The organism is Microbacterium aquilitoris (assembly GCF_031932285.1).
Taxonomy (GTDB): domain Bacteria; phylum Actinomycetota; class Actinomycetes; order Actinomycetales; family Microbacteriaceae; genus Microbacterium; species Microbacterium aquilitoris.
Genome location: NZ_JAUZVT010000002.1, coordinates 505,675 through 563,345, shown reverse-complemented (window position 1 = coordinate 563,345; position 57,671 = coordinate 505,675). Strand labels below are relative to the sequence as shown.

The 57,671-nt window shown below is 71.2% G+C and carries 47 protein-coding genes (2 of these 47 only partly in view); 29 read left to right on the top strand and 18 right to left on the bottom strand.

Annotated elements, in window-relative coordinates; translation table 11 throughout:
- Both Q9S78_RS09495 and hemE read right to left on the bottom strand, forming a co-directional pair.
- Positions 1-857 carry the 5' portion of a protoporphyrinogen/coproporphyrinogen oxidase gene (locus Q9S78_RS09495; RefSeq protein WP_311870085.1) on the bottom strand. It extends 505 nt beyond the left edge of the window, so only the first 857 of its 1,362 coding nucleotides appear in the window; its start codon is at positions 855-857; its stop codon lies off the left edge, out of view.
- A complete protein-coding gene (hemE, locus tag Q9S78_RS09490) occupies positions 854-1,975 on the bottom strand; it encodes a uroporphyrinogen decarboxylase (RefSeq protein ID WP_376716547.1) in 1,122 nt (373 codons plus the stop codon). The genes Q9S78_RS09495 and hemE overlap by 4 nt, the downstream gene beginning before the upstream one ends.
- Before the next feature lie 59 nt (positions 1,976-2,034).
- On the opposite strand from hemE, the gene Q9S78_RS09485 reads away from it, so the two are divergent.
- Complete coding sequence (locus Q9S78_RS09485; RefSeq protein WP_311857134.1) at positions 2,035-3,306, top strand: glutamyl-tRNA reductase; 1,272 nt, start codon at positions 2,035-2,037, stop codon at positions 3,304-3,306.
- A complete protein-coding gene (locus Q9S78_RS09480; protein WP_020097018.1) occupies positions 3,303-4,340 on the top strand; it encodes a LacI family DNA-binding transcriptional regulator in 1,038 nt (345 codons plus the stop codon). The genes Q9S78_RS09485 and Q9S78_RS09480 overlap by 4 nt, the downstream gene beginning before the upstream one ends.
- Here the strand turns inward: Q9S78_RS09480 and Q9S78_RS09475 are convergent.
- The 3 genes from Q9S78_RS09475 to Q9S78_RS09465 all read right to left on the bottom strand — a co-directional run bounded on the left by Q9S78_RS09475 (position 4,319) and on the right by Q9S78_RS09465 (position 7,856).
- A complete protein-coding gene (locus Q9S78_RS09475; protein WP_311870084.1) occupies positions 4,319-5,212 on the bottom strand; it encodes a TatD family hydrolase in 894 nt (297 codons plus the stop codon). The genes Q9S78_RS09480 and Q9S78_RS09475 overlap by 22 nt on opposite strands.
- The gene (gene metG / locus Q9S78_RS09470) at positions 5,209-6,777 is read right to left on the bottom strand and encodes a methionine--tRNA ligase (RefSeq protein WP_311870083.1); all 1,569 of its coding nucleotides are present in this window, start codon (positions 6,775-6,777) and stop codon (positions 5,209-5,211) included. Before metG ends, Q9S78_RS09475 begins: the two co-directional genes overlap by 4 nt.
- Positions 6,778-6,842: 65 nt before the next feature.
- Complete coding sequence (locus Q9S78_RS09465) at positions 6,843-7,856, bottom strand: LacI family DNA-binding transcriptional regulator (RefSeq protein WP_018188393.1); 1,014 nt, start codon at positions 7,854-7,856, stop codon at positions 6,843-6,845.
- A 187-nt stretch (positions 7,857-8,043) separates the two neighbouring features.
- Here Q9S78_RS09465 and Q9S78_RS09460 point away from each other — a divergent pair, with 187 nt between their 5' ends.
- The 4 genes from Q9S78_RS09460 (at position 8,044) to Q9S78_RS09445 (ending at position 14,060) form a co-directional block, all read left to right on the top strand.
- Positions 8,044-10,065 (top strand): beta-galactosidase, encoded by a 2,022-nt coding sequence (locus Q9S78_RS09460; protein ID WP_311857144.1) that lies wholly within the window; start codon positions 8,044-8,046, stop codon positions 10,063-10,065.
- 143 nt (positions 10,066-10,208) lie between these two features.
- A complete protein-coding gene (locus tag Q9S78_RS09455) occupies positions 10,209-11,456 on the top strand; it encodes a sugar ABC transporter substrate-binding protein (RefSeq protein ID WP_311870082.1) in 1,248 nt (415 codons plus the stop codon).
- A 67-nt stretch (positions 11,457-11,523) separates the two neighbouring features.
- Complete coding sequence (locus Q9S78_RS09450; RefSeq protein ID WP_311870081.1) at positions 11,524-13,131, top strand: ABC transporter permease subunit; 1,608 nt, start codon at positions 11,524-11,526, stop codon at positions 13,129-13,131.
- Positions 13,131-14,060, top strand: coding sequence for a sugar ABC transporter permease (locus Q9S78_RS09445; protein ID WP_311870080.1), 930 nt, complete (start codon positions 13,131-13,133; stop codon positions 14,058-14,060). Before Q9S78_RS09450 ends, Q9S78_RS09445 begins: the two co-directional genes overlap by 1 nt.
- Here the strand turns inward: Q9S78_RS09445 and rsmI are convergent.
- Positions 14,050-14,880: a 16S rRNA (cytidine(1402)-2'-O)-methyltransferase gene (gene rsmI, locus Q9S78_RS09440; protein ID WP_116228859.1), complete on the bottom strand. Its 831-nt coding sequence runs from the start codon at positions 14,878-14,880 to the stop codon at positions 14,050-14,052. The genes Q9S78_RS09445 and rsmI overlap by 11 nt on opposite strands.
- Before the next feature lie 23 nt (positions 14,881-14,903).
- Between rsmI and Q9S78_RS09435 the strand changes: the two genes are divergently transcribed.
- From Q9S78_RS09435 to hrpA, 12 genes are all read left to right on the top strand, one after another.
- A complete protein-coding gene (locus Q9S78_RS09435; RefSeq protein WP_311870079.1) occupies positions 14,904-16,499 on the top strand; it encodes a dolichyl-phosphate-mannose--protein mannosyltransferase in 1,596 nt (531 codons plus the stop codon).
- Between the two features lie 26 nt (positions 16,500-16,525).
- Positions 16,526-17,647 (top strand): FHA domain-containing protein, encoded by a 1,122-nt coding sequence (locus Q9S78_RS09430; RefSeq protein ID WP_311870078.1) that lies wholly within the window; start codon positions 16,526-16,528, stop codon positions 17,645-17,647.
- The gene (locus Q9S78_RS09425) at positions 17,644-18,801 is read left to right on the top strand and encodes a serine/threonine-protein kinase (protein WP_376716541.1); all 1,158 of its coding nucleotides are present in this window, start codon (positions 17,644-17,646) and stop codon (positions 18,799-18,801) included. Before Q9S78_RS09430 ends, Q9S78_RS09425 begins: the two co-directional genes overlap by 4 nt.
- The gene (locus Q9S78_RS09420) at positions 18,802-24,750 is read left to right on the top strand and encodes an Ig-like domain-containing protein (protein ID WP_311870076.1); all 5,949 of its coding nucleotides are present in this window, start codon (positions 18,802-18,804) and stop codon (positions 24,748-24,750) included. It abuts the gene before it with no gap.
- A 39-nt stretch (positions 24,751-24,789) separates the two neighbouring features.
- The gene (locus Q9S78_RS09415; RefSeq protein ID WP_018188402.1) at positions 24,790-25,779 is read left to right on the top strand and encodes an AAA family ATPase; all 990 of its coding nucleotides are present in this window, start codon (positions 24,790-24,792) and stop codon (positions 25,777-25,779) included.
- A complete protein-coding gene (locus Q9S78_RS09410) occupies positions 25,776-27,125 on the top strand; it encodes a DUF58 domain-containing protein (RefSeq protein ID WP_018188403.1) in 1,350 nt (449 codons plus the stop codon). Before Q9S78_RS09415 ends, Q9S78_RS09410 begins: the two co-directional genes overlap by 4 nt.
- Entirely contained in the window at positions 27,122-29,593 is a 2,472-nt protein-coding gene (locus Q9S78_RS09405) for a transglutaminase domain-containing protein (protein WP_311870075.1), read from the top strand. The genes Q9S78_RS09410 and Q9S78_RS09405 overlap by 4 nt, the downstream gene beginning before the upstream one ends.
- 55 nt (positions 29,594-29,648) lie before the next feature.
- A complete protein-coding gene (locus Q9S78_RS09400; RefSeq protein ID WP_311870074.1) occupies positions 29,649-30,824 on the top strand; it encodes an FHA domain-containing protein in 1,176 nt (391 codons plus the stop codon).
- Complete coding sequence (locus tag Q9S78_RS09395) at positions 30,821-31,672, top strand: PP2C family protein-serine/threonine phosphatase (RefSeq protein WP_311870073.1); 852 nt, start codon at positions 30,821-30,823, stop codon at positions 31,670-31,672. The genes Q9S78_RS09400 and Q9S78_RS09395 overlap by 4 nt, the downstream gene beginning before the upstream one ends.
- On the top strand, positions 31,665-32,195 hold the full coding sequence (locus tag Q9S78_RS09390; RefSeq protein ID WP_311870072.1) for a hypothetical protein: 531 nt from the start codon (positions 31,665-31,667) through the stop codon (positions 32,193-32,195). Before Q9S78_RS09395 ends, Q9S78_RS09390 begins: the two co-directional genes overlap by 8 nt.
- 17 nt (positions 32,196-32,212) lie before the next feature.
- Positions 32,213-32,941: an FHA domain-containing protein gene (locus Q9S78_RS09385; protein ID WP_018188407.1), complete on the top strand. Its 729-nt coding sequence runs from the start codon at positions 32,213-32,215 to the stop codon at positions 32,939-32,941.
- A 61-nt stretch (positions 32,942-33,002) separates the two neighbouring features.
- Positions 33,003-36,875 (top strand): ATP-dependent RNA helicase HrpA, encoded by a 3,873-nt coding sequence (hrpA, locus tag Q9S78_RS09380; protein ID WP_311870071.1) that lies wholly within the window; start codon positions 33,003-33,005, stop codon positions 36,873-36,875.
- A gap of 1 nt (position 36,876) precedes the next feature.
- On the opposite strand, the gene Q9S78_RS09375 is transcribed toward hrpA, so the two are convergent.
- Positions 36,877-38,220 carry a M20/M25/M40 family metallo-hydrolase gene (locus Q9S78_RS09375; protein ID WP_311870070.1) on the bottom strand — a complete coding sequence of 448 codons (1,344 nt, stop codon included), beginning with the start codon at positions 38,218-38,220 and terminating at the stop codon, positions 36,877-36,879.
- Positions 38,221-38,268: 48 nt separating this feature from the next.
- Here Q9S78_RS09375 and Q9S78_RS09370 point away from each other — a divergent pair, with 48 nt between their 5' ends.
- Positions 38,269-39,249, top strand: coding sequence for a Gfo/Idh/MocA family protein (locus Q9S78_RS09370; protein WP_311870069.1), 981 nt, complete (start codon positions 38,269-38,271; stop codon positions 39,247-39,249).
- A 6-nt stretch (positions 39,250-39,255) separates the two neighbouring features.
- Here the strand turns inward: Q9S78_RS09370 and Q9S78_RS09365 are convergent, their stop codons facing one another.
- The 7 genes from Q9S78_RS09365 to Q9S78_RS09335 form a co-directional block, all read right to left on the bottom strand.
- Positions 39,256-39,618 carry a PLD nuclease N-terminal domain-containing protein gene (locus Q9S78_RS09365; protein WP_020097006.1) on the bottom strand — a complete coding sequence of 121 codons (363 nt, stop codon included), beginning with the start codon at positions 39,616-39,618 and terminating at the stop codon, positions 39,256-39,258.
- Positions 39,619-39,709: 91 nt separating this feature from the next.
- Positions 39,710-39,850 (bottom strand): hypothetical protein, encoded by a 141-nt coding sequence (locus tag Q9S78_RS09360; RefSeq protein ID WP_018188412.1) that lies wholly within the window; start codon positions 39,848-39,850, stop codon positions 39,710-39,712.
- A gap of 1 nt (position 39,851) precedes the next feature.
- Positions 39,852-41,084, bottom strand: a complete 1,233-nt coding sequence (gene mmsB, locus Q9S78_RS09355) for a multiple monosaccharide ABC transporter permease (RefSeq protein ID WP_018188413.1) — start codon at positions 41,082-41,084, stop codon at positions 39,852-39,854.
- A 17-nt stretch (positions 41,085-41,101) separates the two neighbouring features.
- Positions 41,102-42,631 carry a multiple monosaccharide ABC transporter ATP-binding protein gene (gene mmsA / locus Q9S78_RS09350; RefSeq protein ID WP_018188414.1) on the bottom strand — a complete coding sequence of 510 codons (1,530 nt, stop codon included), beginning with the start codon at positions 42,629-42,631 and terminating at the stop codon, positions 41,102-41,104.
- A gap of 87 nt (positions 42,632-42,718) precedes the next feature.
- Positions 42,719-43,843 carry a multiple monosaccharide ABC transporter substrate-binding protein gene (gene chvE / locus Q9S78_RS09345; RefSeq protein WP_018188415.1) on the bottom strand — a complete coding sequence of 375 codons (1,125 nt, stop codon included), beginning with the start codon at positions 43,841-43,843 and terminating at the stop codon, positions 42,719-42,721.
- A 95-nt stretch (positions 43,844-43,938) separates the two neighbouring features.
- Entirely contained in the window at positions 43,939-44,631 is a 693-nt protein-coding gene (locus Q9S78_RS09340) for a class II aldolase/adducin family protein (RefSeq protein ID WP_311870068.1), read from the bottom strand.
- Positions 44,632-44,757: 126 nt separating this feature from the next.
- Complete coding sequence (locus Q9S78_RS09335; RefSeq protein WP_018188417.1) at positions 44,758-45,768, bottom strand: LacI family DNA-binding transcriptional regulator; 1,011 nt, start codon at positions 45,766-45,768, stop codon at positions 44,758-44,760.
- 105 nt (positions 45,769-45,873) lie between these two features.
- Between Q9S78_RS09335 and Q9S78_RS09330 the strand changes: the two genes are divergently transcribed.
- The 9 genes from Q9S78_RS09330 (at position 45,874) to Q9S78_RS09290 (ending at position 54,963) form a co-directional block, all read left to right on the top strand.
- Positions 45,874-46,386 carry a hypothetical protein gene (locus Q9S78_RS09330; RefSeq protein WP_311870067.1) on the top strand — a complete coding sequence of 171 codons (513 nt, stop codon included), beginning with the start codon at positions 45,874-45,876 and terminating at the stop codon, positions 46,384-46,386.
- A 10-nt stretch (positions 46,387-46,396) separates the two neighbouring features.
- Positions 46,397-47,260 carry an NYN domain-containing protein gene (locus Q9S78_RS09325; protein WP_018188419.1) on the top strand — a complete coding sequence of 288 codons (864 nt, stop codon included), beginning with the start codon at positions 46,397-46,399 and terminating at the stop codon, positions 47,258-47,260.
- Between the two features lie 46 nt (positions 47,261-47,306).
- Positions 47,307-48,488: an ROK family transcriptional regulator gene (locus Q9S78_RS09320; protein ID WP_311857185.1), complete on the top strand. Its 1,182-nt coding sequence runs from the start codon at positions 47,307-47,309 to the stop codon at positions 48,486-48,488.
- Entirely contained in the window at positions 48,485-49,537 is a 1,053-nt protein-coding gene (locus tag Q9S78_RS09315) for a substrate-binding domain-containing protein (RefSeq protein ID WP_311857186.1), read from the top strand. Before Q9S78_RS09320 ends, Q9S78_RS09315 begins: the two co-directional genes overlap by 4 nt.
- An 11-nt stretch (positions 49,538-49,548) precedes the next feature.
- Positions 49,549-50,388: an ATP-binding cassette domain-containing protein gene (locus Q9S78_RS09310; protein WP_020097000.1), complete on the top strand. Its 840-nt coding sequence runs from the start codon at positions 49,549-49,551 to the stop codon at positions 50,386-50,388.
- A complete protein-coding gene (locus Q9S78_RS09305; protein ID WP_311870066.1) occupies positions 50,385-51,572 on the top strand; it encodes an ABC transporter permease subunit in 1,188 nt (395 codons plus the stop codon). Before Q9S78_RS09310 ends, Q9S78_RS09305 begins: the two co-directional genes overlap by 4 nt.
- Before the next feature lie 161 nt (positions 51,573-51,733).
- Positions 51,734-52,822, top strand: a complete 1,089-nt coding sequence (locus tag Q9S78_RS09300; protein ID WP_018188424.1) for a sugar ABC transporter substrate-binding protein — start codon at positions 51,734-51,736, stop codon at positions 52,820-52,822.
- Positions 52,823-52,909: 87 nt separating this feature from the next.
- Positions 52,910-53,698 carry an ATP-binding cassette domain-containing protein gene (locus Q9S78_RS09295; protein WP_018188425.1) on the top strand — a complete coding sequence of 263 codons (789 nt, stop codon included), beginning with the start codon at positions 52,910-52,912 and terminating at the stop codon, positions 53,696-53,698.
- Complete coding sequence (locus tag Q9S78_RS09290) at positions 53,695-54,963, top strand: sugar ABC transporter permease (RefSeq protein WP_018188426.1); 1,269 nt, start codon at positions 53,695-53,697, stop codon at positions 54,961-54,963. Before Q9S78_RS09295 ends, Q9S78_RS09290 begins: the two co-directional genes overlap by 4 nt.
- Positions 54,964-55,028: 65 nt before the next feature.
- Here Q9S78_RS09290 and Q9S78_RS09285 read toward each other — a convergent pair whose 3' ends face one another.
- A complete protein-coding gene (locus Q9S78_RS09285; RefSeq protein ID WP_311870065.1) occupies positions 55,029-55,409 on the bottom strand; it encodes a DoxX family protein in 381 nt (126 codons plus the stop codon).
- A gap of 54 nt (positions 55,410-55,463) precedes the next feature.
- Between Q9S78_RS09285 and Q9S78_RS09280 the strand changes: the two genes are divergently transcribed.
- A complete protein-coding gene (locus Q9S78_RS09280; protein ID WP_311870064.1) occupies positions 55,464-56,594 on the top strand; it encodes a class I SAM-dependent methyltransferase in 1,131 nt (376 codons plus the stop codon).
- 3 nt (positions 56,595-56,597) lie between these two features.
- Here the strand turns inward: Q9S78_RS09280 and Q9S78_RS09275 are convergent, their stop codons facing one another.
- The 3 genes in view from Q9S78_RS09275 to Q9S78_RS09265 are tightly spaced (at most 35 nt apart) and all read right to left on the bottom strand, a layout consistent with a single transcriptional unit that may run on beyond the window.
- A complete protein-coding gene (locus tag Q9S78_RS09275; protein ID WP_018188429.1) occupies positions 56,598-57,059 on the bottom strand; it encodes a DUF3817 domain-containing protein in 462 nt (153 codons plus the stop codon).
- A 35-nt stretch (positions 57,060-57,094) separates the two neighbouring features.
- A complete protein-coding gene (locus Q9S78_RS09270; RefSeq protein ID WP_116228838.1) occupies positions 57,095-57,517 on the bottom strand; it encodes a DoxX family protein in 423 nt (140 codons plus the stop codon).
- Positions 57,514-57,671, bottom strand: partial view of a MarR family winged helix-turn-helix transcriptional regulator gene (locus Q9S78_RS09265; protein WP_026303000.1) — the end only. Its footprint extends 268 nt past the window's final position; the window shows 158 of its 426 coding nt (coding positions 269-426); its start codon lies off the right edge, out of view — the gene reads right to left on this strand; the stop codon is at positions 57,514-57,516. The genes Q9S78_RS09270 and Q9S78_RS09265 overlap by 4 nt, the downstream gene beginning before the upstream one ends.

Genomic DNA, 57,671 nt, shown 5'->3' with positions numbered 1-57,671 from the left:
TCGATGCCCAGGAGTTCGGCGGCGGCGGTCGGCCCGGTCGCGATCACCACGGAGGCGGCCGACAGGGTCTCGTGGCCGAGGTCGACGGAGGTCGCGGTCACGGCACGCACCGGCGTCCCCGTGCGGATGACCGCGCCCGCGCGGAGCGCCACCGCCTCGAGCTCGGCGGCGAGACGCCACAGGCCACCCTCGACCCCGCGGACGGCCGACCCCGCACGGACGGCGGGCGCGAGCGCATCGACGGCGGCGGTCAGCGAACCGGCGGCCTGCGCCTTCTCCCACAGCACGGGGTGGAGCGAGGACAGCCGGACGGACTCCGCGCTCTGCGAGTAGACGCTCCGACACAGCGGCTCGACCAACCTCGCCGTGACACGTGCGCCGAAGCGGCTGGTCGTGAGCTCGGCGAGCGACGGTTCGGCGCCGACGGGCATCGGCAGGAGGCGCTCCTGGGCCGCCCGTCGGGCACCGCGACGACCGAGGATGCGCACGACGTCGGCCGCGAGAGGCTCCGCGGGCATGCCCACGAGCGCCCGACGCGGCAGCGGCGCGCGGTCCACCCGGCCGGACCGGCGGCGGAAAGCGACGTGCGCTCCCCCGGGGGCGGGTTCGACCAGCTGCACGGGCAGCCGCGCGTCGGCGACGAGATCGGCGACGCCCGTCGTGCGCGTGGCGAAGGATTCGGCGCCGAGGTCGACCTCGAGGCCCGCGGCCGCGCCGCGGCGCAGCATCCCCCCGGCGTCGTCGGATGCTTCGAGGAGGACGACGTCACGACCGGCCCGCGCGAGCTCCCACGCGATCGTCAGACCGGCGATACCGCCACCCACGATGATCACGTCGTGGGTCGCCTCGTGGGTCACGGCGCCCGCCAGTCGTGGACCGTCCGCACCACCGCCGAGATCGCATCGGGGTCGGCCTCCATGGGAACGCCGTGACCCAGGTTGAAGACGTGTGCGCGCGCGGCGAGGCCGTCCTCGAGGATGCGGTGGACCTCCGCCGTCCGCACGGCCTCGGGGGCGAACAGCAGCGCGGGATCGAGGTTGCCCTGCAAGGTCAGGTCGCGCCCGATGCGCTGACGCGCGTCGGCGAGGCGGACCCGGTAGTCAACGCCCAGCGCGTCGATGTCGGGGATGGCCATGTCGGCGAGGATCTCGCCGGTGCCGACGCCGAAATGCACGAGCGGCAGGCGATCGACGCCCTCGGGGAGCGGGAGCGATCGCGCGTGCTGCAGCGCGGCGACGGATGCCGGGAGCACCGATGCGCGGTAGTCGTCGGGGTTCAGCCCACCCGCCCACGAGTCGAACAGCTGGCCCGCGCTCGCGCCCGCCTCGATCTGGAGGGCGAGGAAGCGGCCGGTGACCTCGGCGAGCCACATCGTGAGGTCCCGCCATGCGGCCGGGTCCTCGTGGATGAGGCGCCGAGCCGCGAGGTGATCCTTCGACGGACCGCCCTCGACGAGGTAGGCAGCAAGGGTGAACGGGGCCCCGGCGAACCCGATGAGCGGCAACGGCTCACCGCGCTCTTCGGAGAGGTCGGCGAGCATGGCGGTCGTCCGGCCCACGGCATCCGCGATCGCCTCACCGCGCTCGGTCACGAGCGCCGGATCGATCGCCGTGGTGCGGGCGATGTCGGCGGCGGTCCGCAGCGGCTGGGAGAAGACGGGGCCGCGGCCCGCGGCGATCTCGACGTCGATGCCCAGGAGGGCGAGCGGCACGATGATGTCGCTGAAGAAGATGGCCGCGTCGACGCCGTGACGGCGGACCGGCTGCATCGTGATCTCACTCGCCAGGGCGGGGTCGAGGCAGGCCTCGATCATCGTCCCCTGCGAGCGCAGCGCACGGTACTCCGGCAACGAACGACCCGCCTGGCGCATGAACCAGACGGGGGTGATGTCGGGGCGGTCGCCCAGAAGTGCACGGACGAGCCGCGACTCGCGGGTGCGTGCGGCGACGAGGGGGTGGCTGAGGCCGGGAATGATGAACTCCTCGAATCGGTTAATCGATATACTAGTCGCGATCCAAGGGGGTTCTCCGCACCGTGCTCGTCTGCCTGACCGCGCATCAGCGCTCCACACCGTTCGACTCGCTCGAGCGGCTCTCGACGGTCGGCGACGACCTCGCAGAGCGTCTGTCCGCGGTCCACGACTCGGTGCGCGGCGCTGTGGTCCTCGCCACCTGCAACCGCTTCGAGGCCTACTTCGACCTCGCAGAGGAGCCCGACCTCGCCTCCCCCGTCCCCGCGATGGATGCCGCGATGGAGGCCATCGCCGGCGCCGCCGACATGGACTACCGGGCTCTCCGCGAGAACGTCGACTTCGCCCACGGCAATCAGGTCGCCCACCACCTCTTCACCGTCGCCTCCGGCCTCGACTCGGTCGCCGTCGGCGAGGACGAGATCGCCGGCCAGGTGCGCCGCGCGCTCGAGGCGGCCCGCGGGCGCGGACTGACCACCGCTCCCCTCGAGCACCTCTTCCAGCGCGCCACCGAGACATCGCGCGCCGTGAAGAACACGACGCGGCTGGGTGAATCCGGCCGCTCGCTCGTCCGTCTCGCGGTCGACCTGGTGAGCTCCCGCGTCGACTGGGACACCGCCCGCGTCCTGCTCGTCGGCACGGGTCGTTACGCCGCCGCTGCACTCGCCGCCCTCCGCGCGGTCGGGGCCACCGACATCCGCGTCCACTCCCGGTCGGGTCGCCAGCGCTTCGCGAACCGCGAGCACCTCGTCCACGTGAGCGTCGACGACTACGCGGCCGAGGCCGCCGCCGCCGATGTCGTCGTGACCTGCACCGCGACGACCGACACGTTCGCCCTCGAGGCCTTCTCGCACGCGACCGCCCGCGCCGGCAGCACGGCGGCGCAGGTCGTCATCGACCTCGGCCTCCCCCGCAACGTCGATCCCGAGGTGGCGCTCCTCCCCGGTGTCGAGCTCCTCGACCTCGAGACGATCCGCCTGCACGCCCCCGTCGACGAGGCCGAGACCGTCGGTCAGGCGCGCGAGATCGTCCAGGCCGCGGCTCAGCGCCACGCCGCGGCCCGACGGGTCCACGAGGTCGCGCCGTCGGTCGTCGACCTCCGCGGATTCGTCCACGGTGTCCTCGACGAGGAGCTCACCCGCGCCCGTCGCCGCGGCGACTCCCCCGAGGTCGAGACGGCCCTCCGCCACTTCTCCGGCGTCCTCCTCCACCAGCTCATCGCCCGCGGTCACACGCTCGCGTCGTCGGGGGCGGGTGCTGACTGGGCCGACGCGATCCGCACGGTGCTGCCGGGCGCCCGCGAGGGCATCTCCCCGGACGAGGGCGAACAGCCGTGAGTCCGAGCGTCACGCTGAAGGACATCGCGCGCGCCGCCGGCGTGTCGACGGCGGCCATCAGCCAGGCGCTCAACGACCGCGGCAGCATGCGCCCCGAGACCCGCGAACGGATCAAGGCGCTCGCCGCCGAACTCGGCTACGTCCCGAACCGTCACGCGGCCGCACTCCGGAGCGGGCGGACCATGACCGTCGGTTTCGTCATGGTCGACGACCCCGAGAGCGATCGACGCGGCGAGCTCCAGCGTGCCCGCAAGCTCATCTCGCTCGTCCGCGCCTCAGCGGAGCACGGGTTCACGGTCACAGTCCTGTCGGACTCGAACCCCGACCTCATCTCGGGGACGACCCTCGACGCGCTCTACGTCCCCGACGCCCGCGGCAACCAGCCCCTGCTGCACGCGGCGATCGCCCGCGGCATCCCGATCGTCGCGGACGACCAGTTCGTCGACGGCTCGCGGGGGCTCAGCATCCGCACGGGCTACGACGCCGCCGTCCGGGCGGGGCTCGACGAACTCGAGCGGGCGGGCGCCCAGCGGATCGTCTTCCTCACCGAGGACGGCCGACAGCCTCGAGACGAGATCGGCCGGGCCGCCTACGAGATCTGGAGCTCGGTCCGCGGGCGCGAGCCCCTCGTCCGGGCGGTGGATGCGTCCCGCCGCACCCTCCCGCGCCTCCTCACGGACGCCCTCGCCGACGGCGCGGACGCGATCTTCGCGGGCGCGGAGGACGGCCCCGACGTCTACCTGCAGCTCGAGGAGATGCGCCTCGTCATCCCCCGCGACGTGCAGCTCGTCGCCCTCTGCACGACCGACTGCGCGGTCAACCGCAGGCTCGGCGTCACGCACGTCTGCATCCGCCCGGACCTCGCCGCCGAGGCGATGTTCGAGACATTGCCCGCGGCGCTCCTGGACGACGCACCACGGGTCGTCGACCTGCCCTGGGAACTCGTGCCGGGGTCGACGACGAGGCCGCCCCTCACGATCGACTCGCGACGGAAGCCTCGGCCGAAGCGGGCTCAGTCGCTGAAAGCCCCGTAGACCTCGAGCGTGTTCTGCGCGAGCTGCGCGCAGAGCTCGTCGACCGGCATCCCCAGCTCGGCCGCCATGAAGCGCACCGTGACGGGCACCAGGTACGGCGCGTTGGGGCGTCCGCGGTGGGGCGTCGGCGTCAGGAACGGCGCGTCGGTCTCGACCAGGATCCGCTCGCGCGGGGTCACCGCAAGGGCGTCGCGGAGGTTCTGAGCATTCTTGAACGTCACGTTGCCGGCGAAGCTCAGCCAGTACCCGCGCTCGGCGCTGTAGCGCGCCATGTCGGCGTCGCCCGAGAAGCAGTGGAAGACGGTCCGCTCCGGGGCGCCGACGCGCTCGAGGGTCTCGAGGACCGCCCCGTGGGCGTCGCGGTCGTGGATCTGCATCGCGATGCCGTGGCGCTTAGCGATGTCGATGTGCGCCTCGAAGCTCTCGATCTGCGCGGGGATGCCGCTCTCGTCCGTCCGGAAGAAGTCGAGCCCCGTCTCCCCCACGGCCCGCACGCGCGGCTGGGCCGCGAGCTCGTCGATGACGGCGATCGCCTCGTCGAGACGGCCGGCCTGCTTGTAGGCGGGCGCTTCGTTGGGGTGGATGGCGACCGCGGCGAGCACGGCGGGGTGGGATGCCGCGGCCCACGCGGACCAGCGGGAGGAGTCGATGTCGCCGCCCGCCTGGACCACGCCGATCACGCCGACCGCGGCTGCGCGGGCGAGCTGCTCGTCGAGACCGCGCGGCTCGTCACCGTCTTCGATCTCGAGGTGCGCGTGGTTGTCGTAGACGGCGACCGGAAGGGGCTCCGGGGCGTCCGGCCACCGCACGTCCCGGGCGGATTGCTCGCGCTGGCGGACGTAGCCGCTCGGGTCGGTGGGGTCGGTCGTCATGCCGTCTGCTCGACGCGCGGGAACAGCGGCGCGAGGGTCTTCACCCGGCTGCCCGCGGGGAGCTGGCCCCACGTGCCCGCCTCGCGGAGCGGCTGCGCGGTGAGCTCGCCGGGGGCGCCCAGGGCGTCCCAGAGCGTCGCGGTCGACTGCGGCATGACCGGCGACAGCAGGACCGCGAGCGCGCGGAGCCCTTCGGCGGCCGTGTAGAGCACGGTCGACAGCCGTTCGCGCTTCGCCTCGTCCTTGGCGAGCGCCCACGGCTCGTTCTCGGTGATGTACCCGTTGAGGTCGTCGACGATCCGCCAGATGGCGGCGATGGCCTCGTCGGGGCGGAACGCGGTCATCGCGGCATCCGCAGCGGTCGCGGCTTCCGCCACCGTCCGCTGCACCCGGAGGTCGATCTCGGTGGGCTCGCCGGCGGTCGGCACGACGCCGTCGAAGTACCGGCCGATCATGGCGACGGTGCGCGAGGCGAGGTTGCCGAATCCGTTCGCGAGCTCGGCCTGATAGCGCGCCGAGAGGTCCTCCCACGAGAACGAGCCGTCCTGGCCGAAGGCGATCGCCGAGAGGAAGTAGTAGCGGTACGCATCCGATCCGAAGACGTCGGTGATCTCGGTCGGCGCGATGCCCGTGAGCTTCGACTTCGACATCTTCTCGCCGCCGACGAGCAGCCAGCCGTGCGCGAAGATCCCCTTCGGGACGTCGAGCCCTGCGGCCATCAGCATGGCGGGCCAGATGACGGCGTGGAAGCGCAGGATGTCCTTGCCGACCACATGGTAGGCCGGCCAGCGGCGCTCGAACTGCTCGGGGTCATCGCCGTACCCGACGGCGGTCGCGTAGTTCAGCAGCGCGTCGACCCACACGTAGATGACGTGCGAGTCATCCCACGGCACGCGGATGCCCCAGTCGAACGCGGAGCGCGAGATCGACAGGTCCTTGAGGCCCGAGCGGACGAACGAGACGACCTCGTTGCGCGCCGAATCCGGGCGCACGAAGTCGGGCTGGGTCTTGTAGAGCTCGAGGAGCCGGTCCTGGAACTCGCTGAGCTTGAAGAAGTAGTTCTTCTCCTGCAGGAGCTCGAGCGGCTTCGAGTGGATCGCGCACACCTTGAGGCCCTCGAACGGTCCGGTGCCGTCGACGATCTCGGCCTCGGGCTTGAACTCCTCGCAGCCGACGCAGTACAGCGCCTCGTACTCGCCCGCGTAGATGTAGCCGCTGTCGTAGAGCGCCTGCACGAAGGTCTTCACGCGCTCCTCGTGGCGGGGCTGCGTCGTGCGGATGAAGTCGTCGTTGGCGACGTCGAGCGTCCTCAGGAGCGGGAACCACGACTCCTCGACGAGCTTGTCGACCCACTCCTGCGGCGTGACGCCGTTCGCGGTCGCGGCGCGGAGCATCTTCTGCCCGTGCTCGTCGGTGCCGGTGAGCATCCAGGTGTCGTCCCCCGACTGGCGGTGCCAGCGCGCCAGCGTGTCCACCGCCACCGACGTGTACCCGTGCCCGATGTGGGGCAGATCGCTCGGGTAGTAGATGGGGGTGGTGATGTAGAAGGAGCCGCCGGAAGTCACCTGGAGATTCTACGGGCGACGCGGCACCCGCCGTCGTTCATGACGGGTGCTCCGCCCTCGGAGGCTCAGGCGCTCGCGCGCGGCACGAGCGTCGTGGGCAGCACGATCGATCCGCCGGCGCCCCCGTCGACGACGTCGAGGAGCACCTCGACCATCCGGCGCGAGATCTCGGTCCACGGCTGACGCATCGTGGTCAGCGGCGGGTCGGTCGTCGCCGCGAGTCCCGAGTCGTCGAATCCCGCGACCGCGACGTCCTCGGGTACGCGCCGTCCGGCCTTGCGGAGAGCGGCGATCGCGCCCACGGCCATGACGTCGGATGCCGCGAACACCGCGTCGATGTCGGGAGCGCGCCCGAGGAGACGGGTCATGGCGGCCTCGCCTGCGACGCTGGAGTAGACGTCCTGCTCCACGAGGGCCGGGTCGAACTTCTCGCCCATCTCCTCGCGGAACCCCACCAGCCGGTAGCGACCGCCCGGAGTGTCGTCGGGTCCCGTGATGACGGCGATGCGCTCGTACCCGCGGTCGAGGAGGTGGCGGGTCATCTCCCGCGCCGACCCCTCCTCGTCGACCGACACCGTCGGGACGTGGGCGCGGTCCCCGAGCGGGACTCCCGAGCACACCGTCGGCACCCCGGCCGCCGTCAGCGAGGCGAGGAGCGGGTTGGACTCATGCGACGAGATGAGGAGCACACCGTCGACGTGCCCCGCGCGGACGTACCGCTCGATGTTGGCGTACTGCGACGGATGCTCCGCGATGAGCAGCACGAGGGTCATGTCCCGAGCGGCGAGAGCTTCGGTCGCGCCGCGGAGCAGCAGGGCGAAGGTGGGGTCGGCGAACAAGAGGTGCTGCGGCTCCGTCAAGAGGAACGCGACCGAGTTCGCCCTGCCCGTGGCGAGGGCCCGCGCGGCGTGACTGACGGTGTAGCCCGTGGCCTGGATGGCGGCTTCGACCGCGAGGCGGGACTCCTCCGACACCCAGCGACCGCCGTTGATCACCCGCGAGACGGTGCCGTGCGAGACGCCCGCGACCTCCGCGACGTCGCGGATGGTGGGACGCCTGCGCTCGGAGGGGAGGACCACGCGCCGACTCTATACCCCGGGCGCCCTCCGCCCGGACGGGGACTGGGACCGGTCACAATCCGGTAACGGGGGCCGGTCTGGCCGCGGCATCCCGCATAGACTCCGTGACGAACCTGTTACCGGTCCCAGCCGCCTCTCGGAGGCGCGACGGGGACGGAGCCCGATCGATGAGGATGGCTCTCGCACCATGACGACCCCCGCTTGGCCGCACCTGGACGGCATCGCCTACGGCGGTGACTACAACCCGGAGCAGTGGCCCCGCGAGGTGTGGGACGAGGACGTGCGCCTCATGCGCGAGGCCGGCGTCACCATGGTGAGCATCGGCATCTTCTCGTGGGGTCTCCTCGAGATCCGCGAGGGCGAGTTCGACTTCGCGTGGCTCGACGACATCATCGCCCTCCTCCATGAGAACGGCATCGCCGTCGACCTCGGCACCCCGACCGCCTCTCCCCCGGCGTGGTTCTTCGCGCAGTACCCCGAGGCCCGCACCGTCACGAAGGACGGCGTGCCGATGGGCTTCGGCGCCCGCGGCATGGTCTCGCACTCGGCGCCCGAGTACCGCGCAGCGATCGCCCGCATCGCCGGCGCTCTCGCCGAGCGCTACGGCGATCACCCGGCCGTCGTGCTGTGGCACATCCACAACGAGTACGGCGTGCCCGTCGGCGAGGACTTCTCCCCGCACTCCGTCCGGGCCTGGCGTCTCTGGCTGCAGGCGAAGTACGGCGAGATCGCCGGCCTCAACGCCGCCTGGGGCACCGCGTTCTGGGGGCAGCACTACGAGGAGTGGGACCACGTCGGCGCACCCGCCGCCGCCCCGTCGACCATCAACCCCGCGCAGAAGCTCGATTGGGCGCGGTTCACGGACGAGATGCTGCGGGAGTGCTTCCGCATCGAGAAGGCCGCGATCCGTCAGCACGCCTCGCAGCCCATCACGACGAACTTCATGGCCAACCAGCACCATGGCGTCGACCTCTGGGCCTGGGCGGACGAGGTCGACATCGTCTCGGACGACCACTACCTGTGGGCGGCCGACGAGGAGGGCGAGATCGGCCTGGCGATCGCCGCCGATCTCAGCCGCTCCGTTGGAGCCGGCAAGCCCTGGATCCTCATGGAGCACTCCACCTCCGCCGTCAACTGGCAGCCGCGGAACGTCGCGAAGCGCCCCGGTGAGATGACGCGGAACTCGCTGAGCCACCTCGGGCGCGGAGCCGACGGCATCCTCTTCTTCCAGTGGCGCGCGGGACGCTCCGGCGCCGAGAAGTTCCACTCCGCGATGCTGCCGCACGCCGGTACCGAGTCGCGTGTCTTCCGCGAGGTCGTGGACCTCGGAGCGAAGCTCGGCCGTCTGGCCGAGGTACAGGGGTCGCGCGTCGAGGCCGACGTCGCCGTCCTGTGGGACTTCGAGTCGTTCTGGGCGCAGGACCTCGAGTGGCGCCCGTCCGAGGACGTCAGCCACGACGAGCGCATCAGGGCTTTCTACGAGCGGCTCTGGCGCGACGACATCACCGTCGACTTCGCCCTCCCCGGGCATGACCTCTCGCGCTACCGTCTCGTCGTCGTCCCGTCGCAGTACCTGCTGACCGCAGCGGATGCCGCGAACCTCACCGCCTACGTCGCGCAGGGCGGCACCCTCGTCGTCTCGTTCTTCTCCGCCGTCGTCGACGAGAACGATGCCGTCCACCCCGGCGGCTACGGCGCCGTGCTGGCGGATGCGCTCGGCGTCCGCGTCGAGGAGCACCTGCCCCTGCGCGAAGGACACGTCACCGGCATCCGCGTCGACGATCACGTCTTCGCCGCCGACATCTGGCAGGAGGATCTCGTCGTCACCACCGCCGACGTCCGCGCGACCTACACCGCCGGGCCCGCCGAGGGCCGTCCCGCCGTGACGCGGAACGTCCACGGTGACGGTGTCGGCTGGTACATCAGCACACGACCGGATGCCGACGGCCTCCGCGCGATCATGCGCGAGGTCTACGCCGACGCGGGTGTCGACGTGCCCGGCACGCCTGACGGCGTGGAGACGATCGTGCGCCGAGGAGCCGACTCCGACTACCTCGTCGCGATCAACCACGGCACCGAACAGGTATCGCTCACGACCACCGGAACCGACCTGCTCACGCAGGCCGACGTCCGGGACACGCTGGTGCTGGCAGGAGGCGACGTCGCCGTCGTCCGCCTGGCGCACACAGCCCACCGGGGCGATCGATGACCGATCGACTCGCGACGGGACACCGTCGAACGCACTGAGAGAAAAGCCGTCGCAGCCACCCGGCCGCGACGATCACACACCGGTCGTGACGGCGCGACCTCGCCAGAGGCCCGCCGGATCGACCACACCCGGAAGGAACATCCATGCGCAAGATGGGTATCGGCATCGCCGCATTGGCGGCGGGCTCCCTCCTGCTGGCCGGTTGCGCCGGCGGCAGCAGCACCACCACCCCGGCACAGTCGGAGTCAGCGGCTCCGATCGACGCAAGCGGCGTGACCCTCACCGTCTGGACCGACGAGAACCGCGAGCCCGCCATCAAGGCCGCCGCGAAGACGTTCGAGGAGGAGACCGGCGCGAAGATCGATCTCGTCCAGAAGAACTTCGGCGACATCCGCAACGACTTCACCAACCAGGTGCCCACGGGCAAGGGGCCCGACATCACGATCGGCGCGCACGACTGGCTCGGCGGTTTCGTGCAGGCGGGTGTCGTGGCGACCGTCGACCTCGGCGAGAACGCCTCCAAGTTCGAGAAGGTCGCGACCGACGCGTTCACGTACGACGGCCAGACCTACGGTCTGCCCTACTCGCTCGAGAGCGTCGCGCTCGTCCAGAACACCGACCTCGTCGGCGAGGACGCACCCGCGACCTTCGACGACATGATCGCGGCGGGCACCAAGTCGGGCGCCGAGCGTCCGTTCGTCATCAACACGGAGAGCTCGAAGGGCGACGCGTACACGATGTACGGGCTCCAGACCTCGTTCGATGCGCCGGTGTTCGTGCAGGACTCCTCCGGGTCCTACACGAAGGACGTCGGCATGGGCGGCGATCCCGGCACCGCATTCGCCACGTGGCTCGGCGAGCACGGCGAAAAGGGCTCGGGCGAGATCTCGACCACGATCGACTACGACACCAACAACGAGCTGTTCGCCTCGGGCAAGGCCGCGTACACGATCCAGGGTCCCTGGGCCGTCAAGGCGCTGACCGATCAGGGCGTGAAGATCAAGGTCAACCCGATCCCGTCGGCCGGCGGCGAGACGGCATCCCCGTTCGTCGGCGTGCAGGGCTTCTACATCAGCGCCGAGAGTGCGAACGCCCTCGTCGCCCAGGAGTTCGTCACCAAGTACCTCGCGACCTACGAGGCGCAGAAGGCCCTCTACGAGGCGGACCCCCGCATCCCGGCCTGGTCCGACCTGGCCGAGGAGGTCTCGTCCGACCCCGTGATCGCCGGTTTCGCCGCCTCGGCGAAGAACGGTGTGCCCATGCCGAGCATCCCTGAGATGGGTTCGGTCTGGGACCTCTGGAACGCCGCTCAGGTGCAGGTCATCAAGGGTGCGGACCCGAAGGGGACCTGGACCAAGATGGTCGCCGACCTCGAGAAGACCATCGGCTGACACGCTTCCGGGGGCGGGGCTGCGACGCCTCGCCCCCGGAGACCACTTTCCTCGAGAGGGAGACGACATGACGGCTCTGCAGAGCCCCACCCTGCCGGAAGAAGCACCGCCGGCTGCGGAGTCCCACGCCCGGCGCTGGTCAGGCCTCGGCTGGGGCTTCCTGGTCAAGCTGGTGCTGATGGGCCTCATCAACGCGGTGGGCCTGCTGGGCATCATCGCCGCGTTCCAGGCACAGTCCTGGATCGTGTTCGGCGTCGCCCTGGCGCTGCTCCTCGCAGCCGACGTCGTCTACTTCACCAAGAAGGCACTCCCGCTGAAATACCTGCTGCCGGGACTTTCGTTCCTGCTCGTGTTCCAGGTGTTCATCTTCCTGTACACGGGGTACATCGCCTTCACGAACTACGGCGCCGGCCACATCGGCTCGCAGGAGCAGGCGGTCGCCGCCTCGCTCGCCCAGGGGGAGCGCCGCGTCGAGGGTGCCCCCACCCTCCCCCTCACCGTCGTCGAACGCGGCGGCGACCTCGGCTTCGCCGTCGTCGAGGACGGCCAGCTCCTGGCGGGCTCCGCCGACGACCCGCTCAGCGCGGTCGGCCCCGCTCCCGCCTCGGGCGCCGCGACCGAGGTCCCCGGCTGGTCCGTCGTCCCTCGCAACCAGATCATCGGCGACCAGGCGACGCAGCAGGCCGTCATCGACCTCCGCGTCCCCGTCTCGGACGATCCCAACGACGGCTCGATCCGCACTCGCGACGGGTCCAGCGGCGCGGTGTACCAGTCCACGATGACCTGGGATGCCGAGACGCAGACGATCACCGACAGCGCGACGGGTCTCGTCTACACCGCGAGCCCCACCGGCAACTTCGTCGCCGACGACGGGACGACACTCCCCACCGGGTGGGTCGTGAACGTGGGCTTCGACAACTTCGTGAAGCTGTTCACCGACGCGACGATCCTCGAGACGCTGGGACTCGTCACCGGCTGGACCTTCGTCTGGGCGGTGCTGTCGGTCCTCATCCCGTTCGCGATGGGGCTCGTCTTCGCACTCATCTTCAACGATCCGCGGGTGCGCGGCCGGAAGATCCTCCGGACCCTGTTCATCCTCCCGTACGCGTTCCCGGCGTTCATGTCCGCACTGCTGTTCCGCGGCATGTTCAACGCGGAGTTCGGCGTCATCAACGAACTCTTCTTCGGCGGCGCGAACATCGACTGGCTCGGGGATCCGTGGCTCGCGCGCGGCGCGGTGCTCTTCGTGAACGTCTGGCTCACCTACCCGTACTACTTCCTCGTGTGCACCGGCGCCCTGCAGGCTCTTCCGCAGGATGCCCTCGAGGCGGCGTCGATCGACGGGGCGGGCCGGTTCCGCCAGCTGCGGGCGATCATCCTGCCGCTCGTGCTCGTGTCGACGGCGCCGCTGCTGATCTCCTCCTTCGCGTTCAGCTTCAACAACTTCACGATCATCTACATGTTCAACGCCGGCGGGCCCGCGATCCCCGGCGCACCGTACGCACTCGGGTACACCGACATCCTCATCTCGGCGATCTACGACATCTCCGGAGTCTCGGGGGGCAAGGCCGACTACGGCCTCGCGAGCGCCCTGTCGATCCTCGTGTTCGTCGTGGTGGGCGCTGTGTCGGCCCTCGCATTCCGTCAGACCAAGAAGCTCGAGGAGTACCAGTGATGTCCGCTCCCTCCCCCGCCGCGACCACCGCGACGATCACGACCGGTTCGTCCGCGACTCGCACCGCCGCCCTGCGTCCCGCGCAGCGCAAGCGCTGGGTGCTCGAGGTCGGCTGGAAGTACCTGATCGCCGCGGGGCTCCTCTTCTACGCGATGTTCCCGCTCGTGTACGTCCTGTCGGCGTCGTTCAATCCGAACGGCACCTTGTCGGCGGCGAACGCGTTGTTCTCCGTCATCGACATCGGCAACTACGCCGCCCTCGCCAACACGAGCTACTGGGCCTGGTACGGCAACACGCTCCTCGTCGGCGGCGCGTCCGCGGCGGGAGCGGTCCTCATGGGCGCGGCGGCTGCTTACGCCTTCTCGCGATTCCGGTTCTCCGGCCGGCGGATCAGCCTGACGGCGCTCCTGATCGTCCAGATGTTCCCGCAGGCGCTCGCGTTCGTCGCGATCTTCCTGATGCTGCTGACCCTCGGCGAGGTGTTCCCGGTCCTCGGGCTCAACTCGAAGATCGCTCTCATCTGCGTGTACCTCGGTGGCGCGCTGGGCGTGAACACGTTCCTCATGTACGGCTTCTTCAACACGATCCCGATGGAGATCGACGAGTCGGCCAAGATCGACGGCGCCACCCACGCCCAGATCTTCTGGCGCCTCATCATGCCGCTCGTGACCCCGATCCTCGCCGTCGTCGGCCTCCTCGCCTTCATCGCGGCATTCGGCGACTACATCATCGCGAAGATCGTCCTCGTCTCGGAGGACAACTGGACCCTCGCCGTCGGCATGTTCCAGTGGGTCTCGAACCAGCTCGCCAGCAACTGGGGTCTGTTCGCCGCCGGGGCCATCCTCGCCTCGATCCCCGTGCTGGCACTGTTCCTGTCGCTGCAGCGCTACATCGTCGGCGGCTTGACGGCCGGCTCGGTCAAGGGCTGAGCGGCTTCTTCGCCGCGACGGCGGCACGGTAGAGGTCTCGCGAGGGCAGTCCGGTCTCTCGCGAGACCTCGCCGGCGGCATCCTTCAATCGGATGCCGGAGGCCACGAGCGCCTGCACCTGGGCGACGGCGTCGTCCTCACTGACGGCACGGACGCTCGCCCCCTCGACAACGACGACGATCTCGCCGCGGACGCCCTGGGCGGCCCACTCCGCCAGCTCGCCGAGCGGGCCGCGGACGACCTCCTCGTGCAGCTTCGTCAGCTCGCGGCAGACGGCCGCGCGACGGTCCACCCCGAACGCCTCGGCCATCGCGGCGAGCGTGTCGGCGAGGCGGGACGGCGCCTCGAAGAAGACCATGGTGCGCGCCTCGGAGGCCAGGGCGCCGAAGACCGTCCGCCGCTCCCCCGCCTTGCGGGGCGCGAAGCCTTCGAACGTGAAGCGGTCCGTCGGGAGGCCCGCGAGGGCGAGCGCGGTGATCACGGCGCTCGGACCCGGGAGCGCCGTCACGTCCACGCCCTGCTCGACGGCGGCCGCGACGACCGCATAGCCGGGGTCGCTGACCGTCGGCATCCCGGCGTCGCTCAGCAGCAGGACGTCCTCGGTCGCGGCGAGCGCGACGAGCTCCGCGGCGCGCTGCTTCTCGTTGTGATCGTGCAGGGCGATGAGGCGCGGCCGATTCTCGATGCCGAGGGCCTGCAGCAGGCGCTGGGTGGTGCGGGTGTCCTCGGCGGCGACGATCGTCGCGTCCTCGAGGGCGGTGCGCAGGCGCCCGGTCGCGTCACCCAGATTTCCGATCGGGGTCGCGGCGAGGATCAGCACCGCCCCAGCATAGGCTGGTCGCCGTGAGCTCGACCGCGGAACCGTTGCTGCCCGCGGCCCCGCTGCGGCCCCGCCTCGGCGCCCGCATCGATGCCTGGCGCGGCCGGATCCTCCGTCATCCGGCGGCCCGCTGGCTCGCCCCCCTGCTCGTGACGCTGCTCGCCGGCATCCTGCGGGTGTGGAACGTCGGCCACCCGCACGCGATCGTCTTCGACGAGACGTACTACGTGAAGGATGCCTGGAGTCAGTGGAACCTCGGCTACGCCGCCACGTGGCCCGACGGCGCCGACCAGCGCTTCGCGGACGGTGAGACCGACATCTACACGCGGGAGCCGAGCTTCGCGGTGCATCCGCCGCTCGGCAAGTACCTCATCGGTGCGGGCATGGCCCTGTTCGGCCCGACCTCGTCGTTCGGCTGGCGCTTCGCCGTGGCCCTCGCGGGCACCCTCGCCGTCCTCGTCCTCTATCTGATCGCGTGGCAGCTGACCCGGTCGATCGCGTTCAGCACGGTCGCGGCGGGGCTGATGGCGATCGACGGGCTCGCGATCGTCATGAGCCGGGTCGCGATCCTCGACATCCTGCTCACGTTCTTCGTCCTCCTCATGGTGTGGTTCGTCCTCCTCGACCGGCGGCGTCACCTCGACCGCCTCGCCCGGGCCATGCTCCGACGGGATGCCGCGGGCCGCGTCTCGTGGTGGGGTCCGGTCCTGTGGGGCCGGCCGTGGCTGGTCGCCGCGGGCATCGCCGGCGGTGCGGCGTGCGGGGTCAAGTGGTCGGGGGCATGGGTCCTCGGGGCGCTCGGTCTGTACGTCGTCGTCAGCGACGCGCTCGCCCGGCGCCGCCTGGGCGTCTACTTCTGGCCGGCGGATGCCGTCCGCCAGGGCGCCGCGTCGTTCCTCCTGCTCGTGCCGGTCGCCGTCGTCGTCTACCTCTCGACGTGGATCGGGTGGTTGACCACCGACGGCGGGTACGGCCGTCACGACGTCGACGCGACCCCGGCGCAGGGCTTCTGGTCGTGGGTCCCGCTGCCCTTCCAGAACCTCTGGCACTATCACGAGACGATCTACACGGCGACGGCCGAGATCACCTCGACGCATCCGTACGCGAGCCCCGCCTGGCAGTGGCCGCTCCTGCTCCGACCCACCTCGATGTACGTCGGGAACACCGCGAACACCGTCGACGGATGCGCGAGCGCCCGCGGGTGCATCGAGATCCTGTACTCGATGCCGAACCCGCTGCTGTGGTGGCTCGGCGTGCTCGCCGTCCTCTGGATCGCCGTCCACGGGGTCCGCACCCGCGACTGGCGCGCAGCCGTCGTGATCGTCGGCGTCGGCGCCTCGTACGTGCCGTGGCTGTTCTACCCCGATCGCACGATCTTCCAGTTCTACACGGTCCTGATCCTCCCGTTCATGGTGCTGGCGCTGACCTTCGCGCTGCGCGCCCTGTGGGGTTCGCCGGGCCGGATCGATGCGACGGGTCGGATCGTCGCGCGCCGGATCGTGCTCCTCGTCCTGGCGCTCGTCGTCGCGCTGTCGGTGTTCTGGTACCCCCTCTGGGCCGCCATCCGCGTGCCGTACGAGTTCTACTGGCTGCACAACTGGCTGCGCGGATGGGTCTGACCGCGCGCCGTCAGTAGGCTGAGCACGTGTTCCGCTACCCCACCCCGACGCTCGCCGCCGAGTCGGGGTACGCCATTGCTGGCGATCGGTTCGCCATCCTCCTCGGATCGGGCGTCGCCGAGGGTGTCATCGCGCGGCTGTGGAACTCGGCCGTCGCCGACACGGCGGTCCTCGAGGACGTCCTGAGCGTGCTCGTGGCGGGCGGCATCCACGACCTGCCCGACTTCGCGATCGCGGAGTTCCCCGACGACGACGCGCAGCCGGTGCGCGTGGCCGTCCGCGGCGCCGCCATCGTCGAGACCTCCGATCGCACGCGCGTGTCCGGGGCCGATGCGCGGACCTGGATCGAGACGGCGCTCGCGGGGGCCGTCGGCATCCGTCTCGCCCTCGACGGCGGCGCGACGGGCGGCGACCTGCTGCCCCTCGGGCTCGGGGTCACCCGCGCCGACGAACTGTCGTGGGGGCGCCCCTTCCCCGCGGGCCGCGAGCCCGACGCCGAAGTGACGCCCGCCGCCGAGGGCGAAGAACCCCCCGGCACCCTCGCGCCCGTCACCGTCGCCGTCCCCACGATCACGCCGCCCGTCCGGCCCGCACCCGCAGCGCCCGCTCCGACTCCCCGCGACGAGGAGATCGACGTCCTCCAGACGATCTCGGTCGACCGCAGCCTGTTCGCCCGGCTCTTCGAGGACGACGACGAGCTCGAGCTGCCCGACTTCCTGCGCGAGGACGACCAGCGCCCCGACGGCGGCGACATCCCCGACGAACGCACCCTCTTCGGCTCGCGTCGCGCCGCAACCGGGGCGGTCTACGGCCTGCGCCTTCCCGGCGGGCGGACGGTCCCCCTCGACCGGCCCGTGATCCTCGGGCGCGGCCCCCGGCAGGCCGGTCACGCCGGTGCGCGCATCGAACGCGTCTCCTCGCCGCACAAGGAGATCTCGGGCACGCACCTCGAAGTGGTGCTCGACGGGACGACCCTCGTGGTCCGCGACCTCGACTCGACGAACGGGACGATCGTGCGTCCGCCGACGGGCGCCGCGGCGCTCCTGCGCGGCGGCGCGGCCTCGCGGGTGCCGCTCGGGACCGAGCTCGACCTCGGCGACGGCGTGACCGCGGTGTTCGATGTGCTCGACCCCTCGACGGCGGGATGACCGACCGCGTGTCCCACAGGCTTCCGTCCACGCCACCCGGTCTCTCGGGGTTCACGTACGTCCGTCCGCTGGGTGCCGGAGGTTTCGCCGACGTCTTCCTGTTCGAGCAGAACCTGCCGCGGCGTCCCGTGGCCGTGAAGGTCCTCCTCGAAGACGTCGTCGACGAGAACGTGCTGCGCATGTTCAACGCCGAAGCCGATGTCATGGCCCGCCTCAGCGCCCACCCCTCGATCCTCACGATCCACGAGGCATCCGTGTCGGCCGACGGACGCCCCTACCTCGTGATGGAGTACTGCCCGACCTCGCTCACCCACCGCTACCGGCGCGAGGAGATCCCCGTCGCCGAGGTGCTGCAGCTCGGGGTGAAGATCGGCTCCGCACTCGAGACCGCCCACCGCGCCGGGCTCCTGCACCGGGACATCAAGCCGTCGAACATCCTCGTCACCGCCTTCGGTTCGCCCGTCCTCTCGGATTTCGGCATCGCCGCCGCCGTCGAGGCCCGACCGGACGCCGAGGAGGTGTTCGCGATGTCCGTGCCGTGGTCGGCGCCCGAGATCGTCGACGAGCGGGTCTCGGGTTCCATCGCGGCCGAGGTCTGGAGTCTGGGCGCCACCGTGTACTCGCTGCTCGCCGGCCGCAGTCCCTTCGAGCGCTCCGGCCGCGGCCAGAACACCCGCGACCAGCTCAAGGCGCGGATCCGCAAAGCGGTGTACACGCCCGTCGGTCGCCCCGACGTCCCCGCCGAGGTGGACGCCGTCCTCGCCCGCGCCCTGAGCCGGGACCCCGCCGCCCGGCATCCGTCCGCCGCGGCCTTCGCTCACGACCTGCAGCTCATCCAGCACCGGATGGGGCTCCCCCACACTCCCCTCGAAGTCGCCGTCGACGAGTGGGCCGCAGCCGGGGCGACCGTCGACTTCGACGATGACCGCCTGCGCGGTCCGGTGCGTCCGAGCGTCGCGTACGAGTCGGCCCGGCCCGCGCGTCGCAAGTCTGGCCCTCCCCGTCGCCCCGACGAGGGCACCATCCTCGCAGGCGCCGAGCCCGCGCCGCGGCTGAGTCGCACCGCCGTGATCGCCCTCGCCGTCGGCGCGGGCGTCGCGCTCACCCTGGCGGGCGCCGCCACCACGTTCTTCCTCCTCGGCGGAGCGGGCTGAATGGCAGGCCTGCCCCGGGAGCGACCCCGCATCCGCCGGTCCACGTGGATCGGCGTGGGTGCGGTCACCGCCGTCGTCGCGGTCGTCGGCACCCTCGCGGTCGTCTGGCCGGGATACGACGCGCAGCAGACGCCCGTCGACGATCCGACGGTCTGGGCGCTGCAGACCGGCGCCGGGAGCGGGTACGCCCGGGTCAACCTCGACCTCGGCGAGGTCGACACCGTCAAGCAGGTGGTCAACGGGACGCAGGTGGCGCAGACCGCCGACCGGCTGTTCGTCTTCAGCGAGGGCGGCTCGGCCTACTCCGACGTCGACCTCGCCCAACCCGCCGACCTCACCGGCGAGGATGAGGACGCCTCCTCCCCCACACCGGCCGGAACGGTCGACATCGTCTCGGCGGGCGACGCGATCGCCTACCGGACCGAGGGCGGCGGCGTCTTCGGCGCGACCCTGTCCAGCGGCGGCGCGGTCTCGCCGATCGATCCGTACGCCGACGTGGACCGGGACGCGAACGAGCAGGGTCCCCGCTTCTCGGCATCCGCGGTCGCCGTCGACGCCGACGGCGTCGTGTACGCCTACTCGGCGCCCGAGAAGGTCGTCGTCCGGGCCGAAGCGGCCACGGGGCGCATCCTCGGTCAGGATCCGACCCCGATCGCCCCCGTCGACGCGCAGCTCAGCGCGGTCGGCGGTCGCTGGGTGCTCTACGACGTCGCGACGGGCGACGTCGCCGTGGCGGATCGGGACGACGTCGTGTCGACGACGCCGGCGGCCGGGGCGCTGCTGCAACGGGCCGCGACGAGCGGGGACGCGGCCGTCATCGCCGATCCGGCCGGGATCACGCGCGTGCCGCTCGACTCCGGCGCCGCGGATCGGCCGCTCGAATCCCCCGGGCTCGGCACACCGGCCGTGCCGACTCCCTCCGGCGGGGCGGTCTCGGCTGCGTGGCTCGGCGACGGCACCGGCGGCGGGACGCTGTGGTCGAGCGCGGCCCCGACGCAGAGCGCGCCTCTGGACTACGCCGGCGCTGACATCGGCGACGGCGTCGATCCCGTGTTCGTCGGCAACGGGTCGCGCCTGGCGCTGAACGACCGCGGATCCGGCTGGGTCTGGCGTGTCCCCGACGGTGCGCTCATCCCCTCGTCGCAGCAGTGGCGCGTCGAGGACACGAGCGAGGCCGCCCCCGACACCGACGACCCCGTCGAACGGGTGCTCGACCCCAAGCCGCCCGTCGCGGTCGACGACGAGTTCGGGGTGCGCGCCGGTTCCGTCGCGCTCCTGCCCGTCCTCCTCAACGATCACGACCCCAACGAGGACGTCCTCAGCATCGACGCGGGCGGATTCGACGGGGCGGACGCCGCCTTCGGGTCGGCGACGCTCACCGGCGCCGAGCAGCAGATCGCCCTCGACGTCGCGCCGGACGCGACCGGTACGACCACCTTCCGCTACCGCGTCACCGACGGTACCTCGGCCGGCGGGCGCCTCTCGGAGTACGCGACCGTGACGGTGCGCGTCGTGCCCGAAGAGGACAACGCGGCACCGGTCTGGTGCGGGGTGCCCGGATGCCTCGCCACCTGGCCCGCGCTCTCGGTCGCCCCCGGCGGCACCGTCTCGGCCGACCTGCTCCGGGGCTGGGTCGACCCCGACGGCGACCCCGTCTACCTCTCCGGCATCGACGGAGCCCCCGCGGTGGGGACCGCGACGACGTCGCCGGAGGGCGAGTTCACCTACCAGCATCCCGATCCGAGCGCGACGGACGCCGCCGGCATCCCGGTCGCGGTGGTCGTCTCCGACGCGCGGGGAGCGACGACGACGCAGACGGTGACGGTGCAGGTCACGCCCGCACCCGAGCTGTCGGCCGAGTCGTTCGCGGTGAACGGTGTGGTCGGCGAGCCGCTCGACGTCGACCTCACCCCCTACGTCACCGGGGCGTCGGGACCCCTCGCGCTCGGCTCGCTCGTGGCTCTCGACGCCGACCGCGTGAGCGCGACCCCCAACCCCTCCGCGCTGCGCATGAACGTCGTGGCGAACGAGCCGGGCTCGTACGTCGTGCAGTACTCGGTGCGAGACGGTGTCGGCGAGGCATCCGCCATCGCACGCGTCACCGTCCGCGCACCCGAGGACACCGTCGTGACGACACCGCCGCTCACCGCGTTCGTCCGTCCCGGCGAGGACGCGACGATCGACGTCGCGTCGGCCGCGGCGAACCCGGCCGGCCTCGTGCTGCTCCTCGACGACATCCGACCCGACAGCGACCCGACCGCGTCGCTCAGCGTCGATCTCGTGGGGCAGAGCCTCCTGCGGGTCAGTGGGACGACCGACGACGGCACACCGGGACGCCTCGGCGTCGTGCGCTACCGCCTGAGCGACGGCGGGGCGGATGCCGCCGGTGCCGAGGGCGAGCTGACCGTCATCCTCCTGCCGGCCGGCTCGGCCGAGCAGCCGATCGCCGTCGACGACGCCGTGACGGTCCGCGGCGGGACCCAGGTCGACATCCCCGTCCTCGACAACGACCACACGCCCACCGGGGCCCTCATCGCGATCGACCCGTCGTCGGTGGTCAACGAGACCGGCGGCGGCCTCGCGTTCGCCTCGGGACGCGTCCTGCGCTACCTGGCGCCGCGCGCGGCGGGTACGTACGCGCTGACGTACACGGTGTACCGGTTGGGCTTCCCCGAGGTGACCGACACGGCGCGGGTGACCGTCACCGTCACCGGCGGCGACGAGAACCGCGACCCGGTCCCGCGGACCCTCGTCGGGCGGGTCGTCGCGGGCCAGTCCGTCACGATCGGCTTCGACCGGTTCGCCGTCGACCCCGACGGCGACGACGTGTCGCTCGACGCCATCACGACCCAGCCCGCCGAGGGATCGGCGACCATCTCGGCCGACGGCCAATCGATCGTCTACACGAGTCGCGAGGGCGTCTCGGGTCAGGTGCGCTTCGGCTACCAGGTGAAGGATGCCCGGGGCCGGACGGGCGTCGGCGAGGTGCGCGTCGGCGTCATCGCCCGTCAGAGCGACCCGAGCCCGGTGACCTTCAGCGACTACGTGCAGGTGCAGGCGGGCGCCGAGAGCACGGTCGTCGTCCGGCCCGCGGACAACGACGTCGATCCTTTCGGCAGTCCCTTGGAACTCGGCGACGTCGTCCCGAACGCCCCCGCGGACAGCCCCGAGTACGCGGCGCTGGCCGGCCGGGTGAGCGTCGACGACGGCGCGGTGACGGTCACGGCGGGCACCGCCCTCGGCACCTTCTCGTACTCGTACGAGGTCGCCAACGCGGACGGCGACACCGCCATCGGTCTCCTCGTCGTCAAGGTCGTCCGTGACCCGGTGCCCGATCATCCGGTCGTCTCGGACACGGTGCTGACGATCGAGGACCGCGACCGGTTCACGACCGGCGTCGACGTGCTGACCGGCCATGTCGCGTGGGATGCCGGCGACGTCGCCGGGCTCACCCTGCGGCTCTGGGGCGACCCCGGCGACCTCGAGGTGTCGGGGCGGAGGATCTCGGGCGAGCTGCCGACGCGCACCCGCCTCATCCCGTTCGAGGTCAGCGGCACCGCCTACGACGGCAGCGAGGTGACGACGTACGGGTTCCTGCGCGTGCCGGGGACGGACGAGATCCGCCTCACCCTCCGCGCCGGCGTCGAGCAGCTCCGCGTCGCCGAGGGCGAGAGCGTCGAAGCGGATGTCGCCGACCTCGTGGTCCTGCCCGAGGACGGGGCCCTCGTCCTCGACCGCGACGGCACCAAGGCCGGCGGTGCGCGCAAGGACGCCACCTGCCGTGTCGTGTCGGGCACCGTCATCCGATACACCGCGGGGAAGGGCGCCCCCTGGTCCGATTCGTGCATCGTGGCGGCACGCCTGGCCGGCCAGGACGAGCCCACCTATCTGACGCTCGCTGTCGCCGTCGAGGCCGAGACGCCGCAGCCGTCGCTGCGGAGCGCGTCGCTCGGCGTCCGTCCGGGCCAGACGCAGACGTACGACCTCACCCGGATGGTGCGATGGGCCGGCGTCGCCGACGAGGACGCCCTCCGCTTCGACGTCGCCTACTCCGGCAACCAGTTCGAGGTGACCGCCGACGGCGCCGCCCTGACCGTCACCGCCGTCGACGAGGCCCGTCCCGGACGTGAGGAGCAGGTGACGGTGTCGCTGCCGAGCCACCCCGACGCGAGCGCGTCGAGCCTCGTGCTCTCGGTCGGCCCCTCCCCCTCGTCGCTTCCCCGCGGCGGATCCGCGGTGAAGACCTGCTCGCAGTCGGACGGCCAGTCCTCGTGCACGATCGAGGTCGTCGGAGCCGACGGCGAGGTCAACCCGCTCCCCGGCACGCCGCTCCGGGTCGTGGCTGCATCGAGCGCCGGCAACTGCGACGGCGTCCGGTTCTCCCCCGCCGGCGACCGCACCGTCCGAGCGAGCTGGAGTACGGATGCCGAGGGCGCGGCGCGCTGCGCGGGCACCTTCGTCGTCGAGGACGCGCAGGGGCGCCAGTCGAGCGGCGATCGCAACGGCTCCGTCGTCCTCGACCTGCGAGGTCTGCCGGCGAGCCCCACCCGCCTCGAGTGGACCTCGTACACCGACGACGCCGTGACCCTGCGGGTGACCTCGGATGCCGGTTCCTACCCGGGCGTAGAGGGGTACCGCATCACGACGGGAGGACGCGAGGTCGCCACCTGCCCGGCCTCCGGGGTGTGCGCGCCGATCTCCGCCCCGGTGGGCGAACAGCGCGTCTACGAAGCGCGTGCGGTCAACGAGGTGGGCGCCTCGCGCGGCACCGTGCGGACGACCGCGTGGGCCTACCGTCCGCCCTCCCGCCCCGCCGCCGCCACGTTCACGCCGGTCCCGAACGGACGCGACGGCGGAGTAGCGACCGTCACCGTGACCGGGCTCGACGACACGACCGGCAGCGTCCGCCTGGCCGGCGGAGTCGCCGGAAGCGCGACGCAGGCCGTCCGCGGCGGGACCGCCACCTTCACCGGCTACCGAGTCGGCTCGAACGACCCGAAGACGCTGACGGCGACGCCGCTGACGGAATTCGACCTCCCGCCCATCGCCGGAGGGTCCACCGAGGGGCGATCACTCGAGCTCCGCGCCCACGGCGTCGGTGCCCCGAGTATCGAGCTCTCGCAGACGACCACGACGGACTCGCTGACGGTGACCGCACGGGTGACGGCCGAGAGCGCCGGCACCGTGGCGCTGTTCGGCTTCAGCGAGGTGTCCGCCGCGGAGTGCAGCCCGGACTCGCGGGACGCCCGACGCACCTTCGCGGCGCGCGCGTTCGAACGCAAGACGGTCTACGTCTGCGCGACGAGCACCTTCGACGGCCAGGACGGCTTCGGCGTGACCTCCGACGCGATCACCGCCCGCCCGACCGGGAACGTCGCCGCGCCCGAGCCGATGACCTACACGGTGTCGACGACGCCACGCGGGGATCAGGCCTCCGGGTTCACGTACGCGGCGAGCGCGGCCAGCGACCCCGGCCGGCCGCCGTTCGAGGGAGCGACGCTGCGGTACCGACTGAATGATCAGCTTCGGGACTCCTTCGAGCCGCGCCCCAACAGGCCCGACGACCGGTGGACCGCGGAGTGGTGCGACACCTTCCTCGGCGTCGTCGGTGAGTGCTCCGACCGGACACCCATCGTCGCGGCACGCGGAAGCGCGGGTTGGCCGGTGTACGTGGCCACGGACGACGTGCCGCGGTGCCGGTCGGACGAAGAGGTGTCGGACTGGTTCCCGCGGAACATCGGCACCGACGTCGCGACGGTGCGGAAGACCGTGATCGACGGAGACCTCGGCCCGCAGCGTGTCGAGTACACCCTCGGGTGGACCGGCGCCCTCCGCGCGCTCAATCCGATCACCGTCAGCGTCGACTGCCGTCAGATCACGCCGCCGCCGCCCGAGACGGAGCCGCCGGCATCCCCCGACCCGACCGAGACCACCCCGCCGGCTCCCTGAGCGGCGCGGCCCCGAGACCCCTTCCCCGAGAGGAACACGATGACGATCACCCAGGAGCAGAGCGCCTGGTTCGCCGAGACCTTCACCACGCTCGTCGACAACGTGGAGCAGGTCGTGCTCGGCAAACGGCACGTGATCGAACTCGCGTTCACCACGATGGTGTCCGAGGGTCACCTCCTGCTCGAGGACTACCCCGGTACCGGCAAGACGTCGTTGGCGCGCGCGATGGGGCGATCGGTACAGGGGACGGCGTCCCGCATCCAGTTCACCCCCGACCTCCTCCCCGGTGACGTCACGGGCATCACGGTGTACGACCAGCGCCGGGGCGAGTTCGAGTTCCACCAGGGGCCGATCTTCGCGAACGTCGTCCTCGCCGACGAGATCAACCGCGCATCGCCCAAGACGCAGTCGGCGCTCCTCGAAGTGATGGAGGAGGGTCACGTCACGGTCGACGGCGTCACGCGGGACGTACCCGTCCCGTTCCTCGTCGTGGCGACGCAGAACCCGGTCGAGCAGGCCGGCACCTACCGGCTCCCCGAGGCGCAGCTCGACCGCTTCCTGCTGAAGACCTCGCTCGGCTACCCGGATCGCGCCGCCACGATCCGCATCCTCGAGGGCTCCGGCGATGCGACGCGGGAGGTCTCCCCCGTCATCACCCCGCAGGGGATCGTCAGCATGGCCGACATCGCCCGCGGCGGATACCTGAACCCGCTCGTCCTCGACTACATCGCGCGCGTGGTCGACGCCACCCGCCTCGCGCGCGAGGTGCGGCTGGGGGTCAGCGTCCGAGGAGCACTCGCGCTCACGAAGGCGTCGCGCACGTGGGCGCTGGCCCACGGCCGCACCTACGTCACCCCCGACGACGTCAAGGCGCTCGCCGTGCCCGTGCTCGCGCACCGTCTGATCCTCGACCCCGAAGCCGAGTTCGACGGCGTCACGGCCGAGGCGGTCATCGGGCAGGTCCTCCTCGACGTCGTCCCGCCGTCGGGCGAGCGTCTCGACGAACGCGGTCAGCGAGAGAACGTGTGAGTTCCTCCACCGAGTCCCGCCTCACCCGCACCTTCGCCGCGACGGGATACACGCGCACGGGCTACGGCTCGGCGCCCGCCACGACGCGCCTGGCGGTACGGGGGGTGCGCGGATGGCGGCGGCTCCGGCGCGCGAGCGCGCGGGCGGCGCGGGGGTTCGCCGAGACCGTGGCGCCCGCGGGGTGGATCGTCCTCGCCGTCGCGGTCATCGGACTCGCGTGCGGCCTCGCCCTCGGCTGGCTCGAGTTCGCCGTGGCGGGCGGGGCGGCCGTTCTGCTCCTCGCGCTCTCGGTTCCGTTCCTGTTCGGTGCGCGCGCCTACGAGGTGACCCTCCGCCTCGAGCACGACCGCGTCGTCGCCGGGACGCCCGTCGAGGGTGCCCTCGTCGTCGCCAACGTCGGTCGGCGCGTCGCGCTCCCCGGCCGGGTCGACCTGCCCGTCGGCGACGGCCTCGTCGACGTCGCCGTGCCGCTGCTGCGCCCTGGCCACGAGACCAGCGAGGATGTCGCGATCCCGACCCTGCGCCGCGGCGTCATCACCGTCGGCCCCGCCCGCACCGTGCGCGGGGACCCCCTCGGCATCCTCACCCGTGAAGCGACCTGGCAGGAGACCCGCACGCTCTACGTGCACCCCGTGACGACGGCGTTGCGGAGCACCGCGACGGGACTCATCCGCGACCTCGAGGGGAGCCCGTCGAGGACGATCGTCGACGCCGACTTCTCGTTCCACGCGCTCCGGCCCTACGTCCCGGGCGACTCACCGCGCCAGGTGCACTGGAAATCCACCGCGAAGACCGGCGCCATGATGGTGCGTCAGTACGAGGAGACCCGCCGCTCCCGCATGATCCTCGTTCTCGGACTCGGCGGCGACGAGTACGCCGACGACGACGAGTTCGAACTCGCCGTCAGCGCGACCGCGTCGATCGGCGTCCGGGGGCTCCGCGACGGACGGGACGTCGACGTCGTCGCCGGCGCGGAGATCCCCGAGTTCGCGCGAGGCCGCATGCGGACGTTCCGCACCCTGACGACGATCTCGTCGCGGACCCTCCTCGACGACCTCGCCGCCATCGGTCGCGGGGAGAACCCGAGCCCGCTCCGCGAGGTCGCCGCGCTCGCGGCCGGGCGCCATCCGGATGCGTCGATCGCCTTCCTCGTCTGCGGATCGACGCTGACGCCCACGCAGCTGCAGAGCGCCGCGCTCGCCTTCGGTTCCGAGGTGGCCGTCGTCGCCCTCGTGTGCGATCCGACGGCGGCTCCCGGCATCCGGCGCCTCGGGAGCATGACCGTCATCTCGATCGGGCTCCTCGACGACCTGCGACAGATGCTCGCGAGGGGTGGGCGATCGTGACCGTCCCCCTCCGCCGCGACGCCCGCCGCCCGCGCCCCGCACCGTCGCGGGCGGGCTTCTTCATCGGCCAGGCGATCGTGCTCGATCTCGTCCTCGCCGTGGGAGCGGTCGCCGCATGGCCGATCTACCGGAGCACCGCGTTCATCGTCGCGGTGACGGCCGGGATCGTCGCCGGTCACGTCGTCGCGGCCGTCGGCACCCGCTGGCGCTGGTCGGGATGGTGGGTCGCCCTCACCGCGCTGGGCGCCTACGTTGCGCTGGGAGTTCTCGTCGCGGCATCCGGTTCGCTGGCCTCCCCGGGTGCGGCGCTCCGCGCCCTCGTCGACGTCGCGACGGCGCCCGTCACCGGGTGGAAGGACCTGCTCACCCTCGACCTGCCGCTCGGCGCCTACCAGGCGACCCTCGCGCCGACGCTCCTGCTCTTCCTCGCCGTCACCGTCACCGCCCTGTCGATCGCGTGGCGCGCGAAGACGGTGTGGATGCCGGCGGTCGCCGTGGCGCTCATCCCGACCGCGTTCGGCGTAGTCTTCGGCGCCCGCACCCTGGCCGCGCCGTTGCTCGTCGGCGCCGTCCCCCTCCAACCCGAGACGCTCGTCGGGGCGGCGTCCGTCGTCGCAGCTCTCGTCGCGGTCGTCTGGCGGACCGCCCACGACCGGCGCCGCGCACTCCGGACCGCGGCCGACGCGACCGGGATGCGTCGCGGCCCGACCGCCCGGCGGCGCGGCACCGCCACCCGCGCGGCGACCGCCGCGGGGATGGTCGTCGTCGCGACCGCCGCTGCGGCCGTCTGGGGGCCGTGGGCACTCGCGGGGCAGCCGCGCGAGGTGGCGCGGGCGGCGGTGGCACCGGTGCTCGAACTCGAGCGCGCGCCCAGCCCGCTCGCGGACTACCGCGCGTCGTTCGCGGACGATCGCTACGACCAGGTCCTGTTCACGGTCGCCGCTCCCGAGACGATCGACCGCGTGCGCCTCGCGACCCTGCCGTTCTACGACGGTCGCACGGTGCGCGCGATCGATCCGGATGCCGGCCCCACCGACCCGGCGACGGCGTTCACCCGCGTGCCCTCGAGCCTCGGCGGCGACGGCACGGCGAGCGTCTCGGTCCGGATGGGAGCGGGCGCGGGCATCTGGGTCCCGACCGTCGGCAGCCTCCGCGCCATCGCGTTCGACGGGACCCGGGCGACGGACCTGTCCGATGGGTTCTTCCACAACGCCGCGACGGGCGCCGCGATCGAGCTCGCCGACCCCGGTCTCGGCGAGGGCGACGCGTACCGGCTGTCGGTCGTCCCGGACGGCCAGGCCGAATCGGTGGCATCCCTCACCCCCGCCCGGAGCGGACCGTCCCTGCCCGCCGACGTCGTTCCCGCCTCGCTCGTGGAATGGATCGAGGCGCAGGACGCGGGCACCGGTGGCGCCGCTCTCGACACCCTGGTGGAGCGCCTGCGCGCCCGGGGCTATCTGAGCCACGCCCTGCAGGTGCCGACCGGTGACACCCCGTCCTGGCTGGCGGGCCTCGGTGGCAGCGGGTTCCAGTCGTCGCGGGCGGGTCACTCGGCAGACCGCATCGGGACGATGTTCGCGCAGCTGCTGACGCGCGAAGCCGAGGCGCCGGACCGCTCCGACGCGGAGCTCGTCGCCGCCGTCGGCGACGACGAGCAGTTCGCCGTCGCCGCCATGTTGATCGCCGATCACCTCGGCTTCGAGGCGCGGGTCGTCGTCGGCACCCGTCTTACGTCAGCCGAGGACCTGCCCGTCTGCGAGGACGGCTCGTGCCGCGGCGGCGATCTCGCTGCGTGGATCGAGGTGCAGGATGCCGCCGGCCGGTGGGTCCCCGTCGATGCGACGCCGCAGCACGACAGCTTCCCCTCGCCGGATGTGCAGCAGCGGCGGGACCCCGAGAACCCGACGGACGTCCGCCGCGACGAGGTGGACACGGTGCTCCCGGCCGATGCCTCTCCGTCCGACGGCGACCTGCCGGACGAGCAGGCGCCCGCGGACGAGACCGACCTGTCGGCGGTGTGGGCTGCCGTCCGTATCGGTGGCGTGTCGCTGCTCGCGGTCATCGTCCTGATCGGGCCGCTCGTGACGGTCCTGGCGGTCAAGGCCGTCCGCCGACGCAACCGGCGGCGGCGCGGCGACGTCGCGGAGCGCTTCACCGGCGGCTGGGAGGAGTACGTCGACACCGCGGTCGACCACGGCTACCCCGCATCGGCCCACCTGACGAGGCAGGAACTGGCGAGCCTGTTCGCCGGCGGGGCCGACCAGGCGCCGGGCAGGCGGTTGGCCGGCTGGGCGGATCGGTCGGTCTTCGACGTCTCGCCGCCGAGCGCAGCCGAGAGCGAGGAGTTCTGGCGGATCGTGGCCGCCGAGCGCACCCGGTTCGCCGGGGAGAAGGGTTTCTGGGCGCGGCTCGGGGCGCGGCTGTCACTGCGCTCCCTGCTGCCGCGCAGACGGGCCGCCCGCAGATAGGGTGTGCGATGCGGGACCGAGGGAAGTCGAAGAGGGACGAGGACAGATGTTGAGCGTGACGACGGGGAACCCGCTGGCCTCGATCGGCGATGCCGCCGGAACTGTGGGAGGCGCCCTCGCGGTGTCGCTCCTCGGCGTGCTCGTGCAGCTCGTCCTGCTCGCGGCCGTGTACGTCTGGACCTCGCTCGCCCTGGCCGCCGTGTTCCGCAAGGCCGGTCTCCCGAGCGGTCGCGCCTGGGTTCCGGTGCTGAACATCTGGATGCTCTTCGAGCTCGCCGGCATGAAGGGGTGGTGGGCGGCGGTCATCGTGAGCGGCGGCCTCTTCACCGCCGTCATCGCCTCGGTCGCAGGATCGCTCCTGCTGCAGTCCGCTCAGGAGGCCGCGTTCGGCGGCGGCGGCGATGGAGCGGGCGCGATCCTGGCGGCATCCGTCGTCCCGACCCTGCTGTTCCTCGTCTTCCTCGCCGGCGTCGTGATCCTCCTGGTGCGGATGATGGGCCCCCTGAACCGCGGTTTCGGTCGCGGCGGCGGGTTCGTCGCCCTCGGTGCACTGCTGCTGCCGGTCTGGGCCTCGGCGATCGGGTGGGGAGCGGCACGCTGGCAGGGGCTGCCGCAGAAGGGCCTGCCCCCGACGCCGTTCGCGGCGGAACCTGTCGCCGTCGACACCCGCGGCGTTCCCGCCGACACGTCCGGGTTCGCGCCCCCGGCCCCGACCTCAGCACCGGGGCCCGGGACGCCGGCCGCGGCATCCGTCCCGGTCCATCCCTGGTCGCCGCCTCCGCTGGCTCCGGTCGCCGCACCCGTGCCGGCGCCGGCCGCGCCCGCCGCTCCCCCGGCGGCGCCCGCGGTGGCCCCGGGCGAGCAGACCGAGCTCGAGGAGCACACGGTCCTCGCGGCGCACCGCCGCCCGGCGGCGTCCTTGCGTCTGCCCACCGGACAGACCGTCGCCCTCACGTCCGACACCATCGTGCTGGGCCGCAACCCCGCACCGCCGTCCGATGCCCCCGAGGCCCAGCCGATCGCGATCGACGACACGACCCGGACGGTGTCCAAGACGCACGCGCTGCTGCGGCGGACCGGCGACGCCTGGACGATCACCGATCTCGCCTCGACCAACGGCGTGGTCGTCGGCACAAGCGACACCGAGATCACCGTGGGCACCCCCGTCCCCCTTGCCGGCCGCTTCCTCCTCGGCGACGCGGAGCTCACCCTCGACGCAGGATCGCGATGACCCCCACCACCGGACCGCTCCCTCCCTTCGACGTCATCAGCGGCGCTCTCACCGACACGGGCCTCCGCCGTCGCGTGAACGAGGACTCGCACCTCGCGAGCTTCCCCGTGTTCCTCGTCGCCGACGGCATGGGCGGCCACGAGGCGGGCGATCTGGCATCGGCCGCGGTCATCGACGCGTTCCGCGACTTCGTCGGTCGGAGCGATGTGGCACCCGAAGAGGTCGCCGAGGCCGTCCAGCGCGCGCACCGGTCGGTGCAGGAGATCGCCCGCGGCACGACGCGCGGCGCCGGATCGACGCTCACGGGCGTCATCGCCGTGCAGCAGAACGGTGAGAACCGGTGGCTCGTCGTGAACATCGGCGACTCCCGCGTCTACCGCCTCCTGTCCGAGCGCCTCGAGCAGCTCACGGTCGACCACTCGATCGCGCAGGAGATGGTGGATGCCGGTCGCCTCGCGCGCGAGGACATGGCGACCTTCGAGGGGCGCAACGTCATCACGCGTGCCGTCGGCGGCGAGCGCAGCCCGGCCGACTTCTGGCTGCTGCCGGTCGTCACGGGAGAGCGGCTCCTCATCTGTTCGGACGGCCTGTCGGGAGAGATCACCGACGAGGCGATCCGCGCCGGACTGTTGACGGGCGCCTCGCCCGCCCAGACGACGGGAGCGCTCATCGCGCAGGCGCTCGCGCACGGCGGCAGGGACAACGTCACCGCCATCGTCATCGACGTGGTGGGCGGCGGCATCCACCCCCGCCTGGAGGACACGACGGGCGGTCTCGTCACGAGCGAACCGGCCACGGGCACGATCGAGGTCGAGACGGTCCCCTCGCGCCGGAGGCGCCATGACTGACCCGATCGACGACCCCACGCGTCGCGCCGACCGGGCGGACCGACGGGGCGGGACACGCGTGCCGGACAGCGAGCCCGACGACCTGACGCTCTTCGCCGCGCGTCGGGTACCGGACGACGAGACGCTCCTCGCGGCACGCCGCGCCGACGACGACACACGCCTCGCCGAGCGGCGGGCGGACGAGACGCTGGTGGCCGAACGCCGCACGGGCGAGGGCACACGCGTGACCGAGCGCCGTGTCGTGCGGGATGCCGGGTCCCCGGCGGTCGCGCACGGGCGGGCCGACACGCCCCGCACGGCCTCGTCGCCGGGCACCCTGGTCTCCGGCGCCGTCTACGCACCCCGACGTTCGGAGCCGGCGCCGCAGGTCGTCCGCGCCCCGCTCTCCCCGCCGACCGGACCGGATCGCAGGACGCGCCGACGTGCCCGACGGGGCGGCGTCGTCGCCGTCGTGATCGGCGGAGCCGCCGTGGTGGCGGGCGCCGTGTGGGGAATCATCGTGATCGTCCAAGGGGGAATGTGATGGCGGAAGACATAGAGATGACGGCCGAGACCGACGCCGCCGAGCTCGGCATCGAGTTCTGCGGCGAATGGTTCCACCCGACGCCCGGAGAGACCTTCTCGATCGGACGGGACGCCGACCTCGTCATCGACACGAACCCGTACCTGCACCGTCGCCTGCTCGAGATCGAGTCCTCGCAGGGCATGTGGTGGCTCACGAACACGGGCCGGTCGATCTCGGTGGCCCTCGCGACCTCGGATGGGGCGTACCAGGCGATGCTCGGACCGGGGACGCGCGTGCCGCTCGTCTTCCCCGAACTCGTCGTCATGTTCACCGCCGGCGCGTTCACGTACGAGTTCACGATCCGCAACGGCGCCGCGCGCTTCACGGGTCGCGCGGTGGAGCTGGACGGCGACAGCACGGACGGCGGGACGACGATCGGTGCGGTCCCCCTCACGGCCACCCAGCGCCTGCTTCTGATCGCCCTCTGCGAGCCGATCCTGCGCGGCGGGATGATGGGCTCGAGTCAGATCCCGACCTCCGCGAAGGCGGCGGAGCGGCTCGGCTGGCCGCTGACGACCTTCAACCGCAAGCTCGACAACGTGTGCGACAAGTTCGATCGCGAGGGAGTGCAGGGGCTCCGCGGCGGCGCCGGGAAGCTCGCCACCAACCGCCGCGCGCGCCTGGTCGAGCACGCGGTGCTCTCACGTCTCGTGACGGCAGCGGACCTGCCGCTGCTCGACGAACCGCAGAACTCCGACCGCTGAGCCGCACCGCCGGCGGGCCGGGCGACCGGAGGCATCCGCCCGCGCGATACCATCGAAGGCTGTGTCCGCACCCGCCCCCGTCATCTCGTATCCCCCGGAGCTGCCCGTCAGCGCCGCGCGGGACGAGATCTCGCGCGCCATCGCGGAGAACCAGGTCGTCATCGTCGCCGGTGCCACCGGCTCGGGCAAGACCACCCAGCTGCCCAAGATGTGCCTCGAACTCGGCCGCACCCGCATCGCGCACACCCAGCCCCGCCGCATCGCGGCCCGGTCGATCGCCGAGCGTCTCGCGCACGAGGTGCAGGTGCCCCTCGGCGGCGCGATCGGCTACAAGGTCCGATTCACCGACGAGGTGACCGAGGCCACGCAGGTCACGCTGATGACCGACGGCATCCTGCTCAATGAGATCCACCGCGACCGACTGCTCCGCCGCTACGACACGATCATCGTCGACGAGGCGCACGAGCGGTCGCTGAACGTCGACTTCCTGCTCGGCTACCTCGCCCGCATCCTGCCCGAGCGTCCCGACCTCAAGGTGATCATCACCTCGGCGACGATCGACCCCGAGAGCTTCGCCGCCCACTTCGCGGCGACAGGCCCGAACGGCGAGCGCGTCCCCGCCCCGATCATCGAGGTCTCCGGCCGCACGTACCCCGTCGAGATCCGCTACCGCGCGCACGACGAGGAGTCCGAGGACGACGTCGACGGCCTGCTCGCCGCCCTCCGCGAACTCGACCGGGAGCCCGACGGCGACGTCCTCGTCTTCCTCCCCGGCGAGGCCGAGATCCGCGACGCGATGGATGCCGTCCGCGGCCTCTACGCGAAGGACGCCCGCCCCACCGAGGTGCTGCCGCTGTTCGGCCGACTCTCCTCCGCCGAGCAGCACCGCGTGTTCGAGCCGTCCGCTGTCGCCGGGGTGAGGCGCCGGATCATCCTCGCCACGAACGTCGCCGAGACGAGCCTCACGGTCCCCGGCATCCGCTACGTCGTCGACACCGGCACGGCGCGCATCTCCCGCTACGGCGTGCGCTCGAAGATCCAGCGGCTGCCGATCGAAGCGATCTCGCAGGCCTCGGCGCAGCAGCGCTCCGGGCGCGCCGGTCGCACGTCGGCGGGCATCGCGATCCGTCTGTACGGCGAGGACGACTTCACCGCGCGCCCCGAGTTCACCGAGCCCGAGATCCTCCGCACCTCGCTCGCCTCGGTCATCCTGCAGATGCTGTCGCTCGGCTTCGGCGACGTCACCGAGTTCCCGTTCCTCACGAAGCCCGACAGCCGCGGCGTGAAGGCGGCCGTCGAGCTGCTCACCGAGCTCCGCGCCGTGGGCGGGCGCACCGGCGCCCTGCGCCTGACGAGCCTCGGCCGCCGCATCGCGCGCCTGCCGATCGATCCGCGGTTCGCGCGGATGCTGCTCGAGGCCGAGAAGCTGGGCGTCTCGCGCGACCTGCTCGCGATCGTGTCGGGACTGTCGATCCAGGACGTCCGCGAGCGTCCCGAGGAGCGCCGCGAGGAGGCCGACCGTCTGCACGTGCGCTTCGTCGACCCGACGAGCGACTTCCTCACCCTGCTGAACCTCTGGAACCACCTGCGCGAGCAGCAGCGAGAGCTCGGCTCGAGCGCCTTCCGGCGCCTGTGCCGCAGCGAGCACCTCAACTACGTCCGCGTCCGCGAGTGGTTCGACGTGCACCGTCAGCTCTCGACGCTCTCCCGTTCCGGTTCGCCGAAGGATGCCCCTCGTCAGGCGTCGGGAGCCGCCGACCCGGATGCGCTGCACCGCGCGATCCTGTCGGGACTCCTCTCGCACATCGGCATCCTCGACACCCGCTCGGTCACGACCGACCCCGCGAAGAAGAACGCGCGGAAGCCCCTGCCGCAGTACCGCGGCGCCCGCGGCGCGTCGTTCGCGGTGTTCCCCGGGTCGGGTCTGCGCAAGGCCTCCCCCGACGCCGTCATGGCCGCCGAGCTCGTCGAGACGTCGCGCTTGTTCGGTCGCACCGTCGCTGCGATCGACCCCGCCTGGGCGGAGGATCTCGCCGGCGACCTCGCGAACCGCAGTCTGAGCGACCCGCACTGGTCGAAGGATGCCGGCGCTGCCGTCGCGGCCGAGAAGGTGACTCTCTTCGGTGTCGAGATCATCCCGCGCCGCCGGGTGCAGCTAGCCCGACGGGATCGCGACCTGGCGCGGGAGCTGTTCCTGCGTCACGCCCTCGTCGAGGGCGAGTGGAACAGTCAGCACCTCGACAAGCGCCTCACCGCGTTCGAGCGACGCAACGGCGAGCTCCGCCGTCAGCTCGAGCGCATCGAGGAGCGGGAGCGACGCCGCGACATCCTCGTCGGCGACGAGGCCGTGTACGCCTTCTACGACGCGCGCGTGCCGCACGACGTGTTCGACGTGCGCTCGTTCGAGACATGGTGGCGCGAGACGCAGCCCGCCACCCCGAAGCTGCTCGACATGACCGAGGCCGACCTGCTCGGCGAGTCCGCTCGGACCGACGAGCGCGACTTCCCGACGCGCTGGCGTCAGGGCGACCAGGTGCTCTCGCTCGCCTACCGCTTCGAGCCCGGCGCCCCCGACGACGGCGTCAGCGTCGTCGTCCCGCTCGCCCTGCTCGCACAGCTGCGCCCCGACGGCTTCGACTGGCAGGTCCCCGGTATGCGGGACGAGCTCGTCACCGGCCTCATCAAGGCGCTCCCCAAAGCGATCCGCAGGCACGTCGTCCCCGCCGCCGACTGGGCCACCACCCTCGGCGACGAGCTGCGCGGATCTGGCCCCGAGGACACCGACGGGCTCCCGGCATCCACTCTCCGCGCAGCCCTCGCCGCACGCATCCAGCGCATCGCGCATCAGCCGGTCACCGAGCGCGACTTCGACCTCGAGAGGGTGCCCGCCCACCTGGGCGTCTCGTTCCGCGCCGTCGACCAGCGCGGACGCACCGTCGGGTCGTCCCGCGACCTGCGCGAGCTGCAGGACCGACTCGCCGGCCGTGCCCGCGAGTCGGTCGCCCGCTCGCTCGCGCCGAAGCGCGGGCCGCAGCCGGCGGCATCCCCGACCGCGGCCGTCGCCGCCGCGAGCGCTCCGATCGAGCGCACCGGCATCACGACGTGGGACGTCGGGGACCTCCCCGAGGTCGTCGACACGAAGGTCGCCGGCGGTGTCGTCCGCGGCTACCCGGCCCTCGTCGACGCGAAGGACGGGGTGTCGCTGCGCATCGAGGCGACCGCCGAACGCGCCGCCGAGCTCACCCGCGCGGGCGCCCGGCGTCTGCTGCTGCTCGCTGTGCCCTCTCCCACCGCGTACGTCATGGACCACCTGACGGCGCCCGAAAAGCTCGCCCTGGCAGCATCGCCGTATCCGTCCGCCAAGGCGCTCATCGAGGATGCGCGGGTCGCCGTCGCCGACGCCGTCATGGGCGACGCGGTCATCCGTACCGAGGCTGCGTTCACCGCCGCCCGCGACGCGTTCTCCGCTCGGGTCGTCGACGAACTGTTCCAGACCGTGTCGCTGGCCGCCCGCATCCTCACCCTCCAGCGCGACGTCGAGCGCGCGGTGAAGAACCAGAACTCCATGACCCTGCTCGCCGCACTCGGCGACGTGAAGAGCCAGCTGGCCGGTCTCATCCACCCCGGGTTCCTCTCGCGCACCGGAACCACGCGCCTCGCGCACCTGCCCCGCTACCTGCAGGGTGCGAAGGAGCGCGTGGACGGACTCGCGGACAACCCGGGCCGCGACCGGCAGCGGATGACCGAGTACGAGCGCGCCGCCGTCCTGTTCGCGGATGCCGGGGGCACCCTCCCGCTGCCGGCCGGCGCGCCCGCACGCCTCGAGCACGCCCGCTGGCTGCTCGAGGAGTTCCGGGTGAGCCTGTTCGCCCAGCGCTTCGGCACCGCCGAGCCCGTGTCGCTGCAGCGGATCTCGAAGGCGCTGGCGGGCTGAGTCAGCTCTTCCGCAGCAGGTCGCGGTAGAACCCGATCCCTCGCAACCACGAGCCCACGCGGATCCGCTCGTCGTGCGAGTGCAGCGCCTCGCGTTCGCCGCGAGTGAGGTGGAACGGCGTGAAGCGGTACACGTGGTCGCTGATCGCCGTGAACCACCGGCTGTCGCTCGCGCCGAGCTGGATGTAGGGCGTGGGGAGGACGTCGTCGCCGAGCGCCGAGAGGGTCGCGGCGACCAGCCGATCCCATGCGGGACCCGACCACGGCGACACCGGCGACGGATCGGATGCCGAGACCACCTCCACCTCGATCAGCGGATCGCCGAGGACCCGGCGGATGCGGGCTTCCGCCGAGGCTGCGGTGTCGCCCGGGAGCAGGCGCACGTTGACGCTCGCCCGCGCCGACGTCGCGAGGACGTTCGCCCCCGTCGCCCCGGAGAGCTCGGTCACGACGGCGGTGGTCCGCACCAGCGCGTTCAGCTCGGGTCCGAGACGCGGGAACACCTTCACGAGCAGCCGCCCGGTCAGCCCGATGCTCGCGAACACACGGCGGAGGGGCCCTGTCGTGTGCGGCGCGACCGTCTCGAACATCGCCCGCACCGGCGGCACGAGCCGCGTCGGGAAGGGACGGCGGTGCAGGCGCAGCACGGCCCGCGCGAGTCGCGCGGTCGCGGGATCGCGGGGCGGCGTCGAGGCGTGACCGCCGAGCTCGCGGGCGGTGAGGTGCACGGTCATCACGCCGCGCTCGGCGACGCCGATGACGGCGGTCGGGACGGTCACTCCCGGCAGGGCTCCCTCCACGACGGCGCCGCCCTCGTCCAGGACGAGCGAGGGGCGGATGCCGCGGTCCCGCAGCACCTCGACGATCGCCTGCGCACCGTCGCCCGCGACCTCCTCGTTGTGCCCGAAGGCGAGGTAGACGTCGCGTTCGGGTGCGAACCCCTCGGCGACGAGGGACTCGACGGCTTCGAGGACGGCCACGAGCGAGCCCTTGTCGTCGACGGCCCCGCGGGCGTGGACCTCGGCCGCGTCGCCGGACCCGACGACCTCCGCCGCGAACGGGTCGTGCGTCCACTCCGCCGGGACGACGGGGACGACGTCGATGTGCGCCATGAGGACGAGCGGGGATGCCGCATCCCTCCCGCGCCAGCGGTACAGCAAGGAGTACTCGGCGACGACCTCGCGCTCGAGCGACGCGTGCAGGTGCGGATAGAGCCGCGCGACGGTGTCGTGGAAGTGCAGGAACGCCGTGCCGTCGGCATCCGGGGCATCGGGGTCGAGCGACACCGTCGGGATCCGCAGGAGCTCGCGGAAGCGGTCGAGGGCGGCGTCGGGAGTCGTGACCACGAGTCGACTCTAGGTCGGGTGGACGCCAGCCGCCGATAGGCTCGGGACATGACCGCACTTCGATGGGGAATCCTGGCCACCGGTGGCATCGCGCACGCCTTCACCGCCGACCTGAAGACAGCCGGCCTGACGGTCACCGCCGTGGGCTCGCGCCGCACGGAGTCGGCGCAGGAGTTCGCCGCGCAGTACGGCATCCCCCGCTCCTACGGGTCGTACGACGAGCTCGTCGCCGACCCCGAGGTCGACATCGTGTACATCGCGACGCCGCACAGTCACCACCTCGCGTGCGCGGCCCTCGCCCTCGAACACGGCAAGCACGTGCTCATCGAGAAGCCCCTCACCCTCGACGCCGACCAGGCCGTCGCGATCCGCGATCTCGCCGCCGATCACGGCCTGCTGGCGATGGAGGCGATGTGGACGCGGTACCTGCCCCACATGGTGCGCCTGCGAGAGGTCCTCGCCGCCGACGTCATCGGCGAGGTGCGGGTCCTCAGCGCCGACCACACGCAGAACCTCCCCACCGACCCCGATCACCGGCTCAACGATCTCGCCCTCGGCGGCGGTGCACTCCTCGATCTCGGGATCTACCCCGTCTCCTTCGCTTGGGACGTCCTCGGTGCGCCCGCCGAGGTCCTCGCGACGGCGCAGCTGGGTGAGACGGGCGCCGACACCGATGTGGCGATCGCCGTGCGTCACGCCGCGGGCGGGGTGTCCTCGCTCCTCACGTCCATGCGGGGTGCCGGCGCCAACGCCGCGCAGATCGTCGGGACGAAGGGTCGCATCGAGATCGACGGCGTCTTCTACGCACCGACGTCCTTCCGCGTCTTCGATGTCGACGGCGCACTCGTCGAGGAGTTCCGCACCGAGATCGACGGTCGCGGCATGCAGTTCCAGGCCCTCTACGCCGAACGACTCATCGCCGAGGGGCGCACCGACAGCGACCTGCTGCCGATCGACGAGAGCATCGCCATCATGGGCACCCTCGACGAGATCCGACGTCAGATCGGCGTCGTCTACCCGCGTAGCTGACGCGGATCAGGCCGGGTCGCCGAGCTCCCGGCGACGTCGGGCGAGTTCGGCGCGCAACCGCTCCTCCTCGATCTCGCGTTCCAGGTCGGCGAGCTGCTGCTCGGTCGACCGGGCGTCGTGCGCGCCCGTCGGCGCTGCAGGGGGTTCGGTCGCCCACGGCGCGAACTGCGGCGCCCGGCGCACCTCGCGCTGCGGGTACTCGCGCCCGATCGCGAACCACAGCACGGTTCCGAGGAACGGCAGCAGGATGACGACGAACAGCCACACCGTCTTCGGCATGTGCTTCACGAGGCTCTGGTCCCGCGTGATGATGTCGACGAGCGCGAAGATCATCCCCGCCAGGACGAGGAGCGAGATCACGAAAGGCATGGGCCAGAGTCTATGAGCGGGCGGTGAGACGCCGCATCCCCTCTTCCACGAGGGAGAGAGGGGATGCGGGTCGACAATCCGAACGGATGGATCAGCCGGTGGTCAGCGCACCGATCAGGCCGCTGACAACCATGTAGATCCCGACGGCGCCGCCGCAGATCCACATCGTGATGCGCGCCGTCGTGACGCGGGGCCGCTCGAGGTCGGACGCGGTGTTCGACGTCTTCGCCATGTCAGTGACCGGCCCGTCGCTTGTTGTAGACATCGAAGGCGACGGCGAACAGCAGCACGAGTCCCTTGACCGCCTGCTGCCAGTCGATGCCGATGCCCATGATCGACATGCCGTTGTTCAGGACACCGATGATGAGGCCACCGATGATGGCACCGCCGATGGTGCCGATACCGCCCTGCACCGCCGCGCCGCCGATGAAGGCGGCCGAGATGGCCTCGAGCTCGAAGCCCTCGCCCGCCTTGGGGCCGGCGAGGTTCAGTCGCGCCGTGAAGATGAGACCGGCGAGAGCGGCGAGGACGCCCATGTTGACGAACAGCCAGAAGTCCACGCGCCGCGTCTTGATGCCCGAGAGCTCCGCCGCGTGACGGTTGCCGCCGATGGCGTAGATGTGGCGGCCGAAGACGCTGCGGTTCATGACGATGCCGTAGACGAGGACGAGGACCGCCAGCACGATGAGCGTGACGGGGATGCCCTTGTACGAGGCGAGGGCGAACGTGAACCAACCGATCACCACGGCGATGAGAGCGAGCTTGACGATGAACCACAGCAGCGGGTCGACGTCCTGGTCGTACTTCTGTCGTCCCAGCCGGGTGCGCACCTGCTGGACGGCGAGGGCGATGATGGCGACGCCACCGACGACGAGCGTGAACACGTCGGGGTCGGACTCGCCGAACAGACCGGAGAGGAACCCGTTACCGAGCGAACGGTACTCAGTCGGGAACGAGCCGATGTTCTGGTTTCCGAGGACGACGAGAGCAAGGCCCCGGAAGATCAGCATGCCGGCGAGGGTCACGATGAAGGCGGGGATGCCGACGTAGGCCACCCAGAATCCCTGCCAGGCGCCCACGAGGGCGCCGATGAGCAGCGACAGGATGATCGCGACGCCCCACGGGAGTCCCATGTCGACGGCCAGGACGCCGGATACGGCGCCGATGAAGGCCGCCACGGAGCCGACGGACAGGTCGATGTGACCGGCGATGATGATCATCACCATGCCGATGGCCAGGACGAGGATGTACCCGTTCTGGACGACGAGGTTCGACAGGTTCTGCGGGCGCAGCAGGATGCCTTCGGTCGTGATCGCGAAGAGGACGACGACGGCGATCAACGCGATGAAGATGCCGTTGCGGCCGAGATCGGACAGGACCGTCGTCACCCAGCGGGTGACCCGGTTCTCGGGCGGATTGATGCCGCCGCCGGCGGCGGTTTCCGGGGTTGTGGTGGTGTTCGACATGTGTGTCTCCTGCCCCGTCAGCGGGGCTTCTCCATGGTCATGAGCTTGAGGACGTGTTCGGGGGTGGCGTCACTGATGGGCACCTCGCCGGTGATGCGACCCTCTGAGAGTGCGTACACGCGGTCCGAGATACCGAGGAGCTCAGGCAGCTCCGACGAGATCACGATGACGCCCTTGCCTGCCGCCGCGAGCTTGTTGATGATCGTGTAGATCTCGTACTTCGCTCCGACGTCGATCCCTCGCGTCGGCTCGTCGAGGATCAGCACCTCGGGATCCGAGTAGATCCACTTCGAGAGGACGACCTTCTGCTGGTTGCCGCCCGAGAGCTTCCCCGTCTTGGCGAGCACGGTCGGCGCCTTGATGTTCATGCTCTTGCGGTACTGGTTGGCGACGGCGAACTCCTCGTTGTCGTCGACCAGCCCCGCTTTCTCGAGCTTCTTCAGGGATGCCACCGAGATGTTGCGCTTGATGTCGTCGATGAGGTTCAGGCCGTAGGTCTTCCGATCCTCGGTCGCATACGCGAGGCCGTTCGCGATCGCCTCCGAGACGGTGCGCGTCCGGATCTCCTTGCCGCGCATGAAGACCTTGCCCGAGATGCGGGTGCCGTAGCTGTGGCCGAACAGGCTCATCGCGAATTCGGTGCGACCGGCGCCCATGAGGCCGGCGATCCCGACGATCTCCCCCGCACGCACCGTGATCGACACGTCGTCGACGACGACGCGGCTCGGGTCCTGCGGGTGGTGGGCCGTCCAGTTCTCGACGCGGAGCAGCTCGTCGCCGATCTGCGGTTCGTGGTCGGGGTAGCGGTGCTCGAGGTCACGGCCCACCATGTCCTTGATGATCCGGTCCTCGGTCACATCGGTCTTCGCGATCGTCTCGATCGTCTTCCCGTCGCGGATGACCGTGACGGTGTCGGCGACCTTCTTGATCTCGTTGAGCTTGTGGCTGATGATGATCGACGTGATCCCCTCCTCGCGGAGGCTGAGGATCAGTTCGAGCAGGTGGTCCGAGTCCTCGTCGTTGAGAGCGGCCGTGGGCTCGTCGAGGATGAGGAGCTTGACCTCCTTCGACAGGGCCTTGGCGATCTCGACGAGCTGCTGCTTGCCGACGCCGAGCTGGTTGACCTTCGTCGTCGGGTTCTCGCGCAGACCCACGCGCTTGAGGAGCGCGGCGGCCTGGAAGTTCGTCTGGTTCCAGTCGATCAGTCCGCCGGCGCCTCTGCGCTCGTTGTTGAGGAAGATGTTCTCGGCGATCGACAGGTACGGGCTGAGCGCCAGCTCCTGGTGGATGATGACGATGCCGCGCGCTTCGCTGTCACGCAGGTTCTTGAATTCGACGACGTCGCCGGCGTAGTGGATCTCGCCGTCGTAGGTGCCGTGGGGGTAGACGCCCGACAGGACCTTCATCAAGGTCGACTTGCCGGCGCCGTTCTCGCCGCAGATGGCGTGGATCTCGCCGCGCCCGACGGCGAAGTTGACGTTCGAGAGCGCCTTCACGCCCGGGAACGTCTTGGTGATGCCGCGCATCTCGAGGATGGTCTCGGTCACGATCTCCGACTTCCGTGGTGGGGGGATGGGATGCGTCGGCGGCGGGCGGACCCGCCGCCGACGCAGGTGGTGATCAGACGAACCGGGTCACAGACCCAGCTCAGCCTCCGTCCAGTAGCCGGTGTCGACCAGCGCGGACTTCACGTTGTCCTTGACGACGGGGACCGGCGCGAGCAGGTACGAGGGAACGACCTTCACGTCGTTGTCGTACGTCTCCTCGTCGTTGACCTCGGGCTTCTCGTCGTTCAGCACGTCGACGGCCATGCCGGCGGCGACCTTCGCGAGCTCGCGCGTGTCCTTGAAGATCGTGGCGTACTGCTCGCCGCTCAGGATCGCCTTGACCGAGTCGACCTCGGCGTCCTGGCCGGAGATGATCGGCCACTCGTCACCCACGTCGTAGCCGGCATCGGCCAGCGCCGAGATGATGCCGCGCGAGATGCCGTCGTAGGGCGACAGGACCGCGTCGACCTTCGTGCCGTCGCTGTAGTTGGCCGTGAGGATGTCCTCCATGCGGCTCTGAGCGGTCTCGCCGTCCCAGCGGAGCGTCGCGGCCTGCTCGATGGTGGTCTGGCCCGACTTCACGACGAGGGTGCCGTTGTCGATGTAGGGCTTGAGCACCTCCATTGCGCCGTTGAAGAAGAAGAACGCGTTGTTGTCGTCGAGCGATCCGGCGAACAGCTCGATGTTGAACGGTCCCTTGGGCGGGTCGGCGACCGGCTTGCCCTCGAGGTCGGTCAGGCCCAGGCCGTTCAGGACGGTCCACGCCTGCTGGTTGCCGACGAGCTGGTTGTCGAACGTCGCGTAGTAGTCGACGTTCTCGGTGCCCTTGATGAGGCGGTCGTAGGCGATGACGGGGATGTCGGCGTCGGCGGCGTTCTGCAGTGCCTCGGTGAGGGTGGTTCCGTCGATCGAGGCGACGATGAGCGCCTCGGCGCCCTTCGTGATCATGTTCTCGATCTGCGAGACCTGCGTGGGGATGTCGTCCTCGGCGTACTGGAGGTCGACCTTGTAACCCTGGTCCTCCAGCGCCTTCTTGACGGCGTTGCCGTCCTGGATCCAACGCTCGGAGCTCTTGGTCGGCATGGCGACGCCGATCAGGCCGCCGTCGCCCTTGCCGCCTTCGGAGCCGCCGCCGGTCGATGCGGTGGAGCACGCGGAGAGCGCGAGCGCGCCGGCTGCGATGCCGACGAAGATGATCCTCTTGAGTTTCACTGTGGTCCCTTTCCCTGGACTTCGGTGTCGTGGTGTTCGGTTGTGCGCATTACCCCTGGTGAGGGTCTTTCTGAGTGGCCGCGCCCGGTATCGGGCTACCGGCGGCCGTCGGTGATCGTGGACCGGCGTGCGCGAGCACGGCCGGAGAGGTCGGCGATGAGGTCCGCTCCCAGCGGCTCGGCCTCCGACGCGAGGCTCGCTGTCCGGGCGACGCCCTCCAGCACCTGGGCGAGACGCACCGCCTCGCGGGCGCTCGCCGCGACGCAGAGCGCGCCGAGCCCGGCGACGAGGATGGCCGGGGCATCCGCCTCACGGAGGGAATCGATGACCGCCGGCGCCGACACGTCCGGACCTGCGATGACGGGCACCGCGCCGCCGAACTCACGTGCCGCCTGCGCCGTCAGACACGGGATCGCGGCGCCGCGGGCGGCCCACGCCGCCGCATGGCCGGCTTCGAGGTGCACGAGGGCGACGGCGCCGGCATCCTTCAGGACAGCCGCGTACAGCTCCACGTCGTCGGGCAGGACGCCGTCGTCACCGGGGGTGCCCGGGACCGACAGTCCGTCGAGCGAGACGACCATCATGTTCTCGGGAGCGAGTTCGTCGTCGGCCAACACCGGCCGGGTCACGAAGAGGTCGGCGTCGGGGACCCGCTCGGACAGCGTCGTCGACGCGAGGCCGCGACCGGCGAGATCGACCAGGAGGGATGCCACCCGCTCGCGGATGCGCGCGACGGCGACCTCGGTCTTCACCCCGTTCACGTACCGCTCCGCGTCGTCCTTCGACACCACTTGCCCGACTCCTTCGTCTTGCGCGGTCACCGCCACCGACATCGGAGGCGGTCATGTGACCGTTCACATCGGATGACTATGCACCTCGGACCCGGGCCGTGTCAACACGACGCGCGGACGGCGTCAGACGGACGCTGCGCGCGCCGTCGAGGAACGCACGATGAGGTCCGGCGTGAGCACCGGGGCCGCTGCGGCGGCCGACCCGTCGAGCAGGAGTTCGACGCAGCGCCGGCCGAGTTCGGCGAAGTCCTGGCGCACCGTCGTCAGTGGCGGCCAGAAGTGGCCCGCCTCGGGGATGTCGTCGAAGCCGACGATGCTCACATCGCGCGGGCAGTCCAGGCCCTCGTCGCGGATGGCGTGCAGGAGCCCCAGCGCCATCTGGTCGTTCGAGGAGAAGATCGCCGTGAAGTCCCGGTAACCCAGCAGTTCGCGCCCCGCGTAGTACCCGAAGTCCGCCGTCCAATCGCCGAGGATCGGCGCCGTCGTGGCGATGTCCCAGGCGCTCATCTCCTCCAGGAAGCCGCGCATCCGCGACTCCGCCTCCATCCAGTCCTGCGGACCGGCCAGGTGGTAGATCGAGCGGTGCCCGAGCTCGATGAGGTGGCGTGTCGCCAGGCGCGCGCCCGCGATCTGGTCGACCGCGAGGGTGTGGCCGGCGTCGACGTCGGTCGACTGCAGGGTCACGTAGGGCACGCCGACCGCCTGCGCGGCCAGGGCCCGGATCACCCGGACCTGCGGGGCGATGACGACGAGCCCCTCGACGGATTGCGCCATGAGGTACGACAGCCCGTCGGGAATCGACTGGGGGTCCGTCGGGTCGATGTTGGCCGTGGACACCCAGTAGCCCCGCGCCTGCGCGGCGGCCTCGATGGCCGCGATCGATGACGCCGGACCGTATTGCGTCGACGACGCCGCCAGGATCCCGATGGTCCTCGACCTGCTGGTGACGAGCGCACGGGCCGCGGGGTTCGGGCTGTACGACAGTTCCTGCATGGCCGCGAGGACCCGATCGCGGGTCTCGGGCCGGATGCTCGGGTGGTCGTTGAGGACGCGTGAGACCGTCTGGTGCGAGACGTCCGCTCGGCGCGCGACGTCGCGGATACTCGCCCTCCGGCCGCCGGCATCGTCGCTCATCGGTCCCCCTCGGGCCATGTTCACGGTCACACGGACCGAGGCCCATTATGCACGCCGAGCCTTTCGCCGCAGCCGGACGTGCGCGCCGCACCTATGCTGACCGCTATGTCCGACGTGTCGCGCCACCTGCCGCTCAGCAATCGGGAACGCGTCGACGAAGCCGGTGTCACGGGCGATTGGCGCACCGCCCTCGCCGAGGTCGTGCGACTCGCTGCTCCCCTGGCGCGCACCGCGGATGAGCGTGTCGCGTTCCTGGGCGCCGCCGGTCTCCCCGCATCCGACGATCCGGGATTCGCCGATGTGGTCGAGGCCATCCTCGCCGGACGCCGCGTGCGCATCCGCTCCCTCGTCGCGGCGACGCGCGCCCTCCTGGAGCTCGCCGGCGACCGGCCGATCGCCCTTTCTGCGACCACCAGCGGCGCCGTCGCGCTGTATGCCGTCACGCGCATGTCTTTCGACCGGCGCGCTGCGGTCGCGGGTTCTTCGCTCCGCGCGAGCGATGACGGCTGGACACTCGGTCGTGGCACCGTCCGCTCCGCCCCCGCACGCGACATCCTCGAGTTCGTTCTGGGCCTGCGCGATCAGGTTCCCGGAACATCGGCGGCACGCGAACTGTAAGACTGGGGGGATGCCGGATTCCTCCATCCCCCGCGTCGCGGTCTACCTCGATTTCGACAACATCGTCATGAGTTGGTACGACCGGGTCCACGGTCGCAACAGCTACTCGCGGGATCGGCAACGGATCGCGGCCGACCCCGACGAGAAGGAGATCTCGGAGCGCCTGGCCGCCGCCATGATCGACGTCGGCGCGATCATGGACTACGCGGCATCCTTCGGAACCCTGGTCCTGACCCGCGCCTACGCCGACTGGTCGTCGCCGGTGAACTCGCTCTACCGCCAACAGCTGGTCGCCCGCGCGGTCGACCTCGTGCAGTTGTTCCCCGCGGCCGCCTACGCGAAGAACGGCGCCGACATCCGTCTCGCCGTCGACACCGTCGAAGACCTCTTCCGCCTCGAGGACCTCACCCACGTCGTGATCGTGGCGGGCGACAGCGACTACGTCCCGCTCGCGCAGCGGTGCAAGCGGCTCGGGCGCTTCGTCGTCGCCGTCGGCGTCGCCGGGTCCACGGCCAAATCGCTCGCGGCGGCGTGCGACCAGTTCGACGCGTACGACGCCCTCCCCGGGGTCGCGACCCCCGAGCCCGAACCCGCCCCGGAGAGCACGCCCCAGGCGGGCCGCCGTCGGCGGAAGGCCGTCGACCCCGTCGAACAGCTCCTCTCGCGCGCGCTGCGCCTCGAGCAGGTCCGTACCGACGAGGAGTGGATGCACCTGTCGGCGGTGAAGAACCTGCTCAAACGAATGGACCCGTCGTTCAGCGAGAAGTCCCTCGGCCACCGCTCGTTCTCGGACTTCGTCAAAGCGCACCCGAAGATCGCCGAGCTGGACGAGTCGACGAACATCGTCCGCGTCCGCGCCGTCGACGCCTCCTGACCCGAAGAGCCCCGCCCGCGACCACGCCGCACGGTAGGGTGGCCCCGTGGCTCGCCGGTCAACTCCGCCCGGCTCGCAGTCTTCACTGCGAGAGGCGAATCGTGCACGATTGCTCGATTCGCTCAAGCGGCATGGGCGCTTGACGCAGATCGAGCTCGCAGGCGCGACCGGGCTCTCCCCCGCGACGGTGTCGAACATCGTCAAAGAGCTCACGGCGACGGGGGTTCTGCACACCTCGTTCACCTCGCGCAGTGGTCGCCGCGCGACCCTCGTCTCGCTCGCCCGACAGGTCGGGCTCGTGGCGGGCGCGCATTTCTCCACGCGGAAGCTCCACGTCGCCATCGCCGACGCGACCCGCTCGGTCGTCGCCGAGACCTCGCTCCCCCTCGCCCCCGATCATCGACACGACGCCGAGCTGGACCGGCTCAGCCTGCTGCTCGGCGACATGGTCGAGGGTCTCGGCGGATCGCTGTCCGACCTCTTGGCGGTCGGTCTGGCGCTGCCGGCCCCCGTCGATCCCCGCACCTCGGTCATCTCCACGCCCGGTCTCCTCCCCGGCTGGGACGGTGTCGACATCGCCCGCAGCCTCTCGGCGCGCATCGGGCGTCCCGTCCATGTCGACAGCGAAGCGAACCTGGGCGCACTCGCCGAGGCCCGCGAAGGCGCCGCCCGCGGGGCATCCTCGTCCGTCTACGTGACCGTGGGGCATTCGATCAGCGCCGGTCTCCTCGTCGACGGTGAGCTCTTTCGCGGGGCCAGCGGACGCACCGGACAGATCGGTCACATGACGATCGACGAGAACGGTGGCCGCTGCCGTTGCGGCAACCGCGGCTGCCTCGAGACGGTGGCCGCCGGTCCTGCGCTCCTGGCCGGTTTCAGCGAGGCCGACGGCATCCATCGCCTCCGTGACCTCGTCACGGCCGCGGGCGACGGCGTACCCGCCGCGCAGCGCACGATCGCGGATGCCGGCCGCCACATCGGCATCGCCGCGGCGAGCCTGTGCAACCTCATCGACCCCGAGCGCATCGTCGTGGGAGGCGAGCTGGCCCGCGCGGGCGAGATCCTCCTCGCTCCGCTCCGGCACGCCTTGGAGCGCGCGATCCTCGGCGGCGGGGTGCCCGAGATCGTCGCGTCCGCCTTCGCGGAGTGGGCCGAGACGCGCGGCGCGATCGCCCTGGCCCTCGATCACGTGGCCGTCGACGCAGATCTGGTCGCGTTCCCCGCATGAGACGGTTGCTCACGGCCGTCCTGCTCGTGGCGGCGTCTGCTGCCGCACTCTCGGGCTGCGCCCTCCCCGACAACTCATCGCCGCGCACGATCATCGCGCTGCTCCTCCCCGACAAGAAGACCGCGCGCTACGAGACCTTCGATCGGCCCGTCTTCGAGAAGCGCATCGCGGAGCTCGGCGACGCGCAGGTGCTGTACACGAACGCCGATCAGGATGCCGCGAGGCAGCAGCAGCAGGCGGAGTCCGCGCTCGCCGCAGGAGCCGCCGTCCTCGTCCTCGACCCCGTCGACGGCCGGGCCGCGGCATCCATCCTCGCGGCGGCGACCGCCGAGGGCGTGCCGGTCATCTCGTACGACCGGATGATCATCGGCGGCGGGAAGCCCGCGTACTACGTGTCGTTCGACAACGAGCGTGTCGGCGAACTGCAGGCGGAGGCCCTCGTGGCAGGCCTCGAGAAGGAGGGTCGCAGCGACGGCGGCATCCTGATGGTCCACGGCGCTCCCACCGACAGCAACGCGGCGCAGTTCCGCGACGGCGCCCGCCGAGTGATCGCCGCGGCGGGTCTGCGCGTGCTCGCCGAGTACGACACCCCGGATTGGAGTCCCGACAAGGCGCAGGCGTGGGTCTCGGGTCAGCTGGCGCAGTACGGCGATGAGGTGGCCGCCGTGTACGCCGCCAACGACGGCACCGCCAGCGGTGCGATCGCCGCCCTCCGCGCCGCGGACGTCTCGCCGTTCCCCATCGTCACGGGGCAGGATGCCGAGCTCACCGCGCTCCAGCGGATCGTCGAGGGCGATCAGTACATGACCGTCTACAAGGCGATCCGCACGCAGGCCACGATCGCCGCCGACGTCGCCGTGCAGCTCGCCGCCGGCGACAAGCCCTCCGGCGACACGACGATCGACGGCATCCCGGCCACCCTGCTGACCCCCGTCGCTGTCACCGTGGACAACATCGCCTCCACTGTCGTCGCGGACGGCTTCTGGACCATCGCGGACATCTGCACCCCCACCTACGCCGAGGCCTGCGCCGCCGCAGGCCTGGAATGAGAGCACCGAGCGTGAGCGTCTCCCCCCGTCGCACCGGCGATCACGTCCTGTCGATGCGCGGCATCGACAAGCGCTTCGGCGCCGTCCGCGCCCTGAACGGTGTCGACTTCCGTGTCCGCGAGGGCGAGGTCGTCGCCCTCGTCGGCGACAACGGCGCCGGCAAGTCCACGCTCGTGAAGATCCTCGCCGGCGTCCACCCCGCCGACGCCGGGACGATCGAGCTCGACGGCGAGCTCGTGCAGCTCTCGAGCCCGGCGGACGCGCAGGACCTCGGCATCGCGACCGTGTTCCAGGACCTCGCGCTCTGCGAGAACCTCGACGTCGTCGCCAACCTGTGGCTCGGTCGGGAGCTCATCGAGCGCGGTCGCCTCGACGAGGTGGGCATGGAAGAGCGGACCTGGATGCTGCTGCGCGAACTCGCGGCGAAGGTCCCGTCGGTCCGCGTGCCGGTCTCGACGCTGTCGGGTGGCCAGCGTCAGACCGTCGCGATCGCCCGGTCGCTCATCGGGGAGCCGCGCATCGTGATCCTGGACGAACCGACCGCTGCCCTCGGCGTGGCACAGACCGCCGAGGTCCTCAACCTCATCGAGCGCTTGCGCGACCGGGGCCACGGGGTCGTCCTCATCAGCCACAACCTCACCGATGTGCTCGCCGTCGCCGACCGCATCGTGGTCCTCCGCCTCGGCCGCAACAACGGCGAGTTCGACGCCGAGACGGCGACGAGCGAAGTGCTGATCGCCGCCATCACGGGAGCCTTCGACCCGGTTCGGCCGGTCAGCCCGCCCGACGAACCCCGGGCTCCCGTCATCCCGCTCGCGGATGCCCGGCGCCGCGTGGACGGCGACCGATGAACCGGGAGGGCGGCATCCTCAGCCTCGTTCTCACCCGGGTGCGATCCGGCGACGTCGGACGGATGCCGGTGGTGCTGGCTCTCGTCGTGATCGCCGTCGTGTTCCAGGCGCTCAACCCCGTCTTCCTGACCAGCCGGAACCTCAGCGACCTGCTGATGCAGTGCGCTGCGATGGGCACGATCTCGCTCGGGATCGTCCTCATCCTCCTCATCGGCGAGATCGACCTGTCGGTCGGCTCGATGTCGGGGGTGGCGGCGGCGATCCTGACGGTGGGCGCCGTGCAGCTGCAGTGGCCCTTCGTGCTCGCGATCGGCGCCGCGGTCGCCGCCGGAGGCATCGTGGGAGCCGTCTACGGGCTCTTGCGCAGCACGCTCGGCCTGCCGAGCTTCGTCGTGACGCTCGCCGGGCTGCTCGGCCTGCTCGGCGTGCAGCTGTGGGTGCTGGGCGACGCCGGTTCGATCAACCTCCCCTTCGACTCGTGGATCGTGCAGTTCGCCCAGCAGATGTACCTCCCGCCCTGGCTGTCGTACGTGCTGTCGGCCGCGACCGCGCTGGCCTACACCGCCACGCTCCTCAGCCGGGCCCGGCGACGAGCAGCCGCGGAACTGGAGAGCACGCGCACGGTCATCATCGTGATCCGGGGCGCCCTGCTCCTCGTCGGTCTCGCCGGCGGATCCTGGTACCTCAACCTCTCGCGCGGCGTGGGACTCATGTTCGTCCTCTTCGTCGTCCTCGTCGTGGTCGCGCATCTGGCGCTGACGCGCACCCGCTGGGGCCGATCGGTGTTCGCGGTCGGCGGCTCGATCGAGGCGGCGCGACGGGCCGGCATCCGCGTCGACCGCGTCGTGGTCTCGGTGTTCGTGCTGTGCTCGGTGCTCGCGGCGACGGGCGGCATCCTCGCCGCGGCCCGGCTCGCGGCGGCCAACCAGAGCACCGGCGCGGCGGATACGAACCTCAATGCGATCGCGGCGGCCATCATCGGCGGCGCCTCGCTGTTCGGCGGACGCGGGTCGGCGTTCGCCGCGCTCCTGGGCGTCGTCGTGATCCAGGCGATCTCGTCGGGATTCACGCTCATCAACCTCAGCTCGTCGGTGCAGTACATGGTCACCGGAGCCGTGCTGGTCTTCGCCGTGGCGCTGGATGCCGTCACTCGCCGCAGCCGCCTCGGCACGGGTCGGACCTAGTCCGTACGCTCGCCGCGCAGCGCTTCCTCGGAGGGTTCGGGCCGACCGTCGACGGTGACGAAAGCGTTATGTTCACATCTTGACTTCATTTCGTGAACACATCAAGATCATCGTCAAGCGCGATGTCGCGCTCGCTCGATTTCACTGTCGAAAGGCGAACGATGAAGAAGTCCCTGTCCGTTGCCGCAGCCCTCGGGGCCGCTGCACTCCTGCTCGCCGGCTGTTCCAGCACGAGCACCCCGGCGCCCGCCGGTTCGAGCGGTGGCGCGGCTCCCGCTGAAGCCGGGCGCGCCTGCGTCATCCTTCCCGACGCCGCGTCGTCGCCGCGGTGGGAGAACTTCGACCGCAAGTACCTGGAAGAGGGCCTCACGGGCGCCGGCTTCGAGGTCGACATCCAGAACGCCGGTGGTGACACGTCGAAGTACACGACGATCGCCGACCAACAGCTCACCAAGGGCTGCGGCGTCATGATGCTCGTCGACTACAACGGCGCCGCCGTCGGCGTCGCCACCAAGGCGAAGGCTCAGGGCATCCCCGTCATCGCGTACGACCGCCCCTTCAAGGGCGCGGACTACTACGTCTCCTTCGACAACGTCGAGGTCGGCAAGCTCGAGGGGCAGACCGTCCTCGACGGCCTCAAGGCCGCGAACAAGGACCCGAAGACGGCCGCCGTCTTCTACATGGGCGGCGACCCGACCGACGGCAACGCCGCGATGTTCCTCAAGGGCGCGAAGGAGGTCATGGAAGCGGCGGGCATCAAGCCGGTCGCCGAGCCCCCGGGAGTCTGGGACGGCGCGAAGACCCAGACCAACTTCGAGCAGGCACTGACCGCGAACGGCGGCAAGGTCGACGGAGTCTGGGCCGCCAACGACACCAACGCCGACGGCGTCATCAAGGTGCTCCAGGACCGCGACCTCAAGGGTGTCGCCGTCTCGGGCCAGGACGCCAACGTGGAGGGCCTGCGCAACATCCTGACCGGATGGCAGACGGCCACCGTCTACAAGCCCGTCAAGGACGAGGCCGAGGCCGCCATCAAGGTCGCAACGGACCTCTTGAACGGGTCGACGCCGACGGCCGACCAGAAGCTCGACGACGGCACGCCGTACATCTCGGTCACGCCGCAGCTCGTCGGCCCCGACAAGGTCAAGGACGTCGTCGCCGCCGGTGACGCCTCCGCCTCGGACGTCTGCACCGGCGAGATCGCCGGCGTCAGCCTCGCCGACAAGTGCACCGAATTCGGCGTCGAGTGATCTGACGGGAGTGGGGATGCCGCGATCCGCGGCATCCCCACTCCCCTCTGTCTGCGCGACACCCCTCGACCTCCCTGGAGAACCCGCATGAGCGAACCCATCATCGAACTCCGCCGCGTCACGAAGTCCTTCGGACCGGTCAGCGTCCTCAAAGGCGTCGACCTCACGGTCCGACCCGGCATGGTGACCGCCCTCGTCGGCGACAACGGCGCCGGAAAGTCCACCCTCATCAAGGGCCTCGCCGGCGTGCAGCCCTACGACACCGGCGAGATCCTCGTCGACGGTCAGGAGCAGTCGCTCCGGACCCCCCGCGAAGCAGGCGCCCTGGGCATCGAAGTGGTCTATCAGGACCTCGCCCTCTGCGACAACCTCGACATCGTCCAGAACATGTTCCTCGGACGCGAAGAGGTCATCGGGGGCACGTTCGACGAAGGCCGCATGGAGAAGGATGCCTCGGACACGCTGCGCTCCCTGTCGGTGCGAACCGTGAAGAGCGTCCGGCAGAAGGTGTCGAGCCTCTCCGGAGGTCAGCGTCAGACGGTCGCGATCGCACGTGCCGTCCTCAAGAAGGCGCGCGTCGTCATCCTCGACGAACCCACCGCCGCCCTCGGCGTCGCGCAGACGGAGCAGGTGCTGAACCTGGTCCGGCGCCTCGCCGATCAGGGCGTCGCCGTGGTCCTCATCAGCCACAACCTGGCTGATGTCTTCGCCGTCGCCGACGACATCGCCGTGCTGTACCTCGGCCAGATGGTCGCCCAGGTCCCGACGGCCGAGTCGACCCGCGACGAGATCGTCGGCTACATCACCGGAACCAAGATCCCGCCGGGCGTTCAGCTCGTGGGCACATCCACCATCCCCGTCGGAGGCGACGCATGAGCACCAGCACCCGGACCGCGGCGGCACCCGACCCCGTCGTGAGCGACCTCATCGGCAGCGGCGTCGAAGGGGGCGTCGGCGACCAGATCAAGGCGTGGCTCCAGCGCGTGCGCGGCGGCGAAATGGGCGCCCTTCCCGCCGTCGGTGGCCTCATCCTGCTGGTGATCCTGTTCAGCACGCTGAGCCAGTACTTCTTCACCCCCATCAACTTCGCGAACCTGATGAGCCAGGCGGCATCCCTCGTCGTGCTCGGCATGGCGCTCGTGTTCGTCCTCTTGCTCGGCGAGATCGACCTGTCGGCGGGTGTCACCGGCGGAGTCGGCGTCGCCTCGTTCGTCGTTCTGAACGTGAAATTCGACATCCCGTGGCCGCCCGCCCTGGCGATCGGGTTCGTGGTGGGCCTGGCCACCGGAGCGCTGATCGGATTCCTCGTGGCGAGGATCGGCATCCCGTCATTCGTCGTGACCCTCGGTCTGTTCCTCGGCTACCAGGGCCTCGCCCTGCTCATCATCGGTGCCGGCGGTCTCTACCCGATCGAGGCGCCGGAGCTGCTGGCGCTGCAGAACGGACGCCTGCCCGTCTGGGGCGGCTGGGTGATGCTGCTGGTCATGCTGCTGATCTCGGGCGGCCTGTCGTACTGGGATCGCCGACGCCGCACCCGCGCCGGCGTGCCCAACCGTCCGATCGCCCTCGTGTGGGCCAAGCTCGCCGTGCTCGCGATCCTTGGCGGAGTGGCCGTTTTCGTGCTGAACCTCAACCGGTCGCAGTCGATCATCCCGATCGAGGGCGTGCCGATCATCGTCCCGGTGGTGCTGACGATCCTCTTCATCGGCACGTTCGTCCTCGACCGCACCCGGTTCGGCCGGTACGTCTACGCCATCGGCGGCAATGCCGAGGCGGCTCGCCGCGCCGGCATCAAGGTGCGGTGGGTGAAGTGGTGGTGCTTCGTCGCCGCCTCGGGCCTCGCCGTCGTGTCACTGCTGTTCAACCAGGCGCGCGTCGGCTCGGTCGACGGTGCCGTCGGTCGCGACATCGTCCTCTCGGGAGTGGCGGCGGCCGTCGTCGGCGGCGTGAGTCTGTTCGGTGGTCGAGGACGCCTCATCCACGCAGCGATCGGCGCTCTCGTCATCGCGGTCATCATCAACGGACTGGGGCTTCTGCAGCTCGACGCGGGGTTCAACCTCCTCGTCACGGGTGGCGTCCTGATCCTCGCCGCCACCGTCGACGCGCTGTCGCGGCTGCGGACGGGCGGGATGCGCACCTGACCCCTCGGCACGAAACGATGCCCTCGACCGTTCACCGGTCGAGGGCATCGTCGTTCGCGGCCGGATCAGTCGCGCGTGGACCAGAGCGCCCAGGCGACGAGCACAGGCTGGAACAGCAGGCGACGCCAGCGCGCGGTGTCGCTGTCCAGCCGGAAGCCGTCGCGCTTCTTGAGCGCCTGGTCGAGGTTGCCGGGGAAGATCGCGACGAAGAAGGCGGCGAGGATGACGCCGATGCGGCGCCGCTCCTTCGGGAGCACCACGAGCGCGGCGCCGAGCATCATCTCGACGGCCCCGGAGGCGACGACGACGCCGTCCCTGTCGATCGGGAGGGTGTCGGTCACAAGGTCGGGGACCTGCGCCTGGAACTCCTTGCGCGCCCAGAACAGGTGGCTGAGTCCGGCGAACACCATGGCGCCGGCGAGAGCCCAGCGAGCGATTGTCTTCATCCTCCGAGTATCCCCCCGCCGGGCGCCGGCGGCGCCCTCGCCTACGCTGGTGAGGTGTCGAGCCCCACCCCGTTCCCTTTCGACCGGCTCTCCCGTCGCCCCGACGTCGAAGGTCCCGACCTGGTGGCATCGGATGCCGCCGACCGCCTCATCCTGGATGAATCGGCCGGCCTCCGCGCCGACGCACCGACCGGGTCGATCGTCGCGATCGGCGACACCCACGGCGCTCTCGCCCTGGCGGCCGCGCACGACGGCGCGCGGGACGTCCGTGTGCACCAGGATGCGCTGGCCGGTGAGCGGGCGATCTCCCGGAACGCCGAGGAGCTCGGGCTGAGCGATCGCATCCGGGTCGTCGGTCTCGACGCCGACGCCGTCAGCGACGCGCGGGTCGTGCTCCTCCGCCTGCCCCGCGCGCTCGACGCCCTCCGCGACGTCGCCGCGCTCGTCGCCGCGCACGCCTCCCCCGACGTCGTCGTCGTGGCCGGCGGCCGCCTCAAGCACATGACCCTCGCGATGAACGACGTGCTCGGCGAGCACTTCGGACGGATCGACGTCTCGCACGCCCGGCAGAAGTCACGCGTCCTGTTCGCGCGCGACCCACGCGCGGGCCACGAGCCCGCACCGGCGGCGGGACGCGAGGGCGACCTCGAGATCCGCGCCTTCGGCGGTGCGTTCGCCGGGGCACGGCTCGACAACGGCACGCGGCTCCTGATCGCACATCTGCCGGAGGACCCCGCCGGCGGATCGCCGGAGGACCCGCTCATCGACATGGCGTGCGGGACGGGTGCGGTCGCCGCGCACCTCGCGACGCGGCATCCGGCGGCATACGTTTACGCCTCGGATCAGTCCGCCGCGGCGGTCGCCTCGGCACGGGCGACGGCCGCCGCGAACGGTGTCGAGGGTCGGGTCGAGGTCGCCCGCGATGACCTGCTCGCGGGCCGGCCCGCGGCATCCGCGTCGTTCATCGCCCTCAACCCGCCGTTCCACAGCGGGGCGGCGCTGACCGAGCGGCTCGCGTTCCGCCTGTTCGCGGACGCGGCACGCGTGCTGCGTCCGGGCGGTGAGCTGTGGTGCGTCTGGAACTCGGGGATGCGGTACCGGGGTGATCTCGAGCGCCTCGTCGGGCCCACCCGTCAGGTCGCGCGCGACGCGAAGTTCACCGTGACGGTGTCGACGCGTCGGTGACGCTCACCGTCCTCCGGGAGGACCGACGAGCAGCAGGATGACGTAGAGGGCGACCACCGCCACCACGATGAGGGCGACCAGGATGCCCGCGTGGCGCAGGAACCAGCGCAGCAGCCGGTCGATCGGCCGCCGGTCGCGGGGGTCCGAGGTCTCTTCGAGCCGCCATGCACCGTCGAGGCGACCGGTGCGGTGCAGCCACCTCTCGACGGGGAGCGTCGCGTACGGGATGACCGCCGAACCCACCGCGAGCACCGAGGTGCCGAGGCTCCACCGGTTGTTGAGAGCGACGAGGATGGCGGTCGCCCCGTACGACAGGAAGACGAAGCCGTGGATGCCGCCGCCGATCGTGACGGCGACGGCCGGACCTCCCACCGCGCGGACGATGAGGGCGGCGATGAGGAGGGTCCAGGAGAACACCTCGGCGATGGCGAGGATGCGGAAGATCGAGAGAGGGGTGCGGAACACTCCTTCAGCCTACCTGAAGGATGGCGTCGGTCGCGTCATCGCCGCGTGGCCCACAGCGCCCACAGCACGAGCACCGGTTGGAAGAACAGCCGGGCGAAGCGTTTGGCGTCGGAGTCCATCCCCGGCACGTCGCGACCCGATCGCCAGTGATGGACGTTGCCGGGGAACACGGCGACGAACAGGGCCGCGACAGCCAGACCCACGCGGCGCCGTTCACGCGGCAGCGCGATGAGGGCGGCCCCCAACCCCGCCTCCACGACACCGGACACGACGACGATCGTGTCCTTGTCGGTCCGGAACAGGCGCGTCGCCCAGTCCGGAACGGCGATCCGGAACCCGCGCCGGAGCACCGTCAGGTGCGCGACGCCGGCGGCCGTCAACAGGACCGCGAGGCCGACGCGGGCGATGCTCCGCAGCGCGCCCTCGCGTCGACGGATCGTCGCGGCCCGCGCGCTCACTCGATCACACCCGCTCGGATGCCGCCGAGCGATTCGGCCACCCGCGGCAACGAGTGCGAGAGTGACTCGTCGAGCCGCTCCAGACGGTCCTGCGCGTCCCGCAGGACCTCAGCCCCACGCTCGGTGACGCTCAGGTCGCTCGCCGCTCCGGCCT

Coding starts and splice junctions, on each gene's coding strand:
- Q9S78_RS09460 (WP_311857144.1), top strand. CDS start 8,044: ATGACGACCCCCGCTTGGCCGCACCTGGACGGCATCGCCTACGGCGGT.
- mmsB (WP_018188413.1), bottom strand. CDS start 41,084: ATGTCGAACACCACCACAACCCCGGAAACCGCCGCCGGCGGCGGCATC.
- Q9S78_RS09385 (WP_018188407.1), top strand. CDS start 32,213: ATGACGGCCGAGACCGACGCCGCCGAGCTCGGCATCGAGTTCTGCGGC.
- Q9S78_RS09420 (WP_311870076.1), top strand. CDS start 18,802: ATGGCAGGCCTGCCCCGGGAGCGACCCCGCATCCGCCGGTCCACGTGG.
- Q9S78_RS09315 (WP_311857186.1), top strand. CDS start 48,485: ATGAGACGGTTGCTCACGGCCGTCCTGCTCGTGGCGGCGTCTGCTGCC.
- Q9S78_RS09325 (WP_018188419.1), top strand. CDS start 46,397: ATGCCGGATTCCTCCATCCCCCGCGTCGCGGTCTACCTCGATTTCGAC.
- Q9S78_RS09450 (WP_311870081.1), top strand. CDS start 11,524: ATGACGGCTCTGCAGAGCCCCACCCTGCCGGAAGAAGCACCGCCGGCT.
- Q9S78_RS09455 (WP_311870082.1), top strand. CDS start 10,209: ATGCGCAAGATGGGTATCGGCATCGCCGCATTGGCGGCGGGCTCCCTC.
- Q9S78_RS09425 (WP_376716541.1), top strand. CDS start 17,644: ATGACCGACCGCGTGTCCCACAGGCTTCCGTCCACGCCACCCGGTCTC.
- Q9S78_RS09290 (WP_018188426.1), top strand. CDS start 53,695: ATGAGCACCAGCACCCGGACCGCGGCGGCACCCGACCCCGTCGTGAGC.
- Q9S78_RS09330 (WP_311870067.1), top strand. CDS start 45,874: ATGTCCGACGTGTCGCGCCACCTGCCGCTCAGCAATCGGGAACGCGTC.
- Q9S78_RS09300 (WP_018188424.1), top strand. CDS start 51,734: ATGAAGAAGTCCCTGTCCGTTGCCGCAGCCCTCGGGGCCGCTGCACTC.
- Q9S78_RS09285 (WP_311870065.1), bottom strand. CDS start 55,409: ATGAAGACAATCGCTCGCTGGGCTCTCGCCGGCGCCATGGTGTTCGCC.
- Q9S78_RS09335 (WP_018188417.1), bottom strand. CDS start 45,768: ATGAGCGACGATGCCGGCGGCCGGAGGGCGAGTATCCGCGACGTCGCG.
- Q9S78_RS09305 (WP_311870066.1), top strand. CDS start 50,385: ATGAACCGGGAGGGCGGCATCCTCAGCCTCGTTCTCACCCGGGTGCGA.
- Q9S78_RS09415 (WP_018188402.1), top strand. CDS start 24,790: ATGACGATCACCCAGGAGCAGAGCGCCTGGTTCGCCGAGACCTTCACC.
- Q9S78_RS09445 (WP_311870080.1), top strand. CDS start 13,131: ATGTCCGCTCCCTCCCCCGCCGCGACCACCGCGACGATCACGACCGGT.
- Q9S78_RS09475 (WP_311870084.1), bottom strand. CDS start 5,212: ATGACGACCGACCCCACCGACCCGAGCGGCTACGTCCGCCAGCGCGAG.
- Q9S78_RS09365 (WP_020097006.1), bottom strand. CDS start 39,618: ATGCCTTTCGTGATCTCGCTCCTCGTCCTGGCGGGGATGATCTTCGCG.
- Q9S78_RS09295 (WP_018188425.1), top strand. CDS start 52,910: ATGAGCGAACCCATCATCGAACTCCGCCGCGTCACGAAGTCCTTCGGA.
- Q9S78_RS09395 (WP_311870073.1), top strand. CDS start 30,821: ATGACCCCCACCACCGGACCGCTCCCTCCCTTCGACGTCATCAGCGGC.
- Q9S78_RS09390 (WP_311870072.1), top strand. CDS start 31,665: ATGACTGACCCGATCGACGACCCCACGCGTCGCGCCGACCGGGCGGAC.
- Q9S78_RS09360 (WP_018188412.1), bottom strand. CDS start 39,850: ATGGCGAAGACGTCGAACACCGCGTCCGACCTCGAGCGGCCCCGCGTC.
- Q9S78_RS09370 (WP_311870069.1), top strand. CDS start 38,269: ATGACCGCACTTCGATGGGGAATCCTGGCCACCGGTGGCATCGCGCAC.